This is a genomic window from Effusibacillus lacus (genome assembly GCF_002335525.1).
Taxonomy (GTDB): domain Bacteria; phylum Bacillota; class Bacilli; order Tumebacillales; family Effusibacillaceae; genus Effusibacillus; species Effusibacillus lacus.
Map to the genome: position 1 here is coordinate 14,272 of NZ_BDUF01000044.1, position 51,448 is coordinate 65,719.

At 48.7% G+C, this 51,448-nt stretch carries 42 protein-coding genes and 3 pseudogenes; 4 read left to right on the plus strand and 41 right to left on the minus strand.

Going from position 1 to position 51,448, the window contains the following annotated elements:
* Positions 1-102: 102 nt before the first annotated feature.
* From EFBL_RS08420 to EFBL_RS08465, 10 genes are all read right to left on the minus strand, one after another.
* Positions 103-990: a 3-hydroxyacyl-CoA dehydrogenase gene (locus EFBL_RS08420; protein WP_096181705.1), complete on the minus strand. Its 888-nt coding sequence runs from the start codon at positions 988-990 to the stop codon at positions 103-105.
* A gap of 193 nt (positions 991-1,183) precedes the next feature.
* Positions 1,184-2,182: an electron transfer flavoprotein subunit alpha/FixB family protein gene (locus tag EFBL_RS08425; protein ID WP_096181706.1), complete on the minus strand. Its 999-nt coding sequence runs from the start codon at positions 2,180-2,182 to the stop codon at positions 1,184-1,186.
* A 111-nt stretch (positions 2,183-2,293) separates the two neighbouring features.
* Positions 2,294-3,052 carry an electron transfer flavoprotein subunit beta/FixA family protein gene (locus EFBL_RS08430; protein WP_096181743.1) on the minus strand — a complete coding sequence of 253 codons (759 nt, stop codon included), beginning with the start codon at positions 3,050-3,052 and terminating at the stop codon, positions 2,294-2,296.
* A 308-nt stretch (positions 3,053-3,360) separates the two neighbouring features.
* A complete protein-coding gene (locus EFBL_RS08435; protein WP_369690096.1) occupies positions 3,361-4,176 on the minus strand; it encodes an IclR family transcriptional regulator in 816 nt (271 codons plus the stop codon).
* Between the two features lie 11 nt (positions 4,177-4,187).
* On the minus strand, positions 4,188-6,152 hold the full coding sequence (locus tag EFBL_RS08440) for an AMP-binding protein (protein WP_096181708.1): 1,965 nt from the start codon (positions 6,150-6,152) through the stop codon (positions 4,188-4,190).
* Positions 6,149-6,955 (minus strand): 1,4-dihydroxy-2-naphthoyl-CoA synthase, encoded by an 807-nt coding sequence (gene menB / locus EFBL_RS08445; protein WP_096181709.1) that lies wholly within the window; start codon positions 6,953-6,955, stop codon positions 6,149-6,151. Before menB ends, EFBL_RS08440 begins: the two co-directional genes overlap by 4 nt.
* Before the next feature lie 24 nt (positions 6,956-6,979).
* Positions 6,980-7,753, minus strand: coding sequence for an SDR family NAD(P)-dependent oxidoreductase (locus tag EFBL_RS08450; RefSeq protein ID WP_096181710.1), 774 nt, complete (start codon positions 7,751-7,753; stop codon positions 6,980-6,982).
* Between the two features lie 32 nt (positions 7,754-7,785).
* The gene (locus tag EFBL_RS08455) at positions 7,786-9,948 is read right to left on the minus strand and encodes a hydantoinase/oxoprolinase family protein (RefSeq protein WP_096181711.1); all 2,163 of its coding nucleotides are present in this window, start codon (positions 9,946-9,948) and stop codon (positions 7,786-7,788) included.
* A 21-nt stretch (positions 9,949-9,969) separates the two neighbouring features.
* Positions 9,970-10,539: an acetone carboxylase subunit gamma gene (locus EFBL_RS08460; protein WP_096181712.1), complete on the minus strand. Its 570-nt coding sequence runs from the start codon at positions 10,537-10,539 to the stop codon at positions 9,970-9,972.
* Positions 10,540-10,565: 26 nt separating this feature from the next.
* Positions 10,566-12,770, minus strand: a complete 2,205-nt coding sequence (locus EFBL_RS08465) for a hydantoinase B/oxoprolinase family protein (RefSeq protein WP_096181713.1) — start codon at positions 12,768-12,770, stop codon at positions 10,566-10,568.
* 781 nt (positions 12,771-13,551) lie between these two features.
* Here EFBL_RS08465 and EFBL_RS08470 point away from each other — a divergent pair.
* A complete protein-coding gene (locus EFBL_RS08470) occupies positions 13,552-14,607 on the plus strand; it encodes an alpha/beta hydrolase (protein WP_096181714.1) in 1,056 nt (351 codons plus the stop codon).
* A gap of 101 nt (positions 14,608-14,708) precedes the next feature.
* Here the strand turns inward: EFBL_RS08470 and EFBL_RS08475 are convergent, their stop codons facing one another.
* From EFBL_RS08475 to EFBL_RS20525, 5 genes and pseudogenes are all read right to left on the minus strand, one after another.
* A complete protein-coding gene (locus EFBL_RS08475) occupies positions 14,709-15,941 on the minus strand; it encodes a type III PLP-dependent enzyme (protein WP_096181715.1) in 1,233 nt (410 codons plus the stop codon).
* Positions 15,942-15,967: 26 nt separating this feature from the next.
* Positions 15,968-17,191 (minus strand): MFS transporter, encoded by a 1,224-nt coding sequence (locus EFBL_RS08480; RefSeq protein ID WP_096181716.1) that lies wholly within the window; start codon positions 17,189-17,191, stop codon positions 15,968-15,970.
* Positions 17,179-19,314: an IucA/IucC family protein gene (locus EFBL_RS08485; RefSeq protein ID WP_096181717.1), complete on the minus strand. Its 2,136-nt coding sequence runs from the start codon at positions 19,312-19,314 to the stop codon at positions 17,179-17,181. Before EFBL_RS08485 ends, EFBL_RS08480 begins: the two co-directional genes overlap by 13 nt.
* Positions 19,314-21,308, minus strand: coding sequence for an IucA/IucC family protein (locus EFBL_RS08490; protein ID WP_096181718.1), 1,995 nt, complete (start codon positions 21,306-21,308; stop codon positions 19,314-19,316). Before EFBL_RS08490 ends, EFBL_RS08485 begins: the two co-directional genes overlap by 1 nt.
* Before the next feature lie 705 nt (positions 21,309-22,013).
* A pseudogene (locus EFBL_RS20525) lies at positions 22,014-22,142 on the minus strand (MazG-like family protein); the annotation flags it as partial.
* Between the two features lie 71 nt (positions 22,143-22,213).
* Between EFBL_RS20525 and EFBL_RS08505 the strand changes: the two are divergent.
* Positions 22,214-22,680: pseudogene (locus EFBL_RS08505) on the plus strand (LOG family protein).
* 230 nt (positions 22,681-22,910) lie between these two features.
* Here the strand turns inward: EFBL_RS08505 and EFBL_RS08510 are convergent.
* On the minus strand, positions 22,911-23,384 hold the full coding sequence (locus tag EFBL_RS08510; protein WP_096181719.1) for a YbaK/EbsC family protein: 474 nt from the start codon (positions 23,382-23,384) through the stop codon (positions 22,911-22,913).
* Between the two features lie 410 nt (positions 23,385-23,794).
* Entirely contained in the window at positions 23,795-24,052 is a 258-nt protein-coding gene (locus EFBL_RS08515) for a hypothetical protein (protein ID WP_096181720.1), read from the minus strand.
* A gap of 415 nt (positions 24,053-24,467) precedes the next feature.
* Between EFBL_RS08515 and EFBL_RS08520 the strand changes: the two genes are divergently transcribed.
* Both EFBL_RS08520 and EFBL_RS08525 read left to right on the plus strand, forming a co-directional pair.
* Complete coding sequence (locus EFBL_RS08520; RefSeq protein WP_341769653.1) at positions 24,468-24,956, plus strand: MFS transporter; 489 nt, start codon at positions 24,468-24,470, stop codon at positions 24,954-24,956.
* A gap of 185 nt (positions 24,957-25,141) precedes the next feature.
* Positions 25,142-25,334: pseudogene (locus EFBL_RS08525) on the plus strand (ArsR/SmtB family transcription factor); the annotation flags it as partial.
* A gap of 166 nt (positions 25,335-25,500) precedes the next feature.
* Here EFBL_RS08525 and EFBL_RS08530 read toward each other — a convergent pair.
* The 24 genes from EFBL_RS08530 to EFBL_RS20290 all read right to left on the minus strand — a co-directional run bounded on the left by EFBL_RS08530 (position 25,501) and on the right by EFBL_RS20290 (position 51,379).
* The gene (locus tag EFBL_RS08530) at positions 25,501-26,889 is read right to left on the minus strand and encodes a UbiD family decarboxylase (RefSeq protein WP_096181721.1); all 1,389 of its coding nucleotides are present in this window, start codon (positions 26,887-26,889) and stop codon (positions 25,501-25,503) included.
* 17 nt (positions 26,890-26,906) lie between these two features.
* The gene (locus tag EFBL_RS08535) at positions 26,907-27,761 is read right to left on the minus strand and encodes a R2-like ligand-binding oxidase (RefSeq protein ID WP_096181722.1); all 855 of its coding nucleotides are present in this window, start codon (positions 27,759-27,761) and stop codon (positions 26,907-26,909) included.
* Positions 27,762-27,792: 31 nt separating this feature from the next.
* Positions 27,793-28,971, minus strand: coding sequence for an iron-containing alcohol dehydrogenase family protein (locus EFBL_RS08540; RefSeq protein WP_096181723.1), 1,179 nt, complete (start codon positions 28,969-28,971; stop codon positions 27,793-27,795).
* Between the two features lie 26 nt (positions 28,972-28,997).
* Positions 28,998-30,464, minus strand: coding sequence for an aldehyde dehydrogenase family protein (locus EFBL_RS08545; protein WP_096181724.1), 1,467 nt, complete (start codon positions 30,462-30,464; stop codon positions 28,998-29,000).
* Positions 30,465-30,479: 15 nt separating this feature from the next.
* The gene (locus tag EFBL_RS08550; protein WP_096181725.1) at positions 30,480-31,817 is read right to left on the minus strand and encodes an MFS transporter; all 1,338 of its coding nucleotides are present in this window, start codon (positions 31,815-31,817) and stop codon (positions 30,480-30,482) included.
* A 41-nt stretch (positions 31,818-31,858) separates the two neighbouring features.
* Positions 31,859-32,668: an enoyl-CoA hydratase/isomerase family protein gene (locus EFBL_RS08555; protein ID WP_096181726.1), complete on the minus strand. Its 810-nt coding sequence runs from the start codon at positions 32,666-32,668 to the stop codon at positions 31,859-31,861.
* The gene (locus EFBL_RS08560; RefSeq protein ID WP_231705729.1) at positions 32,669-34,240 is read right to left on the minus strand and encodes a class I adenylate-forming enzyme family protein; all 1,572 of its coding nucleotides are present in this window, start codon (positions 34,238-34,240) and stop codon (positions 32,669-32,671) included.
* Positions 34,206-34,703 (minus strand): (2Fe-2S)-binding protein, encoded by a 498-nt coding sequence (locus EFBL_RS08565; RefSeq protein WP_096181744.1) that lies wholly within the window; start codon positions 34,701-34,703, stop codon positions 34,206-34,208. Before EFBL_RS08565 ends, EFBL_RS08560 begins: the two co-directional genes overlap by 35 nt.
* 20 nt (positions 34,704-34,723) lie before the next feature.
* Complete coding sequence (locus EFBL_RS08570) at positions 34,724-35,608, minus strand: FAD binding domain-containing protein (protein WP_096181728.1); 885 nt, start codon at positions 35,606-35,608, stop codon at positions 34,724-34,726.
* A gap of 17 nt (positions 35,609-35,625) precedes the next feature.
* Complete coding sequence (locus EFBL_RS08575) at positions 35,626-36,081, minus strand: SRPBCC family protein (protein ID WP_096181729.1); 456 nt, start codon at positions 36,079-36,081, stop codon at positions 35,626-35,628.
* Complete coding sequence (locus tag EFBL_RS08580) at positions 36,078-38,516, minus strand: xanthine dehydrogenase family protein molybdopterin-binding subunit (RefSeq protein WP_231705730.1); 2,439 nt, start codon at positions 38,514-38,516, stop codon at positions 36,078-36,080. Before EFBL_RS08580 ends, EFBL_RS08575 begins: the two co-directional genes overlap by 4 nt.
* Positions 38,513-39,172, minus strand: a complete 660-nt coding sequence (locus EFBL_RS08585; RefSeq protein WP_096181730.1) for a nucleotidyltransferase family protein — start codon at positions 39,170-39,172, stop codon at positions 38,513-38,515. Before EFBL_RS08585 ends, EFBL_RS08580 begins: the two co-directional genes overlap by 4 nt.
* Before the next feature lie 4 nt (positions 39,173-39,176).
* A complete protein-coding gene (locus EFBL_RS08590; protein WP_096181731.1) occupies positions 39,177-40,271 on the minus strand; it encodes an XdhC family protein in 1,095 nt (364 codons plus the stop codon).
* Between the two features lie 133 nt (positions 40,272-40,404).
* Positions 40,405-41,187: a helix-turn-helix domain-containing protein gene (locus EFBL_RS08595; protein WP_096181732.1), complete on the minus strand. Its 783-nt coding sequence runs from the start codon at positions 41,185-41,187 to the stop codon at positions 40,405-40,407.
* 28 nt (positions 41,188-41,215) lie between these two features.
* A complete protein-coding gene (locus tag EFBL_RS08600; RefSeq protein WP_096181733.1) occupies positions 41,216-42,754 on the minus strand; it encodes a class I adenylate-forming enzyme family protein in 1,539 nt (512 codons plus the stop codon).
* Between the two features lie 184 nt (positions 42,755-42,938).
* Positions 42,939-44,096: an AAA family ATPase gene (locus tag EFBL_RS08605; RefSeq protein WP_096181734.1), complete on the minus strand. Its 1,158-nt coding sequence runs from the start codon at positions 44,094-44,096 to the stop codon at positions 42,939-42,941.
* 82 nt (positions 44,097-44,178) lie between these two features.
* Positions 44,179-45,225 carry an aliphatic amidase gene (locus EFBL_RS08610; protein WP_096181735.1) on the minus strand — a complete coding sequence of 349 codons (1,047 nt, stop codon included), beginning with the start codon at positions 45,223-45,225 and terminating at the stop codon, positions 44,179-44,181.
* 130 nt (positions 45,226-45,355) lie between these two features.
* Complete coding sequence (locus EFBL_RS08615; RefSeq protein WP_096181736.1) at positions 45,356-46,285, minus strand: urea transporter; 930 nt, start codon at positions 46,283-46,285, stop codon at positions 45,356-45,358.
* Positions 46,286-46,304: 19 nt separating this feature from the next.
* Positions 46,305-47,003, minus strand: coding sequence for an urea ABC transporter ATP-binding subunit UrtE (urtE, locus tag EFBL_RS08620; protein WP_096181737.1), 699 nt, complete (start codon positions 47,001-47,003; stop codon positions 46,305-46,307).
* Positions 46,996-47,742 (minus strand): urea ABC transporter ATP-binding protein UrtD, encoded by a 747-nt coding sequence (urtD, locus tag EFBL_RS08625; protein WP_096181738.1) that lies wholly within the window; start codon positions 47,740-47,742, stop codon positions 46,996-46,998. The genes urtE and urtD overlap by 8 nt, the downstream gene beginning before the upstream one ends.
* Positions 47,743-47,770: 28 nt before the next feature.
* Positions 47,771-48,844, minus strand: a complete 1,074-nt coding sequence (gene urtC / locus EFBL_RS08630) for an urea ABC transporter permease subunit UrtC (protein ID WP_096181739.1) — start codon at positions 48,842-48,844, stop codon at positions 47,771-47,773.
* Between the two features lie 3 nt (positions 48,845-48,847).
* Positions 48,848-49,696, minus strand: a complete 849-nt coding sequence (gene urtB / locus EFBL_RS08635; RefSeq protein WP_231705732.1) for an urea ABC transporter permease subunit UrtB — start codon at positions 49,694-49,696, stop codon at positions 48,848-48,850.
* 70 nt (positions 49,697-49,766) lie between these two features.
* Positions 49,767-51,008 (minus strand): transporter substrate-binding domain-containing protein, encoded by a 1,242-nt coding sequence (locus EFBL_RS08640; RefSeq protein ID WP_096181741.1) that lies wholly within the window; start codon positions 51,006-51,008, stop codon positions 49,767-49,769.
* Positions 51,005-51,379, minus strand: a complete 375-nt coding sequence (locus tag EFBL_RS20290) for a carbon-nitrogen hydrolase family protein (RefSeq protein ID WP_131927772.1) — start codon at positions 51,377-51,379, stop codon at positions 51,005-51,007. Before EFBL_RS20290 ends, EFBL_RS08640 begins: the two co-directional genes overlap by 4 nt.
* Positions 51,380-51,448 lie beyond the last annotated feature (69 nt).

Here is a 51,448-nt window from a genome sequence, read left to right on the forward strand (position 1 = left end):
AGCTACAGGCTCCACTTCGTTCTCGACGAATTGCCTTACAATCTGACGGAACGATTCAATCTCTTCCGTAAACGTGAAATCCATATGTTTCTCTCCTCGTGGTTAGTCTCTCTTTCCAGACGGCAGCTTCCGGCCGTTCTCATCGTACTCAAAGATTCCCCGGCCACTTTTCTTGCCCAGTCGGCCGGCTTTTACATACTTGATCAAAAGCGGGCACGGACGGTATTTCTCCCCAAGCGTTATATGGAGGTACTCGAGGTTTCGCAGGCGCGAATCCAATCCAACCAAATCAGCCAGTTCAAGCGGTCCCATCGGATAACCAAGTCCGAGTTTGATCGCCTTGTCAATGTCTTCCGCGCTGGCGACGCCCTCCATCAGCATGTACATCGCTTCGTTTCCCACAAGAGCGCTGATTCGCCCAGGCACAAATCCCGGAAATTCATTGACTTCAACCGTTTCCTTGCCCATTTGTTCAGCGACCACCCGCACAGTTTCGACTGTCTGATCCGATGTGTCCATTCCGCGGATAATCTCGACGAGTTTCATCTTTGGAACGGGATTAAAAAAATGCATCGCCACACAGCGATCCGCCCTGCGGGTGCCGGCGGCAATTTCCGTCGGGCTCATGGTCGACGTATTGGTAGCAAGAATGGTATGGGGTGGACAGATCTCATCCAATTGACGAAAAATATCAATCTTTAGATCCATCAATTCCAATACCGCTTCAATCACCAAATCGGCATCCTTTGCCGCATCGGTAAGATTTTCGGACAATTGGATCCGACCGAACGCAGCATCCGCTTCCTCTTGCGAAAGTTTGCCTCTCTTAACGCCTTCTTCCAAATCACGCCGGATGCCCTGAAGGGCACGATCCACAGCCTCGCGTTTTATGTCGTGCAGCGTCACCTGGAATCCCCCGACTGCGGCTGCATACGCAATTCCTTGCCCCATAACTCCCGACCCGATCACAGTAATCTTCTCAACCTTCAATTGTCATCCCCCTCTCGTTGGCCGAAATCTTTTGACCCCATTTCTTGCACTTTTTTCAATGATTCATAACGCAAATTCTGTGCCAACAATAGTAGGTACCGTTAATTCAGACTTACCGGCGATTTCACAATAGTTCCTCTTTCCAGAAGTCAGTTTGATAAGTTATTTTTGCATTAATTAATTCATTTTCAACTTACTGAGCGATCCCGACTTCTTCACACAACAATTTCTTTAATTCTTCCGTCAGCAGCGGAACTACTTCAAACAGGTCACCCACAATTCCGTAGTCTGCCACCTTGAAGATCGGCGCTTCCGGATCTTTGTTGATCGCCACAATCACTTTCGAGTTGGACATGCCCGCCAGATGTTGGATCGCGCCGGAAATCCCGCAGGCGATGTACAGATCAGGCGTTACCACCTTTCCGGTTTGTCCGATCTGCAGCGCGTAATCGCAGTATCCTGCGTCACACGCCCCACGGGAAGCTCCCACCGCCGCTCCCAGAGCATCCGCCAGTTCCTGCAGCGGTTTGAATCCATCCGCACTTTTCACGCCGCGTCCGCCCGACACGATGATCTTCGCTTCCGACAGGTCGGCTCCTCCGGCGCTCTTCTTCACCACTTCTTTGATGAACGTGCGGAGAGAATCTGCAGGCAGATCCACCGAAACTGTTGTCACGTTGGCGCTGCAGGAAGTATCAGGTTCTGCCGCAGGCAGATTGTTCGGACGAACGGTTGCAAACACCATGTCATCGGTGATTACGTTCTTGGTGAACGCTTTCCCGGCATAAATCGGACGGGTGAACACGATTTTGTCCCCTTCCATCTGCACATCCACAATATCGGAGACCTGCCCCGCTTCAAAACGGGCCGCCAGTTTGGGCGCCAAATCACGGCCGATCGCCGAGTGTGCCATCAGTACCACCTCTGCACCGCTTTCCCGAATCACGGTCTCCAGTGCTATTGCAAAAGCATCCGGCACATAGTTGGCCAACACGTCATTCTCCACCACAAAAACCTGATCAGCTCCGTAATGTGCCAGTGCATCCGCCATGCCGGACACATTTTTTCCCAGCAGAGCGCCGTAAACAGTGCCGCCGTCGGCCAGTTTGCGCGCTGCCGTCAAGGATTCGAATGTCACATTGCGAAGCTTGTCGTTCCGTATATCTGCAAGTACCAGTACGTTACGTTCCATATTTCCTTCCTCTCTTCATCCTAGATCGGTTTTATTGTACTTATGTCTTTTCCGGGTCCCCATTAAAGTACTCTGGAATGCTGCAAAGCTTCACTTCACTTTAATGGGCGATTATATCAGTTTGTCTTCGATGCGAAGGAGGGCCACCAGTTCTTTCACTTTTTCGGCGTTCTCCCCTTCGAGAATCCTTCCGCCGGTCTTTTCTTTCGGCAGGAAAGTATTGATTGTTTCATTCTTGGGGGAAGCGCTGACATTCAGATCGGCCGCGCTGACCACCTTCAATGGGATCTTGTTAGCTTTCCGGATCCCGAGCAGAGAAGGATACCGCGGTTCGTTGAGACCTTGTTGGGCGGTTACAAGTACCGGCAGGGTGGCTTCCACAATTTCCACGTCCCCTTCCACATCGCGGTATGCCGTCACTTTCGTGCCGCAAATCTCCAGTTTGATAATGGTCGAAATATGAGGAATTCCAAGCAGTTCGGCAACCCGAACCGCCACCTGCCCGGAACCGTCGTCAACCGCCTGATTGCCGCCCAGAATGATGTCATATTCCTGTGTCTTGATGTATTCCGCCAGCATTTTGGCCGCTTTGAACTCATCGCCAAAAAGCGCCCCGTCATTGATGTGAACCCCGTGATCCGCTCCCATTGCAAGTGCCTTGCGAAGAGCTTCTTCCGCCCGCGCCGGTCCTAGGGTAATCACCGTCACTTCTCCGCCAAACTTATCCCGCAGAACAATCGCTTCTTCAATCGCATACTCGTCGTACGGGTTAATCACGTACTGGACTCCGTCTTCCTTGACTTTACCGCCTTCCAGGACAATCTTTTCTTCGGTATCAAACGTCTGCTTCATCAGTACCAGAATTTTCATACCCGAATCCCCACTCCGATCTGTTTTCATTGTGCCTGCCGTTTCAATGGGCCACGATCCGCTCACCACTTCCCGCACATTTGAAACATCAAGATCAATCCGACTGCCTTCCCTCATGACCAGATACCGTCGTCTACATCTCAAGACCGATCGCAACCGCTTAGAACATATCCCAGATGGATTCGCCTCCATCATGCAAATATTTTGTTTTCATTTCCATACAGGTTCCAATGCAACATGCATGCCAACGCTTCCAGCCATCATGAAAAAAAAAGTCGCTCCCTTCGGAGCAAGCCGTTTAATGAAATTTAATAGCCCGTATCCATTAAGGGTTTACCGGTTTCACCTGATTTTTGTGGGATCACGCCCCCGATCTCCTGGGTAATACGAATCCCTATATCTCGTAAATATTCCCCAAGCATATCCATTTTTTCGGAAGGCAGTTGCTCCAAAACACCGATACAAGAAACGGCAAGAAATACTTGACCGTCCGGTCCGAATACTGGGGCCGCAACACCACTAATTCCATTCACCTGTTCTCCCATACTGGTCGCGTATCCCAATCGACGAATCTCCGCCAGTTCTACTAAAAATTCATCATTGTATCGAGCGGAAGCTACCTCTCTCAATTCGTCATCATCTAGATAAGCACAAAAGACTTTCCCAAAAGATCCGCGGTCAATCGGAAATTGTTGGCCTAAAGAGACCGTAACATGAATTTGGTTCCTACTCTCTTCTTTTAATAAATAGGTTAGCCGATCTCGCCGAATGCGCTGTGCTGCTACCGTAGTTAGCCCAGTCCTTTGTTCTATCTGAGTCAGATACTTCCTTACAATCCCGAGATAATCAAGAAACTCTGCCGCTCTGTTACCTAGAATAACTAGGTAAGGACCAAGACTATATGTTTGTGATCGTTCGTCGTAATAAACAAGGCCGAGTGAAATCAATGTTCTCAACAAACGCATGGCCGTTGTTCGCGGAATATTCAACATTTCCATGATTTCACCAAATTTTTTATTCCGATGCTGCGTTCGGCTTAGCAAATGTAGTATTTCTCCGGCCTGTTTTACAGATGGAATAATGTACTTATCGTCCTCAATAATGTTTTCTCTCTCCTTTTTTATGTTCTTCTCTTTTACAAGTTCTGTGTTTGAGTCAAACTTTGTATCATCTTAATTACGCCTGGGTTCTCCAATGCCGAAAGATCCCCTGGGTTTTGGCCTTGATACACGGCTCGAATAACGCGACGCATTATCTTCCCATTACGTGTGCGCGGCAGATCATTCACGAAGTAAAGGCGGCTTGGTTTTAATGATTTTCCCAGCGTACTCGTTACCTGCTCTTTTATGGCTTCAGCCAGTCCCTCATTTGGAGTGAAACCTGGGTGAAGAATAATAAACAGCACAACCTCCTCCCCTTTCACTGGATGCGGAACACCCACCGCTGCAACTTGTACTACGGCTGGATGTTGACCAGCGGCAGCTTCAACTTCCGTTGGTCCAACTCTTTTACCGGCTACCTTAATGACATCATCAGAACGTCCAAAGAGAAACCAATGATTCTCTGAGTCCTGAAAGGCCCAATCTCCGTGAACCCACACATTTTCAAATCTTGCCCAATACGAATCAAGATATCGTTCTCTGTCATTCCAAAAACCATTCGTCATTCCAACAAAGGGACGTAAAACTGCCAATTCTCCTACTTGACCAATGACGGGATGCCCTGTGTCATCGAGGACAACGGCATGAATTCCTGGAACAGTGGTATTAAATCCTGTAGGCTTAATCGGACGGTGGGTTACGCATCCAAGAATGCCTCCAGATACTTCAGTGCCCCCTGAATAATTTGAAATCGGCAATTTTCCCTTACCAACTTCGTGAAAATACCAGAGATAAGACTCTATATCCCAAGCTTCACCTGTGGAAATCAGTACTCGTAACGTATCGAGATTTCGTTTGCGGATTGGCTTTTCTCCAAATGCACGCAATGAACGAATAAGGGTTGGAGCAAGACCCAAATGTGTTACTCTATTTCTTTCAACGATACTCCAAATGCGGCCGGGGTCGGGGTGGTCCGGGGCACCCGTGTAAAATACCAGTGTCGCACCAAGAGTTAACGCACCAATGATCACCGCTGGCCCAACCATCCATCCCAAATCCGTTAACCAAAATAACACCTCGCCGGCTCTTAGATCGAAAACATGTGCCATATCTTGAACGGTCTTTAAAGGGAACCCGCCTTGGGTGTGTACGGCACCCTTAGGTTTGCCAGTAGTTCCGGATGTATAAATAATCATAAAGGGATCGTTTGCATCCATAGCCTCTATGGGCGCCGTGGTTTCCTTCCCTTCAATCAGGTCTTTCCAGGAGATATCCTTCTCCGTAAGATCACCCTTGGAAACATTATTGAGATATTCAACCATAATGATACGTTCGACGGTTGGACACTTTTCCACAGCTTCATTGGCTGCACGCTTCAACGGCACTACCTTGCCCCGTCGCGTAAATCCATCAACCGTCAACAAAAAGCGAACCTTCGCGTCATTTAAGCGAGTAGCGACGGCATCCGCTCCGTATCCAGAAAAGATCGGAACTACAATTCCCCCCAAACGAACTGCGGCAAGAAAAAAGATGGCCGCTTCAGGGATCATCGGAACAAATAGACCTACTGTGTCGCCCCGTCGAAATCCAAGTTCTATTAACCCGTTTGCCACACGGCCTGTTTGTTCATCAAGTTCTTTATACGTTAAGGATTTGCAAATCCCTAATTCGTCTTCCCAAACAATGGCAGTCTGATCCCCGCGTCCCAGTTTCAATTGACGCGTCAAAGCATTGTGAGCAAGGTTAATCTGTCCGCCAACAAACCACTTTGGCCACTGCGGCCCCGCCTCCAGGTCGACAAACTTTTCATACGGCGTAAACCATTCAATGCCTAGTTCATCAAGCGTAGCTTTCCAAAATTCATCCGTATGCAAAACGCTATATTCATTTAATTCGTCATAGTTCTTAAGTCCAAGCCGATGAATCAACCTCTGCAAATGTGAACCGGCAATATATTTTTCGGAGGGGAGCCAAATTGGATCTTCCTTTATCAGGTTCAAGATCTTTCACCTCTGGCACGAAACTCCGAAAAATCAGGAGTTCTCTTCTCTATGAAGGCTCGGTGCCCTTCTAACGACTCGGGTGTACCATAGAAGAAATTTAAGGCACCAAAAGCAAGCTGCGTAAGACCATGAATGTGGTCGGTATCCGCATTAAAAGAAGCCTTAATCATCTTTAAAGAACTTGGGCTCAATCTGAGAATTTCATTTGCCCAATTTCGGGCTTCGTCCATCAACTCTGAAGGCTCTACGATCTTATTGATAAGCCCCATATTTAGCGCTTCTTCTGCCGAATACTGGCGGCATAACATCCAAATTTCTCTAGCTTTACGCTCTCCTACGAGGCGAGCAAGATACGCTGTACCATAACCTGCGTCAAAACTGCCTACTTTAGGACCCGCTTGACCAAAAATGGCATTTTTGGAGGCAATGGCAAGATCACAAACAACCTGAAGTACATGCCCCCCCCCTATTGCATATCCATTGACGACAGCAATCACTGGTTTAGGGGCACTACGAATCACCTCTTGGAGCCGGATAACAGGAAGTCCGATATCGATCCAGGAGGAGCCATCATATCCTGATGGCCCCCACTCCTTCACGTCGCCCCCTACACAAAAAGCCCTATCACCAGCACCCGTCAATAAGATAACCCCGATATCTGGATCTTGACCGGCATCTTCAAACGCCTGAATCATCTCTTCCAAAGTTTGACGTCTGAATGCATTCAAAGCCTTCGGTCTATTAATCGTTATTGTAGCAATACCGCTTTCCTTTTCAAATAAAATGTCGCCAAATTCCATAACTCCATCATCCTTTCACGAAAGTTAGCACATCGTTAAGCCGCCGGAAGCACTTACCACTTGACCTGTCATTACCGTGTTTGCATCTGACGCGAGAAATAGTGCAACCGCAGCAACTTCTTCGGGACGAGGAAGCCTACGAAGTGGAATAGCCCGCTCCATTGCTGTTGAAACTTTAGACGCCCACTCGCTTTGCGTTTTAAAATGCTTCCAAAGTTCATCATCTGTCGGCCCCGGTGCAACTACGTTCACCAATACCCCATCCCGGGCATATTCTCGAGCCAATGATTTTGCAAAAGCATTGATCGCTCCGCGGCACCCAGCAGATACTGCCATACCAGTGTTGCCAACCTTCCCTGAGTCAGAACCTACAAATACGATTTTACCATTTCTCTGAAGTAAGGCAGGCAAAGCGGCTTGTACGAGATAAATTACACCTCGAAATTCAACGTCAATCACAGCCTCAATATTTTCGGAGGTGTCTTCCAAAAACGGGCACATCGTGTGCCAACCTGCGGTATTAATGAGGATATCGATTCCTCCAAATTCTTCCACTGTCGCTTGAACCATGTTTCGGGTTGACGAAATGTCTGTGATATCACCTTGCAGGGCAATGCATTTTTTTTCTCGTTCCGAGAGATCAGAAACAATCTGTTCCGCGATAGCAGCATTGGAGCGGTAGCTGAACGCTACCTTCGCTCCACCTGCAACTAATCCACGGACAATAGATTGCCCAATTCCTCCCGTCCCACCCACCACAAGAGCTACTTTGTTATTAAATTGAAACAAGTGGTTCACTTCCCTATAACTAGAATTTTTGTGTTCACTAATTATCTCGCGTCCCGATAGTGCAGCAAACGGAAATTATCCAAGGCTACCTCTTTACCGGGTGGGATTACGACAGTTGTCATTGGGTCTTGGATAATGGCCGGACCCTTAACGACATTGCCTGCGCGTAATTCATTCATTTCCCATACGGTGAACCCTTGCCACTTACCTTTGTGGTAAACTTCACGGGTAGCAATATAAGCCGAATCCGAAGGCTTTTCTCCTTCCAGATCGTACTCGCGAATCACCGGAACCGGTTTCGGAGCTACTGCTTGAACGTAAACCTCCGTAATTGCATAACCAGATTCCGGGAATCGGGCTCCCTCAGGGAAGATTTTCGTATAAACATTTTCAAAAGCTGCCGTTAACCGGTCAATATCATCCGCGGTATGGACTTGACCAAATTCTAAAGGTGTATCAAAGCTTTCAAGCTGGCCTATATATCTAGCATAAACCCCATATCTAAACGTAATTTGCGAGGGTTCGATTCCTTCATTAACCATTTCACGAATGGCAGTGTCCTCAAGGCTGCGCCACGCAGAGTTAATGCTTTCAGCGGCCCGTTGTTTTTCTTCAGAACTAAACGTATGCGGCAGGAGCACCACTAAGCTCTTGTCATAACGATGAGTATATTCAGCGCATGCTGCTCCAAAGGCCGAGAACGCCGCAGCAAACGGAGATGTTATGATATTGCCAACACCCGTCCCTTCGCTGTACCCCCACATATGAACCGGACCGGCACCGCCATAGCAGAGAAGCGTAAACTCAGATGGGTTGTAACCACGAGACTGTAGTGTCACACGAATCAAATCTTTCATCTGGGTGTGGAATACTTCAAGCAATCCTTCACCCGCTCTGAAGACGTCCAATCCCAGAGGATTCGCTACACGCTCTTCCAGTCCAGCTAGGGCTTTATCCCGATTCAATTTGACCTTACCACCCAAGAAATAATTGGGATCTACATATCCAAGCGCAACATTAATGTCGGTAATGGTTAACTCCGGATATTGGTAGCAAAGGCCTACTCGATAGCCAGCACTTTGCGGACCAATGTGCATCCGGCGATAATTGTCTACGCGAACAACCGAACCTGCACCGGAACCTACGGAATCCAACGCAACCATTGGCAATGCCAAACGATGTCGGGCAAAGTCTGCATCTTTTCGAATACCAATCAAGCCGTCCACAACCAAGCCTACGTCAAAACTAGTGCCGCCAAGATCCGCCGTTACGATGTTCTTGTATTCTGTGATCTTTGCAATCTGCTGTGCACCAGTAAGACCTCCGATTGGACCAGAAAGTACGGTTTCGTACAGACGCGGATAGTGGATCGTTACAGCCCCTCCGTAAGAGAGAAGGGTTTGCAAGGGTGCATTGTACCCTTCTTTTTGGGCAGCCTCTTCAACTTGTCTTAGTTGATCCCGAGTTTTCTCCGCCGCAAACGTTTGAAACAGGACGCTCTTTACGCGGTTGTTTTCCTTCATAACAGGAGCTACTTCCGCAGAGCAAACGACTGGTACATCGGCACCTTGCTCTTGCACGATCCGTTCGGCAATCTCCTTAGCCTTTAATTCATGCCTAGGATCGACGAAGGAATTCATAAACATAATGCCAATAACTTCTACATTGTTTTTGAGGAGCGTTTTGACGGCCTCCTCCACTTCTTTTCCATTCAGCGGAATCAAGACTTCGCCCGAATCAGCTTCTGCTGTGAGATAGGTAGGACCGGCAATCCTCTCACTCACACCTAAAACGTTTCGGCTATCAACCAGTGGAGTCGTATGGCGGCGCAATTGTTGGTGTAAAATCTCTGCTTGGCTTTCCCCAAGCCAAGTCAAGCCGCCTTCCATCACTGTGATATGTTCAAACCCTCTGGTGACCAGTAACCCAACATTAGCTCCCGAGCCCGTAAGAATGGTATTCAGCATGCCAGTGCCTGCATAAATCGACACGGCGCACTTGCTGTGAATATCCGAAGAAGTTAAGCCCAGATAGCTCGCCGCGTCCCCTACAGACTCCAGATAGCTGGATTTTTCATCTTCCCGGTTCGTCAAGGATTTGCCGACGATAAAGGAACCGTCCGGTTTCACCAAGATTGTGTCGGTCATTGTCCCTCCTGCATCGAGGGCAAGAATGTAACCACGATCAACCTCTTCCTTTTTCACGATAGTCTACCTCCTCTTCAGCTACTTAACTTCTTGTCCCCATTTTGCCAAAAGATCTTCGGAACGATCCTCATACCAATTCGAAGATTCATCTTCAAGCGGTTTACCCAAAAAGTCTCTATAGAATCTATCCAGATCCGGAAGCATTTCGAAAACAATCGGATATCCTGGAGGTACCACTTCAACAGCTAATTGAGCCACACAATTTGGGCAGTAGAACTCTCGAATTTCCTGCCACTCAGGTTCCGGGCAGGCTGGTTCGGGAGAATATACTTGCTTGAATTCGTCCAGGGTCTTGCGTACTCGAACAAGGCTTTGGAGTTTCCAGTTGATTCGATAATCGCCATATTCATGCCCGCAGTCACACTTCACAATACGGTTGCCTGACTTGTCTCTTACGACATAGAGATGATCGTTTAACCGCAATAGAATCTTCTCATCCCATGGAACACTATCTTGCAGAACTTCGAGGTATTGCCAAAACCGATCGGCATCCTTGTATGGCATTCTCTGCAGCCGTTGGACGTCATCGTCGCTGATCGTGCCATCCAACAGTTGACGGATAAGGTCCTTATCAATGGACTCAGACATTAGAATTCACTCCTCACCAGGAAAGATTATAATTGCCAGAAATTAGTCATTTCATTTTGGAAAGCTTGGAAACTCATTGAACTTTCGTACATATCACGAACAGGATCTATAAAGTCTCGTTTTACGACAAGCTCTCGTTCGTTTTTCCACCATTCAATGACCGGCTTCGCCATTTGTCGTCTTTCTTCAATCATTTTCTTGCGGAGACTTTGAGTTGCTCCATCATCCACAGCAAGAGAACCAGAGGCATTTTCTTTCAATACAACCCCGTACAATCCCTCAGCGAATTTTTGATCTACCCAGCCGTACAAGACATCTTCTAACACGGAGCGAGGATCGCGTTCGATTGGATCACCCCAACCCCCGGCTGCCCCTGCAGCATCGGCTAACATATCGCCATCTTGGAAACTTTGTTCCGGCATATCGAATTTCCAAACATCCAAATTTTCTGCTTTCAAGATACCTTTTTCTGAGAGTTCAAGTACTTCGGACGCATCTCTCGGAAGAGCCACTCCCTGCTCGACTAATTCATTTGAATTGGTTCCGCGGGCCGAGACGTGGAAGGCACTCGGTGCCGGATAAGCCCCGCTCATGCCAAGTGCGACAAACGTGGTAGCCGCCACCTGTGAACCTCCCCGACTGATGCCGAGTCTCTTTCCTGGATTCTTGATCCAGTGAACCGAAGAATCACCGATACCACCTCGATATTTGCCGTGCCCACAGAAGTTAGGCAACAATTTCCGCCCAATGTAATATAGAGGAGGAATTAAATACTCAAATTCTTCTGCATTCCCAATATTGGGCAGTTGAGTCCATTCTGCCCAAGCAAGCGGTAGACCGTCGCGGTAACTGAAGGCTCCCATAGCTACACCGCCTACAGATTCAAAGTTTGTAAATCCATAGGGAGTACCATCTTCAAGTACACCGGCACCTTGAATTCCCTCCCAGTTACTATCGGCTGTAAACGCCTCTTCAAGATAGCCCCTGGCGAACAAGGCGCGGTTAATCGCGTTAAAGCCCAATGCGTTCATCGCCATGGATTGGGCCCAAATATTTGAAAAACTTGCAAACGAATTTTCCGGATTATAAATAGATCCTTCAGGATAATGTGCTTTAGCTACGTAAGTAATGGCCCCGGTGGGTTTGGTGTTATGAGCAAATTGATTAATCATGGCCAAATAAAATGCAACATCCGCGCCACCCGGATAGCCATTGAATGCATGGTAACCCCATCTCGACGTGCCTTCAAAGTCTGCAATCAGACCGCCATTTTCGTCGACTTCCAAACGTTGACGAATATGAATGAGCGAATCTTTATCAGCATGGGACCAAAGCTTTTGGAGACCCTTGTATTTTACCGCTCGGAACGCAACGCTTGTATAGCGGCCCGGAACCATCAGTGTACGGATGTTTTGCAATATCTGCAAACGACTTTCCTCGATTATTTCACGGATCACCTGCTTGTAATAATCGAGACCAAATTCTTCAATAATCTCATGTACAGCTTTATGAATCATGGCACAACCGGCCAATCGCATTTTGTCGTCTAAGTTATTTAAAGTTCCTGCACGTGTCCGTGTTTTCCACAGTTGTTCCCACCATGTGAACTGGCGTAAGTTTTCGCCTGTTTTCATTGGCGGGACAACAAATCCATCCATAAATGTATCTACTGCAAAGCCGGGCCAACTTCCAGCAACCGGAGCCCCAGCTTCCATGATGTGGTTGACCGCCATTGCCCAGCCTACGATTTCACCCTCAACTACGATTGGAACATAGGTATACGTATCCCCAGGGTGCGGAGCACCACCCGTTTTTCCGTCGTCCGTAACAAAAACATCGCCATCGTAAATTCCGGGGTTTTCATCATAGTTATTTTCCGCCATAAAACGGATTGCAACTCTGCTAGAGTTAAGGTGACTGAAGAAACCTAGCGAAATAACCAGTGTGTCACCCTCAGGAGTCGTAAGAGTCCACAGCGATTCTCCCATTTCCCTTGACCCTGGTGATGCAGTAACGTATCTGGCCACTTCTCGAGCCGCCAAAACAGCTGCGTGCAGTCTCGAATAAAAACGTTCATATTTTACCGGATCACTGTTTTTCAGTTTAAGTTCTTTGATTCCATAGTAATGTCCGGTTTCTTCCGTGAGCTTATCTCTGCGAGAAACAAGTTCCTTTAATGTAACCGCTTTCTTTTGATGAGTCACAGACACTGCTTGATGGGTAACAGACACTGTTCTCCCTCCTACAAATAGATTAAGAAATCCATAGTCGTTCCTACACTTAAATAATGAAACTCATCATCAATGTTGAAACAATCAGACCAGCCTGAAAGCCATTTGATCCGTTTCGTTTAGCCACCCCACCATCTGTTCAAATATGAAACTCGAGTTTCTATATTAAACAATATAAACTTTTCTGACTTTTGTCAATAGATAATCAAGATGAAAACTTCGAAATAATTGCGCTTGAATTCTGCAAAAAATCTGCCGTCTAAAGCTGTTGAATCGTAGGAACTTCTGTAGGATCTAGCAATAAAAGAAGGACACATGTCTCTTGTAAAGAATTGGTTGGCTACCACACACATCAATCTAAAGGTGACAATGTCCTATGTCCACGGTAACCATAAACCAAGCGATTCACAAAATGGTAAATCAAATGGATCTGAAATTTAGCCAACCCCAAATTGATGCATATCCAACGATTCATTCACGGTATCTAAAATCCTAGAATTGCTTCCGATGAACCAAACTTCATCATATTAACGGGAAAAACACCAGTGCCTTTTCTCCTCCGGAAATGTAACCCACTTGTAACTGCAGTCTGATAATTTCAAGTATATGGTTTACCAATAACCGAGCAGGATTGGTACTCGACGTATCACGGCGGACAAGGCTACTATACTTATGAATTCGGAATCGGAAGTCATCAAACAATGCTCATTAGGTGGGGAACAGAGCCAATCAAATTCTGCAATGGCTTCAACTATAACGTGAGAAGCGAGGGGGGTGTACGATGACTGCTGTGAGTGTGGAAAGGAAATTAATTTCGACGGAGCGTCTTGGTGTATCCTATCTGACAGGAGGAAACCCTGAAAATCAACCGCTGTTGTTGGTCCACGGAAACGTTTCCTCCAACTTGTTTTGGGATGAAACCATTCAGACACTGTCAAGAAATTACTGGGTATTGGCACCTGATTTGAGAGGGTATGGCGAAACAGAATCGAAACCTATCGATGCCACCCGTGGGGTTCGAGATTGGTCAGATGACCTCAAATCATTCGTAGAAGCCTTGAATATCAGAACTCCTATTCATATGATCGGCTGGTCCCTGGGCGGAGGAATTGTGATGCAATACGCTATCGATCACTCGCCGGATGTAAAGTCATTGGTCCTTATTAACCCGATCTCTCCTTTTGGATTTGGCGGAACCAAGGATGTGACCGGCACACCTTGTTATTCTAACTTTGCCGGATCAGGCGGCGGCACGGCCAATCCACAATTTGTCGATCTGTTGAAAACGGGCGACCGGGGCTCCGAACATCCAAACAGCCCCCGCAACGTCCTGAACCAATTTTATTTCAAACCTCCTTTCCGTGTATCCAGTGAGAGAGAGGAGCAGTTTGTTTCATCCATGCTCAAAACAAAAATCGGAAAAGGGTTTTATCCCGGAGGATTTGAAACATGTGAAGAGTGGCCGGGAGTGGCTCCGGGAGAGAATGGCATTAACAACGCCATGTCTCCGAAATATTTGAACTTGTCATCATTTGCTGAGATTGGCACGAAGTGCCCGGTATTGTGGATTCGGGGAGCCAACGACCTGATCGTCTCGGACCAATCTTTCTTTGATTTCGGATATTTGGGAAGTCTGGGCTACGTCCCAGATTGGCCGGGTGACCAAGTCTATCCGCCGCAACCGATGGTGTCCCAAACTCGTCACGTTCTGGAACAGTATCAATTGAACGGCGGTAAATTCGAGGAATTTGTTATGGAGGAAACCGGTCATTCGCCGCAGATCGAGAACCACGAAATGTTCTCTGATAAAGTCCTGTCATTCCTTCAATCCGTTTGAAACCATGCTAGCGTGATCGTTCGATTCTTTGACCGGTCTCCAAAACAATTTGGAGACCGGTTTTTTGTTATCGCGATCACAAATGACTCTATAAGTTTTTACTAGTCGATTGCCAAATCATCCCGATCCAGAAAGATCTGTTCCGGATGCGGATGGCTTAAGAAATCATGGTGTGAGATGGCCCATCCGTACGCTCCCGTATATCGGAAGAGAATTATGTCGCCGCTCCGTATCCGTGGGACCACGACGTCCCGGGCGAGAACATCATTGGGTGTGCAGAGCTCACCGGCTACTGTAACGGCACTGTCAGACAGTTCCGGCCGCGCAAATGGGTATCGCCACTCATCAATAGGAACTACGGTGAAGGGATGGCTGTGCTTCCAAGCGGCAGGCAGGCGGAAGTGATGGGTACCGCCCCGCACGACCGCGAAGTGCTTTCCATGGTTCTGCTTAATGTCGAGCACTTCCGCTGCGTAGTGACCGCACGCCGCCGTAACATACCTGCCGCACTCAAACAACATTGTCGCGTTTGGCTGGCCGTGGTCTTTGATCAACTGATCCAGTTGGGAAGTAAAAACGGGCCAGTCAAACTGCCGTTCAAGGTCATGGTAATTCACCCCGATGCCGCCGCCCACGTTGAGATACGAAATACGTAGATCAAACTCCCCGGCCCAAGTCTGCGCTTTGTCGACGCAATGCGTAATAAAGCGGGCGTGCCCTTCCGCGTCAAGGTTGTTCGACATTGCATGAAAATGAAAGCCTTGTAAATCCACATGCTGCAAACTGCGGGCCAAGGCGATCGCTTCTGGAACCTGCGCCTCTTCGATACCGAACTGAGTGGGCACACCCGCCATCTGCAAAGTGGCAGTGGAAAGAGGCCCGCCTAGATTCACACGAAGCAGGATCGGAACCACAACGTCCAGTTGACCTGCGATATACTCTATCCTGCGTAATTCGTGGAAGCTCTCTGCATGAAGGAGGCTGACTCCGTGGTGAATCGCCCCTTGAATCTCATCATCGGTCTTTGCGGGACCGCCAAAAATCACGGGGATCCTGGTGTCAACCGTCCGAACTTTCTCAATCTCTCCCAGCGAGGCAACCTCAAAGCCATGTACGATCGGAGCCAAAGCCTTCAGGATCGTTGCATCCGAATTAGCCTTAACCGCATAGAAAAGGCGGCATTGCGAAGGAAGAGTCGCAGTCAGTAGCGATACGTGTTCCCTAAGCTGTTTCAAATCATATATGTACGCGCAGAACGGTTTCTTCCTTTCTGTCTTAAGCGATTGGATCAAGTTCTCGATCCGGTTCGCAGTTATGTTCCAGGTTGCGTTCATAATCCCGTTCACTCCTATATCCATCTTTACAAATACCAGATTTGCCGTCTGGCGAAGATCACAGCCAACGTAACTGCCACACACCCGGCTCCCATGACGAGACCTGCCCACAGCGTGCCCGCCCAGCCGGCAATGGCGCCAATCATGATCGCTCCCAACGGGATAAAGCCTCTGTCCATCAGAGCGATACTTAAAATTCGGCCGCGCAGTGGATCGGGCACCTGCATTTGCAGAGTGATCCGGCTCATTGTACGGTACGTTTGACTCGTAAGTCCCACCAGAAACATCGCAATTGCCGCCAGTAAGAAATTACTTGTCACCACGAACAGAAGAAGGGACAGGCCGAAACCAATGACTGAGCAGACAAGCCATTTTCCAGCTCCCTTCATCTCTCTGCCTATGGACAGCCATGCTGATCCCGCGATAGCACCGATTGACGAAATCGAAAGCAATGCGCCAAACCCCTCCGGTCCAAGCTGCATCAGATCCCTGGCAAAAACCGGCATCATCGATGTATAAGGGAATCCGAACACCATGGGAACTATCGCAAGAATCAAAAGTGATTGCACAGACGGATTCTGCTTCACATAGGCAATCGCCTCGTAAATATTTGCCTTTCCCTTGCTTTTTGCCGCCACGTCCCGATCCGACTCAGGTCGAATCACCATCAGTGAGAGCAGTACTGCGGCGACGCTCCACGCACTGATCCAAAAAACAGTCTCAATTTTCATCACGGCCAACAAAGCTCCTGCAATCGCCGGCCCCACAATACGAGACAGATTGATCACGGTGGTATTGATTGCAATCGCACTGGCCATGCTGGTTTCCGGCACCAGATTCGGAATCAGGGCATTGCGAATCGGAGGATCCATCGCCGTGAGAATCGATCGCAAAGTCACCACGGCGGCGAACAGCCAGAACGGGCTGCCGATAGCCATCAAATATGCGATGCAAAACGTCAGCAGCATGATCCCGACCTGCAGCCAGATCAACAGTTTTCGCCGATCATAGCGGTCCGCCATTACACCGGCCGGGACGCTGAGCAAAAAGGTGGGAACCAGGCGGCAAGCGTTGATCAGTCCCAAATGCAACGGCGAGTTGGTAAATTGCAAAACCGCCCAGTTTAACGCAACCAGGTCCATCCAGTCTCCCACACGTGACAACAGGCTTCCGGCCATGAAAATCCGGAAAGAACGAGAATGCAGGGCAAACCTCGGTTGATTTGGATACTGAACCTCTACTTGCGCCATAAAACTTCTTTCTTCTCCAGTTGAAACTCATGTAATGGATTTGGGACTGTCGAATAGCAGTACCCTTTTTCTTCCGTTGCCAACCGCATTTTTGTCAACGCCTTGTGATCGACTTCCGCTTGATAGAGAGCTTCTTTGTCCGCGATCGCTTTTTCCGCATGTTCCGGATCCGCTTCCAACCGATCAAACACTTCATCGCTGATCCGGCGGATCTCCTGCCAAAGTTCCCGCTCGGGCACTCCAAAGCACTTGCATATTTGAAGGATGATCTCCCCTATGTGGTTTTGGAACACCGTATAAAACACTTTGTTGCGCATTTCTTTCACACTGTCGGTTACCGTGACAGAACCGGGATAGAAATTGACATGCAGCCCTTGCTCCTCAAGTCTTTTTCCGCAGATTCTCGCACCGCCCCAATCGCGGAACAGCATGCGAACCGGCCGGCCGTCCCGAAAGACTGGAACACTGTTCTGAAGGTGACCTTCCAAACCGATTCCATACTTCACCATCAGGGTAAGGAATCCGGGGAGCGCCATGGCCGCATAGTCAGACACGAATTGAAAAGCTGCCCAACGCAACGATTGTTCCCCTGAGGTTTTGGCATACATCTCAACCAATTCAACCAGAATCAACTTGCCCGTAACGGGGGATTCCGCATAGAGAGCGGAACCTACAATTGCCAATTCGTCCGGTTTTACGAATGACTCTACGTTCTCTCTCAACACGGTTGACAGATTTCGGCTTTTGGCAGTTCGCGCCTCGTGATCCTGTTCCTTCGCATCGACCTTGAAATTGAATCCGGCCACTTCGCAAACCGGTACAAACGTACCGGCAAGCTGCGGCTCACGCTGCATAACTGTCCGGATTAACCGTGTAAATACGGGAGCGTTGTTTGTTGTATTTGCCGAAATGGAGCGAACGGTTGATGTCATCTGACTGTCCACCGCCACCTTAATGGCAAGTCTTACGCGCCCCTCGTCAGTTCGCGGTACCACAGTCCGGAAAGATGAAGTAGCCCAACCCGGAACGGAAAAGCCTGCCACCGGAACGACGATTCCTCTCTCAATTTCATCCTTGTAGATTTTTGGGATGGCCCTCTCCAGTTGCCAGGGATGAACCGGGACAAATACATAATCGTCAGCCGAAATCCCTTTTTTCGCAAATTCGCTTGCAACGGCTGCCCGAAGTTCCGGATATTCACCAAACAACACAGCATTCGGCTTCTCCTCGTGTTCCAAAACCGCCCATTCCGCACGATCACGTCGAATTCCGACGAACCGTATATCAGGAGCACCTTCGAATTCAGGCGCGTATCGATAAACAGAGTCCGGTTCCATGCCAATCTTTGTCTTTGCGCCAGGATGCAAATTATGCCCTTCTACGCACAACTGCTCAAAAAACAGGCTTACATCAAAATTCCCGTCCTGTTTTTTGCGGGCAAGAATCAGTTCGATGGCCGTTTCCGCCTCATATTCGTTCGCAGTTCTCCGCAGCGACTTTTTCTTTTGTTCATGGAAAGCATAGGCGAGTGCCAAATTGGCGCTCCCATTTCTTAATTCCTCCGCCAACCTGCCCCAAGCGCTTTGAGTCTCACCGTTCACGGCAGCCTCCTTCAAACGGATCAATTGCAGCAGTTCCACCGCATGTTGGAGCCGTTTCACCCTATCCCCGCGCACATGGAGGACCGCCCCTTCCACTTCCAGGCGCCTGAACGCATAAGTTCGGCTGACCGGAAATACGAGACATTCCCCTTCAAGGAGAGGAAATACCTTATAGAACTTGCCGTTTTCAAGTCCGAATTCATGCAGATTTCTAATGACGTTTCGCCAATTCTCATGGATTGCCGGAACGTTCAATGCGTAAATAGAGTCAATCACTTGCAAGTCGTAAGAGTTTGCCGCCAGTCCCAGAACATCCTCACGCAACATCGACGCTGCCAGGCGGTTCATGATGCTCTGTCGGCCTTTAGGAATGGAAACCACGAATGGTGATACCAATTCCGGGACCTGTTTTTCCAGAAACTGAAGAATTCGGAGTTCTTCCTCATCCATGTGCCCTTCCAGAATATTGACGTACGCCAGGTGCAAGGAATCCGATTCTGTATGCCGCAAAATTACGCTCATTATTGCATCCCTCCCGCGATCTCCGCCAAAGGATTTGGAACTTTCGCGAACGTGTTGTGGCTTATATCCCCGAGCAAGCGCATGGTCGCCATCGCCTTCAAATCGATAGTCTGTTGAAAAAGAACCTTCTCGTCTTCCGCAGCCTGTTGCTCGATTATGGGATCATTCTTCAGTTGGCGGTAGATTGTGCGGCATATCTCAATAACCGGCTCCCAGAGGTTTCGTTCTTTGATCCCCAGCCAGCGAACTATGGCGGCAATCAGTTCCCCAAAGTGATTTTGGATAACGGAGTAACAGATGATGTTTCTCATATCCTGCACGTCATCAGTGATCGTTGCGGATCCGGGATAAAAAACGGCCTCGAATCCCTGCTTTACCAGTCTTTCCGGCAAAATCCGGATCCCGCCGAAATCTCTCACAATCATCCGAACAAGCTCACCGTTCCGGAATACGGGAACACTGTTTTGCAAGTGGCCTTCCAGGCTGATTCCATAACGGCTCACAATTGTCAAAAATCCGGGCAGAGCGACTTCAGAATATTTTTTTATGAAGGAAACAGCCGCAGTTTCCAAATCGGCAATACCGTTAACGTCGGCAAATTGTTCGATCAATTCTGCCGCAACCGGCTTGCCGCTAATTGGAGATACAGCCAACAGAGCGGAACCGGGCATCGAGATCTCCCCCCGTTGCACACGGGTTTCCGGATTTTCACGCAATATGGTTGCCAGATTCGCGCCCAGAACCCGGCGTTCCTCCTGAGTAAGAGTCTCCTCAGATGGACTGTAATAAGCAGTGACTCTCTCTTCCAGGATCACGAACCGGCCTTCAAAATGGCTCTCTCTGGCTTGAATGTCTTTCAGAATTCGGGAGATTTTCGGACCGTTTTCCGCCGAGTTGGGCGAGATTGTACGAACAGCGCCGGTTGTCTGAATGTTAACGGCTGTCTTTATGTGATGTTTTCCCTCATTTTTCTTCTTAACAGGAGCCAATGACCGGAATGACATGAGCGCCGCCGTTCGAATGCGGAAGTCCGGAATCAACACAATCTCATTTTTACGGATTGCCTCACTGTAAAGAGTGGGTATTGTATGTTTAAACTGCCAGGGGTGGATTGGTATCAGTTCATACCCGTTCTCATCCAATCCCCTCTCTCGCAGCTGGTTCGCCACGTGCGCTTGCAAACCGGGATATTCTTCATACAGGATATCAGAAGGATTTTTGCCTTCCAGGGAATTCACCTTACAAACACTCTTCGCAACTGCTGCTAATGCGACTTCCGGATGCGCTCCCCATTCCGGAGAAAATTTGATGACATCTGCCACATCAAGCCCCATTTTAATCTTCGCTCCCGGGTGAAGGGGATGTCCGTCCACCACCCACTGCTCATAAAACTCCAGTGGACTGAACATCTCGTCTTCCGCTTCCTGCTGGCATACCCATTCTAACGACGTTTCAGCACCGGATTCCTTTGCCTTGGCGACCAATTCACGCTTCCTCAGTTCGGCTCCAACCAGTGCCAGTGCATAGTTGGCCGCACTGTTCCGCACTTCCTGACAGAAGCGGAGAAAGCGTTTCTCTCCGTCTTCGTCTTGAACAATGCCTTCTTCCTTTAACAGTTCCAACAGGTGAACCGGATGTTCTATTATCTCCGGTTGTCCCTGATTCAGCAGAATTACATCCCCAGCCAGGTCAAATCTTGCCAGAGAATGTCTCTGCCTGACAGGAACCAACAAAATCCGGTCGCCGGAGAGGTGGATTTGAATCGTATTTCCTGGATCGCTCCATGTTAACCGGTTCGAAATCCCGGCAAGATTTTCTCGGACTATCGCTTGCAGAAGGCGATGAAGAATTCCCTTTCTGCCCCGGTCTATGTTAGTCAGGAACAACTCTTCGAGATCCGGCCGCTCATTGCGTATGTATGACAGAATCTTCAACTCTTCCTCATCCAACTCAACTTGTTGGATATTCCTCGAACTATCAAGTGTTTCGAGCAAATGTGTTCCCCTCCGCCACTTTATTGATAATAGTTATCAACAGTAATGAATATAAATGATAATGATTATCACTGTCAATTGTTTGGGAGTCCAAAAAAGAGGGCTCCTGTTGGAACCCTACTGATTTCTCGTGAAACCTCATTTTTACTGCCGAAATATGCCAAAGTTCCTAAAGCTATACTGAAAACGAAACGATCCCAGACGGCCGTTTCACCCGCGGAACCAAACATTCGTAGACTAGAAACAGATAATTCATCCGCTTGGCGCCCAAATAAGAGACATTCAGGTCTTCCGAGACGGCAAGGTCAAAGTTTTGCCTGCCTACTGACACATTAACCAGAAGATATTGGGGCATAGCACTATGTAGATGGTACGGAAGTATGTTCAAAAGTATGTTCAAATGACGCAAGGGATTTACAAGATGCTCACTCTAAGTTCTCTCCTCTGAATAATCTGAGGTTCTAAAAAGATATGTAAAGACGATAAAATCTGCTCATCGCCTTTAAACGCAGTTCAATCGTGAATTGTTTTATGGCTTAAGTAAAAGAATTCCGTACTCCTCACTAACAAACGCCTGGTGAGCAAAGTGAATGGGTTTGGCTCATTCGGGGGTAACGTTTAGGTTGGTACAAATGATTTGCTTCGATTACCTATCTTCCTTTAAATGATGGTTTGGTCTTTTCTAAGAATGATTTTCGTTCCTGTTTTAACTCTTCTTGCAATTTTGCCTGCTTCCCCCATTAAAAAGCCAACCCTTATGAAAGGTCCATATTGGGTCCAGCCGCGTTTCTCGTAAAATTCTTGTACCCATGTTTGGAATTCATTCATATTCATCTCTACCTTTTCCTCCCAAAACTTTGTGTATAATACAGATTATCATAGAAAATGCTGGAAGCTTACATCGAATGAAGAGAATATGTGTATTCGCCGGTTCCAATCTCGGTTCGAACTCAGAGTTTAAAATCCATTCACGCCAACTGGGTGAAGAGTTGGCAAAGAAAGGAATAGAACTTGTTTACGGCGGTTCCCGTATAGGTCTGATGGGGGAATTGGCCAATCAGGTTCTTGAGCTGGGAGGAAAAGTGATTGGCGTTATGCCCAGTGGGCTTTTCCGGGGAGAAATGGTGCACCAGGGATTATCAGTTGGGGGCAACTAGGAATTCATCAGAAACCAATTGGAATCTTTAATATCGAAGGATATTATACTCCACTGCTCAACATGATTAGCCACGCTGTGGAAGCAGGATTTGTCAATGAATCGCACAAAAAACTGTTTGTTTCCGCAACGGATGCAAAAGAACTACTGTCAAAAATGCAGGAATTTGAATCACCCACCTTGGAAAACAAGCGGGAGCAACTATCTAAAAATTGATTGTTATCAAGATGAACGCCAAACGAATGAAACAGGATAGGGCATGAGCAGCTCCTATCCTGCTTTTCTTTTAGATTGTTTTCGTAAAAAGTCTCGTTTTCCGTTTACTCTTGGCATCCCAGTTCACCCAACATTTCAAAAGCAAATACTCGTAAAAATGAGGCCTGTAGCGGGTACATGACTATGTAGGCTGTAGACGTAATTTTCTTCTTCATCCTCCACAGAACCACCTATGATTTTGTATCTTCACATGTAGCAGGAATCAATGTGCCATTTGTTATTTGAACAAGTTTTTCAAAAGTTATCGGTAATAGGGATTCGGGTATACCTGCTGCTGTGTATACAACATCATATCTGCTCAGCGATGGATCAATGTAAATGGGTATGTCGGCAGCTAAAGCAAACGGACAAACGGCTCCCACCCGAAATCCCGTTATTCTTTCGACTGTCTCCGGTGACGTCATTCTTGGATTTTTGCCAAGTAACGATTTGACGGTTTTGGTGTTAATTCGAACATCCCCCGCCGCAACGAAGAGCCCAAAAGTCTCTCCCGATTGAAAAAGAATCGATTTGGCAATCTGCCCAACTTCCACTCCTAACACGTTTGCTGCTTCCATGGAAGTCTTCATCTCTTGATCAAACACAATCGGTTCCAACTCAGGGTCAAACTTTTTGACAAAATCGCGAACACGATTGAGAGGCATTTCGGAACTCCCCTTACATATCAAAAAAATTATCTCTTTGTACCTTGGCTACCCTCAAAGCAAACTGTTTGTACCATAGTGATTTTCCTTGCCCGTAACCATTATCGCCTTCCGTCCGCTCCGACGTAAAGATAACCGCATATTACGGTGGTTGCGGTGTTTTCGAAATTTTGCTCATAGAATCTCCTCTTTAACAGCTAAAAACGAATTGCACTGTAATAAAACCCCGGACAAAATCCGGGGTTGCTCATCATTGTCTATTCCTCTTATTTTCCTAAATGTGAGGGGTAAACCAACAATTTTTCTGAATCAATGACTAGATTGGCCGCCTGAATAAGATCAAAACCGATGATACCGTCAATTTCCATGCCATAATCCATAGCTCCAATTTCCATTTTTAACGGTTATGTTCATCGCAAACCTTTGACTCCAGCCCAAATTTCTTGGAAACGCAGTTCACGGCGAGATGTATGGAGAAAATAATATTCTTTTTGCGGATTATCCCGGTGAAGTTCCTTATAGCGCCGCATAGCATCTAAGGAATCATTGTAACGGTCAATTACGATCAATTCATCTACACAACGGTGTCCATCTTCGGAATGTGCTTTTACCGCTTCAAATACGATCCATTCATCCGGAAACCGTTCTTGAACCTCTTGCCATTTCACATGGTAACAGAAAACGGTTTAGGTGATTCGAGGGAGTCCGTGTGGTTCCGATTTGATTTAATCCCGAAATGACTGCAAGTTTACCCAGTTGAAGTGATTTAGGTGGGGACTCTTTCAACCCGTGATGGGACGACTCATTGACCGATTCCCAAAACCAGTGATTGCAGGAAGTGCACACTGATGGGCATTTCTTTCTTGCTCTCTGCGACCATCACACAAATCTGGCAGTTTTATGTGTATTACGGAATTCTTACGGCGGTGGGCTTCGCCGGCTGCGGTTCGATGGCCAATTCTGTCCTGGTTTCCCGGTGGTACATTCGCAAGCGGGCAGGCTCCGGACGGAGATCCTTCATCGACCTTCACACCTCCTCGAAGCGCCCCACTCTCTGAAGCGCTTCAAAGCCGTGAATTCTGGCTGGCCAGCTTAGCATTTGTCACCTGCGGATACTCACTTTACATGGTTACGATCCATCTTCCCAAGTACGCCGTTGACTTGGGCGGCGAGCTTGCACTTGGCGGAAGACTCCTTGGAATATCGGCCGCTGCAAGTGCTGTATCAATGTGGTTTACAGGACAACTGTCAAAAACCTACAGGAAAAAAGCATTGCTGATTTGGTTATACATGATTCGCGCAGTCGCACTCGCAATACTGGCTATGTCCACAAACATCTGGGAGCTATACGTCTCTGCAATCCTATACGGAATTTTGTCAATGCCGATCATACCACTCGTAACAGGCATCATCAGTGATCGATTTGGAGCCAATGCATTGGGAAGTATTCTGGGTTCCACATGGTTGCTGCATCAGGTTTTCGCTGCCGTTGGGGTCTTTCTCGGAGGATATCTTCGTACAATTCTACAGGGAATTATCAGCTATCATTCTGGACGAGTGCAATCAGTTTAGTCATAGGCGCATTACTCACTATGGCTCTGGGCGAGCAGCCGCTGCAAAGAAAATCGACAACTCAAGTTGTTCAATGATCTGCAATATGAAAAGTTTATAGGATTTGCTTCTCAAACGGGTGACACTTGAAACCGTCAATCACTCGGTATTACTTACCTTTTATTTACATGAATGTGATTGCTTTTCAATCAGGCAGTGCCTTGGAAGTTCCCATTGCAAAATCCACCCTCTCCCATCACTTCAAGGTATTTAGAGAAGCAGGAATCATCAATACACGTATCGAAGGAACGCAGCGCTTTATTTCTCTGCGGCGTGACGATTTGGATGCACGTTTCCCAGGATTTACAGTCGATTTTGCAGGCATCTGAGCCCTTGTAAAATACGCCGAAAAGAAAAACTGACCACTTTCGCCCTAACAGACAGCTGAAGAGGTCAGTTTGGAGGAACAAAACATGAAAGTTAATCAAAATTTTTGAAACCCCTGATAGGGTCACACTGATCACTATGGTCAAAAAGTAACCACTCTTTCCACTTGCATTGTCTTTCATGCCCCTTCAAGGTGAATCGGTTGTAAAGAAGCCCCGGAGTTGATGTACTCATCCAAATGAACCTGATCATAACCGGGAATTTGAATCCGCAAGTATCTCATCGGTTCGCTGTTCAACGGTACGGTACAATCCAGTCCCATTTTCGACCCGACTCCGTTGTTTGTTGACGGATCAAGTTTCGACCCCTGAGCGCCATGGACCACCACCAGATCTCTTTCCGCCTGAAAGCGGGTGGCGATCGCCCATTCAACCTCTTCCATGTTGAAAATATCCACTTCTTCGTCCACAACAACGACATGCTTAATATCGAAACTGTTGGCGAGGGCGGCAAAAATCGCGTTCTTTGCTTCTCCCTCGTTCCGTTTCCTGATCGAAACAATCGCATGATAACGGCAAGTTCCGCCGGGGCTCATATGGACCGCTTTGACTGTCGGAACCGTCTGCCGGATGGTCTGGAACAGACTTGCTTCCCGAGGGAGGCCGCCTAGCAGTAAATGTTCATAACCGGCCGGGACAATCGTATAAAAAATCGGGTTGTTCCGGTGTGTGACTGCCGTGATCTGAACAACTTCCTTATCGCTGCGGGGACCATAATATTTCGGGAACTCCCCGAAAGGACCTTCCGGTTCGCGCACATGCGGGAGGATCTTGCCCTCCAACACAATCTCCGCAAATGCCGGCACATCAATGTCCACGGTCTCACACCGCACCACTTCCAGCGGTTCACCCCGCAGAGCCCCTGCGATTTCCAATTCATCCACGCCAAAAGGGGTGCTGGCTTGGGAAGCGAGCAGCGTCACCGGGTCTACTCCGATTACGATTGCACACTCCAAAGGACTGCCTGCCTCCTCAGCCTGTCGGTATAAATGGAACGTATGGCGGGGCAGCAGCAAAGCACCCAATTTATCTTTCCCCGACACTTGCAGACGATGAATGGAGACGTTCTGTTTTCGCGTCACAGGATCGCGAACGATGAACAGCCCGGCCGTGATGTAGTTGCCGGAATCTTTCTCATGATGAACCGGGATCGGAAAGAGTCTCATCAAATCGATATCTTCCCGGATCCTGTTTTGTTTCACGGGAGCCTGCCCGATTTCTACTAACCGGCACGGAATTGGAGAAGCAACTGCCTTGGTGAACTTCGGAATCACCCCGTATTTGTCGGTTTCGAGTGCTTCAGCAAAGTCCTCGCGGGTCGAACAAATCCCCGATACAACCGGTACCGCGTAATCTTCGACCCGGGTAAAATAGGCGGCTTGGAAGCCGTCCAATTTTTTGGCTATTGCCGCGACTTCATACTGCAAACCGACTTTTTTGTCGATTACGGCCAAACGACCTGCTGATTGCAGATATTCGATCCAGGTACGAAACGTTTTTGCCTTCATGCGAGAGGCTTTCCCCCTTACACGGTGACTGGTGTTCCGAATATATCTTTCAACCTGCGTTCGAACATTTTCAATAAACGCTCACGTCCGCGAACCTCTGGCGGAGTGGGATATTCCTTGCCATTGACAATGATCGGCTGATCATAACGAATCAGGATATGCGGCAAATACTCATCAAACAAGGCCCGAATCCGCTTTGCGTGTTCCGGGTTACGGGCATACAACTTGAGCATGCGGAGCCCGAAGCCGACGTGACGCCCTTCATCCTCTTTGATTCGGGCAAATCCTTCGGCCAATCCCGGGAATAATCCTTTGCTTCCAAAAACCGCTTCAAACACATCGTAACCTGACATCGCTTGAACGCCTTCAATGATACCCTGATAGTGGGTCAATCCTTCGACCAATGCCGCCTCTCGTTCCTCCGTCTCTTGTTCAAGTGCCGCCAACATTTTCTTAACCCGTTCATCCAGCTTCTGCTGGACAATATTCTTCACGCCGCGAATTCTCTCACGACCCAGCACTTCCGTGAAATAACGCATGAAAAACTCGGTATGCTTAAATTCTTCGAGTAACTGAGTACTGAGAAAAGCCTGCTGTTCGGTAGACGAGCCGAGCATGATCCATGGACAAAACTTCAACGCGACATTTTCTTCCGCATCGAGAAAGCCGGTGCAAAAATGAATCAGATACCCCTTCAGGTTCTCATCCAGCGACTCAAAATCTCTCTTGTCTTGGGTCAAGTCGATCTCCGCCGGATCCCAAGTCCCGAAACGGATGGCTTTGCGATACAGATCCCAAGCGACTTCATCGGTAGACTTATCGAGGCCTGGAAGAAATTCATCCGTCATGTTTTGATTGAGATTTTCGTTCATTTCATATCCCCCCGAAAATTGAATGTGCAAATCAAAACATCCGCTTCAATAGATCCAGCACTTCCGATTGACTCGGTTGGCGAGGATTAAACTTCATCATTCCGCTCTTGAATGAATCCTGGGCGATATCGGCAAGCTTTTCCTCAGGGACCCCTACCTCACGCAATCGGGTCGGCAGCCCGATATCCTGTACCAATTGAGCAACAGCGGGAGCCGCCTCTTCTGCCAGTTCGGCTGTCCCATCCGCTGTTACGCCCATCAACTCGGCAATCTTGGCCGCTTTTTCAGGACGGGCGGGTGAATTGAATTCCACCACATGCGGCAGCAGCAAACCGATTGCGATCCCGTGCGGAACATGGCAATGTCCTGACAAAGCGCTTCCTATCGCATGGGCGAGACCCAGGAACCCGTTATTAAACGCCATGCCGGCCAACAAACTGCCATGGGACATACCGATCCGGGCGTCAATATCAGATCCGTCGCTCACCGCCCGGCGCAAGTTCGCATTCACAACAGAGATGGCTTCCATCGCCAAAGCGTCAGATGCGGGTCTAGACCTCAGGGAAAAGAATGTCTCGATCCCGTGGGCCAAAGCATCTATTCCGGTAGCCGCAGTCATTTTGGCAGGAAGACTTACCGTCAATTCCGGATCGACCAATGCAAGGGCCGGGGCCATGTGCTGACTCGTCACGGTCACTTTTACATTGTTGTGCCAATCCGAGTACACCCCGAAGATCGTGACTTCGCTTCCGGTACCTGAAGTGGTCGGAATCGCGATCAGCGGGATTGCGGGGGCGGCAGGGATACGGTTCACCCCGGCATAATCCCCGATACTTCCCCCGTTTGACGCCACCACCCGGATCCCCTTGGCGGCATCGATCGGGCTTCCGCCTCCAACCGCCACAATACAATCATACCTATTGGCTTTAAATACTTTAGCCCCTCTGTTGATCGTTTCGAGGCTGGGATCAGGTTCGACATCCGTATAAATATCGTATTGAAGCCCGGATGATTGCAGCGACTCCGTTAACCTGTTCAGGATCCCGGCCGATTCTACACCTTTGTCGGCAACCAAAAAAACTTTTCCAGCTCCCAGCTGCAATATCCTTTCGCCCAGGCGGGACGCTTTGCCGTACCCGAATTCGATGAACGACGGGAGGTGAAATGAAAATTCGAAATCAATCAACGTGACTTGTTGGCTCAGACTCATTCTTTCCTTCCTCCTTTCCTTGCAGGTTACTCGATCTCGAAATGGATGTGCTTTGTTTCACAGTATTCCATTAAGCCGTCTATTCCCCTGGTGCGGCCCAGACCGCTTTGTTTGTATCCCCCGAATTCCGCCTCGGGAAAGTTTTTATTGTAAGTGTTAATCCAAACGGTTCCGGCTTTGATTCCCTTGGACATCCGCATGGCGCGATTTAAATCGGTGGTCCAGACCCCTGCAGATAGTCCGAAGTCCGTGTCATTCGCTAACGCAAGCGCTTCTTCTTCACTGGAGAAGGATTGGACGGCCAGTACGGGACCAAAAATCTCCTCGCGCACAACCCGGCAATTGGCCGGCAGATCGTCAATAATGGTGGGTGCAAAGAAATAGCCCCTATCGTAATCCCCACCTGTTAACCGGTAACCGCCGGAAATCATTTTTCCTTCACGCCGGCCGATTTCACAATATTCCTCCACCATATCGAGTTGGTTTTGGGAAACCAGGGGCCCCATATCGGTCGACTCGAGGATCCCGTTCCCTACCTTCAGGTTTTCGGCATAGGTTTTGAGACGGGAGATCACTTCGTCTTTGACAGACTCGTGAACCAACAGCCTGGAACCGGCCATGCAGATCTGACCGGCGGAAATAAAAATCGAGCGTCCGATTAGGGGAATCGCTTTGTCCAAATTGGCATCACTGAAGACAACATTAGGGGACTTGCCGCCCAGTTCCAAAGCCAGTTTCTTTATGTTGCTCGCCGCTAGTTCCATGATCGTTCTTCCGGTCGATGTATCCCCCGTAAAACTGATCATGTCGATTTTTTTGCTGGTTCCCATGGCAGCACCAATGGATTTTCCGGGACCCGTGACAATACTTACTATGCCTTTCGGGAAATGCCGGATTTCGTCAATCAACTTAAAAATTTCCACAGAAACGGCTGGCGTAAGACTGGCCGGCTTTACAATCACACCATTCCCGGCGGCCAAAGCAGGGGCCAACTCCCGGATCATGAGAAGCGCCGGCCAATTCCACGGGGTGATCAGCCCAACCACACCCATCGGCTCTTTTGCAATGACTCCGAAATTGGCGGGTTCCAGTTGAACCGACCTTCCAAACACGGTTCGCGCCGCACCGGCAAAATATTTTAAGGTGTCGACACAACCAGCCAATTCAATGCGCGATTCGCGAATGGTCTTGCCTTGTTCCAAGGTGAGAATCCGGGCCAAATGTTCGAGGTTTTGATCGATCTTTTGGGCCAGAGCGGACAAAGCTTCATACCGGCGTTTCGGATTATATCCCCAATCGCTCTTTTGAAAAACGTCGCAAACAGAATCGATCGCCTGTTCGATATCATGAACGGTTGATTTTTGAGAATAGCCGATCAATTCCCCGGTGGCCGGATTTCGCGATTCCAGAAGTTCCCGGGACGAAGATTCCGTCCATTCGCCGGCTACATAATTGTAATAAAGCGCCGGTTTCTGTTCAGTCAAAGCAGACATAATTCTCCCCCCGTCTTATTTGAAATCGCCTTTTGTTTCCGGGATGACTAAACTGCCAATCAGGTACAGAACAAATACCGCCGCTGCAAAATAGCCAAGCGTAGCGGGAATATTTTGAGTTGTTCCGCTCGCCAGGGAAACGAAAGTCGGCATCATGCCTCCGACTGCAAAGCCCATATTCCAGGACAGCCCAGTACCTGTAGAACGGATGACTGTCGGGAAACGCTCGTTCAGGAAAATCAGGATGGGCGCATACGCTGCATTACCTAGAAACGCGAGTGCCAGCGCATAGAATGTTATTGCGGAAACCGCAGTCGCCTTCGCCAACCCCGAATACAGGAAGGGAAGACCTATCAGGCATACAATTCCGACGATCATAAACGTTTTCTTCCGGCCGATGTAATCGCTGAGGCGGCCGAACAGTACCGCCGAGACAATCGCGACCACGCTTGCACCCATCAAAATCATCGATGACGTTCCCGCCGGTGTCTTGTTGATCACCTTGAGGAATGTGGGAAGGTATCCGGAGGTTAGGTAATACGCCGTACCTCCGCCAATCACGAGCATAAGATTCACAAGCAGCACGGGGAGATACTGTCGGGAGAACACCTCGCGCACAGGAGCCTTCTTGACCGGCGCATCCGCTTTTTTGGCTTGTTGCAATTGGACCCATGCGGGAGATTCCTCAAGTGACTTGAAGATGAACAGGCCGAGGATCGAGCTGAGAATCCCAGCAAAGAACATAAACCGCCAGCCCCAAACACTGAACTCCGGCCCCGGAAACGCAGCCGTTACAACGTAATAAACAACGGATGCGAGCAAGGCGCCGAGACCGGCTCCCCCACCACCGATAAGACCTGACATGAATCCCCGCCACTTTGGCGGAACCGTTTCGGTTCCGATGGTATGGGTAGACGCAACCACACCACCGACAAACACCCCTTGCACCAAGCGAAGAATCAGGAACAATACCGCTGCGGTTACACCGATCTGACCTACTGTCGGAAGAGCGCCAAACAGTGCGGTAGAGATGCCGACACCTGTTACCGCAATAACCATTGCTTTTTTTCTTCCTTTTCTGTCCGCGTAAGATCCAAATAATGCGGAACCGACCGGACGCATCAACAGGGTCACTGCAAACGATGCATACACCGCCGCCAATGACAGCGTGGGAATACTGGTCGGGAAGAAAAGTTTTCCTATCTCAGGCGCCACATACAGGAGGATAAACAGATCAAAAAGATCCAACGACCACCCTAAAAGTGACGCAATTGAAGCAGTTACCATTTGGCGTCGGGTGACGCCGCCAACCGGTGTACCAGTACCTGCGTTAGTGCTAGTCAAGATAGACATCCAGAATCCCTCCATGAGGAAGATATATAACATACAAGCGGTTATTTTCCGGTGAAATTGGGCTTGCGTTTTTCGTAGAACGCTTCCACCCCTTCACGGAAATCATCCGTACTTCTCAGCATTCCGTAAGCGTATCCCTCAATCTCCAGTCCGGCGCTGAGCGGACCTTCCTGGGAGGCGTTAAGTACTTGCTTCAATACCCGCAAGGTAAGAGGAGAGTACTGAAGAAGTTCATCCACCAGGTTTTGCACCGCAGTCTCCAGCTCCCCTTGGGGAACTACCGTAGTCAGCAATCCCCATTGGTAAGCCTCTTCTGCCGGAATCCGCCTGCCGCGCATAATCATGTCTTTGGCCCGGCCCAGTCCTGCAATTCGGGCAATCCGCTGCGTGCCGCCGCTCCCCGGAATCATCCCGAGTTTTATTTCCGGCAGAGCCAGCAGAGTGGTTTCCGAAGCAACCCGGAAATCGCACGCCATGGCGATCTCCAGTCCCACACCGAACGTATAACCTTGCAGTTGCGCGATTACCGGTTTCGGCGAACGTTCCGGTGCCGCTACATTCTTATGCAGCACAGAAAGCTCCTCCGGGTGCCGCTCCATGAACTGCGCGATATTTCCGCCGGAGGTAAACGCTTGGGTCCCTTCGCCTTTCATTATGATGACCCGGACTTCTTCATCCTTGTTCAACTGTTCAAATATTTGGTTCAGATGGAATCGCCCAATGAAGCTTAAATTGTTCATTTTTTCAGGCCGGTCGAGAATGATCGTGGCCGTTTTTCGTTCCGGATTCTTTTCGACCCGAATGTGATCCCATTCATTAACCGCCACTTGTCCGTGTTTTTGTTGTTCCATTTAGGATGCACTCTCCCTCTCCAAATATAGTTCTTCATATTCTCCGCTGCGCAGTTTGCGGCGAAGGATTTTTCCAACCGGGCTCTTTGGGATCGCCGCCACCAAAACATACTTCCTGGGGCGTTTAAAGTTGGATAATTGATTGCTTTCCTTGCAATAATCGTCCAACTCTTCCACTGTTAACGATTGATCTTTCGGAACAATGAAGGCGGTTACAATTTCTCCCCAACGTGGATCGGGCAACCCGACCACAGCCACTTCTGCCACCTTCGGATGTTTCGCGATCACGTCTTCCACTTCAAGCGGATGAATGTTTTCACCGCCCGAAATAATCATGTCGTCCACCCGTCCAAGGACATACAAATCTCCTTCTTGATCAATCATCCCCATATCACCCGTGAAGTACCATTCGTTACGGATCGCCTTTGTCGTAGCATCGGGCCGGTTCCAGTATCCCCTGAACCCTTCGCTAGTCCGGAGATCTACAATGATTTCACCGGGTACCCCTGCGGGGACCATATCCTCCGGGGTTGAATTTCCGTCCGGATCAGCCACCACAACGCGAAGACGTTGATGAAATCCCGGTTTCCCTGCACATCCCGGTTTTTTATCGAGATAATTGCAGATCGAAAACGTATAAACCTCGGACGAACCGTAATGATTGATAAAGATTTCCGGCTTCAATTTTTTGATGATTTCTTCCGTCAATGCCTTGGTCATGGCAGCTCCTGCATATCCCAATTTTTTCAATGAAGAAAGATTATATTTTGCAAAATCGGGATGGTATACTAGATCATGGAATATGGTAGGCACCAGATACACGCAGGTGATTTTTTCTTGATCCAGTGCCTCAAGTACGGTTTGGGCACTGTAATCGGGTGTCATTACCAATTTCCCGTTCAGGAAGGCCATCGATAGGAGGGAACGCATGCCCATGGTGTGGTACAAGGGCATGACGCCTATGGTGCTTTCCTGAACTTCATACCGATTTTGAATGATATGAGCAACCGCCGCGCTGTACTCGCTTTGATGGGTGCGCGGAACTCCTTTGGGACGGCCGGTTGTCCCCGACGTATATAACATCAGACAAACGTCATCATCATGAATTTTCGGTCTATCCGGTTGGTTGGCCCCCTTCTTCTGCAGTTCCCCGTAGGATACATCAACCCCTAGCGCCCCCTGTACTCCGATTTTCAACGTTTTCAGCTCTTTGATTGCTTCCAGCACCGTTTTCTCGCTTACCGGTTCATACACAACAGCTGCTGCATCCGCATCCTGCACGCAGTATTTGATTTCTTCGGGCGACAATCGGAAATTGATGGGGGTAAAAATGGCTCCGATTTTTTGGATTGCCCAGTAAAGTGTCACCATTTCCAAGCGGTTTTTCAATACGAGGACAACCCGATCCCCCTGTTTGATTCCGAGGGCCTGTAAACCTGAGGCGATTTTGTCAATCTCCAGGTTCATCTCTTGATAGGTCAACCGGGTATCCTCTTGAATCAACGCTTCGTATTGCGGGTACCGTTCGCACGCAAATTCAAACAGTGTCCCCAGATCCATCGACTTTCTCACCGTCCTTCTGCCTGTTCGCCACTTTTTCAATCGCTTCGATGATCCCTTTGTAACCGGTGCACCTGCACAAATGCCCTGACAGCATCTCCTTGATCTTATCCGTGGTGGGATCGGAGTTAGAATTCAGAAATTCAACCGACGACATCAGGATACCCGGAGTGCAAAAGCCGCATTGCAAGGCGTGACACTCATTGAAAACTTCCTGCAGGGGATGCGGTTGGTCATTAGCCAGTCCTTCCACTGTCATGATCTCGGTGCCCGCAGCCTGTACGGCAAACATCAGGCAGCTCCTGACAGCGGAGCCGTTCACCAACACAGTACATGCCCCGCAAACCCCGTGTTCACATCCGACATGGGTCCCGGTCAAGCCGCAGTCCTCCCGCAAAAAGTCACTCAGCAGTTTTCGGGGTTCCACCCGTTCCTGATAGACTTTGCCGTTTATTCTCACCTGGATTTCAACCATTTCTTTTCTGGACACTTGGATCACGATGTTCCCTCCTTTCCGGTTGCCCTGATGTAGGCGATTTGTACGGCTCTTTTGGCAAATACCCGGGCGAGATGAAGTCTGTATTCCCTGGTCGCGTGCAGATCGCCCTCCGGATCCACATTCATGGCAGCGATCCGTCCGACCTCTGCCAATAGGGTGTCCGTCAGTTTTTCACCGATCAGAATTCCGGCGGCATCCTCCGCAAGAACAGGAATCGGGTCAACCCCTCCCAATGTAAGCCGGGCGGTCAGAATCCGCCCTTCATTGTCCGTGTCAAGAACACAGGCTGCCGCTACCAAAGCAAAGTCTCCGTGTCTCCGGCTGAATTCCTGAAACGAGTATCCCTTTGGAACGGAATCCACAGGGATCTTGACTTCGGTCAGAAGTTCACCGGGCCTAATGTCGGTTGTCAAATAGGTAACGAAAAATTCGCCTAACCCCACCTCCCTTTTTTCGTCAGCGCTTTCGATCACGGCACTCCCGTTTAATGCCAGCAAGGACAAAGGAAGTTCCGCCGTCGGATCGGCATGCACCAGGCTGCCGCCGACTGTGCCCCGGTTGCGTGTCTGCATATGGCCGATAAACGGGACCGCTTCAGAAAGCAAGGGGCTTTTTTCCCGGACAAGCCCGGATCTTTCCACTTCCCTCTGCCGGGTAAGGGCACCGATCCTGAGCCACCCGTCCTCACAGTGAATATAGTCCAACTCCTTCAGTCCATTGATGTCAATCAGACACTCAGGAGCAGACAACCGCATGTTCAAAATCGGAACCAGACTCTGCCCTCCCGCAATCAGTTTTCCTTCATCACCGTACTCGGACAGCAGTTGAAACGCTTCCTCCACCGTGGTGGGACGAAAGTAGTCAAACAATGCCGGTTTCATATCCTTCCCCTCCGGTGCTATGCTGATTGTTGGGCACTTTCAATTTCCTTCTTTATTTTCTTGAAGAAATCATTGATGACTATCTTCGCCACACCGCCAAGCATCCTTTGCCCGATGGCTGCCACTTTCCCGCCAACTTCGGCCGTATAGTTGTAGGCAAGAGCGGTCTTTCCTTCCTCGACCGGCGTTAAGCGGATTATGCCTTCCGCGTCGACAAAACCCGGTGCTCCTTCTCCGTGAACCACCAGTTTGTAGCTTTCCGGCGCTTGCACATCCACCAACGAAATCGTTGCGTCATACTTTCCCTTGACTGCGGCAATTCCTATGGAAAGATCGGCTCGGTATTTTCCTTCCTCAATCAAGTCCAGGTGCTTGCAGCCCAATATACACTCGGTCAGTACTTCCGGATCCATTAATTTTTGCCAAACCTGTTCTATGGGTGCGTTCAGTTCAATCACACCGTTACCGGTCATACCAGTTCCTCCTTCAAATGCTGCTGTTTGTTTTGGGCTTCCTGCAATAAAGTCCAAATTCGGTTCGGCGACAGCGGCAAGCTGTCAATCGTGATGCCCAAGGGGGAGAGAGCATCCGCAACCGCATTGGCGATCACCACGGGAGCACTCATCGTGTTTCCTTCACCCAAGCCTTTCGCACCGAGAGGCGTCAATGGAGACGGGGTCTCAAAATGTTTGATCGTTACTGGCGGCATTTCGGTCGCTGTCGGGCACAAATAGTCCATAAAACTCCCTGTTAAAAACTGCCCGTTCTTGTCATAGGCGAGTTCCTCATACAACGCGCCGCCAAGGCCGTGAGCCAATCCGCCCATGATTTGCCCGTCCACGATGAGAGGGTTTAACAGCTTGCCCGCATCATGAACCGTGATATAGTCGAGAATTTTGACTTCTCCCGTGTCCGGATCCACTTCTACGGTAACCGCGTCAGCGACAAACCCATAGGTGGCCGAACCGTTAACCTGGTCATTTTCATCGGGCGGCAGGGCAGTTTCGATTGTATAGAAAGCGGTTTCGTAGATACCCGGTTCCATCCCGTCGGGAAGCCCCTGCGGGTTCCAGTGTGCGGATCCGATTAACCGGCGCAAAGAGATTTGCTTTTCCGGTTGGTCACGGGCCACAATTTTCCCGTTTTCGATCTGAAGGGTATCCACCGGTACTTTCAGCTGATCGACCGCGATGTTCAACAGCTTTTGCCGGACTTTCACTGCCGCCTGATACACGGCACTTGAACCGATCGGTGCAAACCGGCTCGAATAACTTCCGGAGGCCACTGACCAAGGACTGGTTAACGTATCCATTTCGGCGATCACATTCACCGATCCCGGATCTACTCCAAGTACTTCCCCCACGATCTGGGCAGCCACTGTTTCATGGCCCTGTCCGGTTGGAGCGGTACTGATCCGTACACTGATGCCTCCCCCCGGATCAATGGAAACCGCAGCCCCTTCCGCACATCCTGATTTCGGGAGTGACTTTGCCCTCTGCTCCGGTGTCAACGCCATGGTGATATACCCCATATTGGACCCGGAAGGTTCTACGATACAGGCCAACCCGATTCCGAGGTATTTCCCTTGCTGCCTGGCTACCTGTTGGCGCTTGCGAAATCCCTCATAATCAACCAGTTGAAGGGCTTTTTCAAATGCTGTCCGGTAATCCCCGCTGTCGTAAATACCTCCTGAAGCGGTTTTATAAGGAAATTCTTCGGTCCGAATCAGGTTTCTCCTGATTATTTCCGCAGGATCCATACCCAATTTTTCCGCAACCATGTGCATCATCCGTTCCAACGGAAAATACAGCTGCTGTCCCCCATATCCCCGAATCAGACCCGTTGGACACTTGTTGGTCATAACTGCCACCGTTTCCATGAACAGGTTCTGAATCCGATACGCCCCCGTGCTGCTGGAATGGGTTCGGTACAGACAGGCAGGTTCGGGTGCTCGGATATAAGCGCCCACGTTATCAACCATTTTCATTTTTAATCCGGTCACCGTGCCGTCATTTTTAACGGCCGCTTCTATCCAGGTAACCCGGTCTGTTCCGCTGGAGCTTGCCATGAGATGTTCCTGACGGTCTTCGATCCATTTCACCGGCAAACCGGTTTTTTTCGATACAACTCCCATCAACACCATGTACGGGAAAACACCCGATTTGATCCCGTAACTGCCTCCGACATCCTTCGGTATGATAATCCGCAGATGATTGCTCGGGATTTGCAAAGCGGCTGCCATCACCGATTGCAGCGTGAAGGGACCGTGAAAATTGGACCAGATCGTCAGATTGTTGCCGCTCGCCTGATAATGGGCGATCACCCCGTATGTCTCGACCGGAGTCGCGCTGTATTTCGGGAAATGAAACTTGTGTTTCAGCACAAAATCGGCTTCGGCAAACGCTTTGTCAACGTCGCCGTAGTTGAATACACGGTGATTGGCGACATTGCACCCAACTTCCTCATGGAGGACCGGAGCGTCCGCTTCCATCGTCTTTTCTATGTCCACCACGGCAGGGAGGGGTTCATATTCCACTTCGATGGCCTCGAGCGCATCCTCAGCCAGATAACGGTTTTTGGCTACAACTACCGCCACCGGTTCACCCACGAAACGCACTTTTTCCACGGCAAGCGAATAGTACCTGACCGGTGCGGTCACCCCTACCGGAAACGGCTGGGTCATTTCGATAATGTCCTGCCCGGTCACCACCCCTTTTACACCCGGCATTTGTTCCGCTTTGTCAGTTCGGATGGATTTGATTCTCGCATGCGGATAAGGGCTGCGTAAAATGGCGGCATGGTGAATGTTGGGAAGCGGATTCAAATCCTCGATATAACTGCCCTGTCCCGAAGTCAGCCGCGCATCCTCGACACGGGACATCGGTTGGCCGATACGCTTGTGTTTCAAATCCAATAGCCTCCTTTTATAGCGCGACCTGGCATGCCAGATGCCTTGGCGCGACTTGTACCCTTTGAGCGCTCAACAACTCTTTGATAATCTTCAAATGTATCAATATCTTCCGGCACGGCTGTCGTTTCATCCACAGTTTCCCGGGCGGCCAAATATTTTCTGACAACCTCCCGCCCGCCCTGGTCTCCGGTAATCGCCTGCAGTTCGCGAAATACGGTCCGGTCAAACAAAACCGGGTGACCCGGAGTGCCTCTGTAAACCGCCTGAACAACAGGGGCTCCGGTTTGTTGATAGCGAACTACAGTGCGGTTTACCACCGACGGATCGATTTCCGGTTGATCCGCCAGCAGAACAACCGCAGCCTCAGCCGAATTTTCCAGCAAGTATTCGATTCCAAAACGCAACGAAGAACTCATGCCACCGTTTGACGTTTGATTTGTCAATATTACAACCGGAAGATCCCCGATCTGATTCGCCAGTTCAGGAATTTCGGCGTTCACGACAACCACAACCCCGTCTGTTCTTGTCAACAACGCTTTTTTCACCGTGTGCCGGAGCATTGTTTCTTCCCCGATGGGCAGAAGCAGCTTGCAGGTTCCCATTCTTCTTGAATATCCGGCGGCAAGGAGCAAAACCCAAATTTTCCTGTTCATACGCTTATGGGATCACCCCGTCCGTGGCTCTTACATGCAAGAGGTGCTTGCGGAATTTTAAAGATTGGCCGTTTCGGCCATTCTTCCGGCAAACCAGTTCTGAGAGAATGCTTAAAGCAATTTCTTCCGGGGACTCCGCACCGATATCCAAGCCTACAGGGGAGTGCAGCTTTTCCAACATCTGCTCATTCAAATTGACTCCATCAAACAGAATTTTTTGAAGCATCCTCTCAATCCGCTGACGCGAACCGAGTACTCCCAAGTACGGAATGGAACGGGAGAGCAGCTGTCCGACCAATATCCGGTCCAATTCATAATTGTGGGTCATCACCACCACGTAAGTCTCTTCGTTAACGGAAAATTGGGAATATTCTCCTCTCGATACGGCCACACGCTTATCCGCTTCCATAAAATGCGGTTGATTGAGATGATCCTGTCGATGATCCACTACACTGACATGCCAGTTAAGAGTCTTGGCTCCCCGGACAAGCGGTACGGCGTCCGGTCCTGCCCCGAAAATCACCAGTCGCGGGCGGGGTTTTACCGTTTCAATAAACAATTTCACCGCAACACCTTGTACGACCGCGCTCTCAAGCCCAGTTGTCAGCCGGCGGGATCTTTCTCCCCTTTCTCCCCGTTCACGCAGAACGGTCTCGGTTCCGACCGGAACCTGCAACGGATCTTTCGATTCCACCACCATACCCGCCAGATAAGCCCTGCTGCAGGACACTCTCTTCCGGTATGACAAGATCATCTTTTCTGCTTGTTCAGGGGATCGTACCGGGTCAAACGGCTGAAGCCAGATTGTTAGCGCACCATTGCAACCTACCCCCAGTCCCCACAACAGATCGCCTTCCGGCCGAAAATCATATCGGATTTGCTCTGGGATTCCGGTGTTGATTACTTCCCTTGCATGTTCGATAAGATCCCCTTCCACACAACCACCGCTTAGCGTTCCAACGATGCTTCCGGTTTCTAAAATCAGACATCTGGCCCCTTCGCGTCTGTAGGCGGATCCTTCCACTTTCAAGACAGTAGCCACTGCAGCCCGTTCTTTTCTTTCGAAACACTGCTGCAGCCCGTTCAGAATATCCAGCATCTGTCCGTATCACCTCGCTGTCATGAACCCCAACAACTTATCTCAATCATAGAAATATTGCGAATTGAATGGTTTAATTTTTATTTCAAGATGGTTTCAATATTTTTGCTCATCAGAAAGAAGAACAAATCACTTATTTTTCCTCGGCAGCAGAAGCATGCAGCAGATTGGAAAAAAGGCTCCGGTATTCTTTCGGAGTTTTTCCCTCCAAACGCTTAAATATGGTGGCAAAATAACCTGCATTGGCAAATCCGGTATTATTCGCGATTACCTCAATCGGCAGTGACGTCATTTTCAACAATTTCTTCGATTGTTCCACCCTGTATTTGGTGAGGTATTCGATAAACGTAACCCCCATTTCCGCCTTGAAAAGTCGGCTGAAATGAGAGGCGCTCAAATAGACGCGGTCGGCGACCTCGTTCAAGGTAATAGGTTCGTGAAAATGACTGTGAATATAACCTGTTGCACTTTCAATCGGATTCCCGAAGTCGACCTCGAAATCTTTAGAAGACGAAACTTTCCTCAGATAATTGGTTTCTTTGATGAGATCCGGTATTAATAGTTTGTCTAGCGCCAAAAGCAGATCCACTTTTGAAGGCGGTTTCAAATAATACCTGGAAAAACCGGCATTCATAGCGGCCTGCGCCAAATCGAACATTTTCAAGTGGGTCAAGACTATGATCGAGACATGCGAGTTCAACTCGAGGGCCTTTTTTCCCAATTGGATCCCGTCCATATCAGGCAGGGACAAATCGAGAATGACAATGGCCGGCTGATTTTGTTTCAACAGCAGCAACCCTCTCTCTGCTGAGCCAGCTTCATAAACCGAGAGGTAGTTATATGGGCTCTCCTCAATCATCAACCGGATTTCTTGGCGAGTTTCCACTTCATCATCGATAATCAACAGCCCGGCCAAGACAATCCCCCCTTATGGTTAAGCGTTTTTAAAACTCCACTTTTTCAATGTTTTCGCTTCGCAATTCACGCCGTAGTATTTTCCCGGCAGGACTTTTTGGAATTTCCCGGACGAATACATATTTTCTTGGTCGCTTGAAATTCGACAGCTTGGGGTGTCCCTTGCAGAATTGATCCAATTCCTGAACCGTGATTGTTCGATCTTTCGGGACTATGAACGCCACAACTATCTGCCCCCAACGATCATCCTCTTCCCCCAAAACCACCGCTTCCGACACTTTGGGATGCTGCTGCAGCACTTCCTCGATCTCCATGGGAGAAATGTTTTCTCCGCCAGATATCACCATCTCATCCACCCGTCCGACAATGTACAGGTCTCCGTCCTTATCGAGGATGCCAAGATCCCCCGTGAAATACCAATTGTTCCGGATCGCTTTTCTGGTCGCGTCCGGCCTGTTCCAATACCCTTTAAACGCTTCGATCGACCCGGCGTGAACGATAATTTCGCCTACTTCCCCGGGTGGAACGATTTCATCGGGTGTTGAAGCGGCGTTCGCATCCGGAACGACCAGCCGGATTTGCTGATGGATCCCAGGTCTTCCGGCACACCCCGGCTTCTTGTCCAGCACCGAGCAGGTAGTGAACGTATAGATTTCCGTACTGCCGTAATGGTTGATAAAATGCTGCGGTTTCAACATTTGAAAACATTTTATTGTCAATGTCGCGGACATCGGAGCACCCGCATACCCAATCTTCCGTAACGCCGTCAGATCATGATCCAAAATAGACGGATCATTGAGCAGTTCGTGGTACATCGTTGGAATCATATACAAACTGCTGATCTTTTCTCTGGACAAAAGTGTAAGTGCGGTACGGGCATCATAATCGGGGACTACAACGTATTTCCCGTTTAACATGCAGGTCGCAAGAAGAGATCGTAACCCCATAGTGTGGTACAGAGGCATGGCCCCCAAAGTGCTTTCAAACATTTCATAATGATTTTGCAAAATGTGAGCCATTGTGGACCCGTATTCGTTTTTATGAGACCTCGGCACCCCTTTGGGAACTCCGGTAGTTCCCGAGGTGTAGAGCATTACGGCGATATCGTCATCGTCAACGGGGACACCGGCAAAATGACTTGAACCCCTGGCGACCAGTTCCCGGTAAGAAAGATCTCCTGCGTCCTGTTCCAAACTTATTAAAATAGGCCTTTCGTTAAACCTAGCCTTCATCACGGAACGTTCGCTGTTTTTCTCGTAAAAAACGACCTTCGGCTCGGCGTCATTGATACAGTATTGCGTATCTTCAGGAGACAAGCGCAAATTAATCGGGGTAAAAATGGCGCCCAATTTTTGGATCGCCCAGAATAAACAAACCGTCTCCAATCGATTTTTCATCAAAACCATGACCCGGTCTCTTTTTTCAACGCCCAGTTTGCGCAATGAAGAAGCCAACCGGTTTACTTCTTCATTGAGTTGTAAGAAAGAGTAGTATCTTTTGGCTTGCACAAGAGCGATCTGATTCGGATATCTGCCTACGGCGCAATCAAAGACCGTTCCCAAATTCAACGCGATCATCTCCCCGGTTGTCAGTAATTATCTTTTTCTTTAAAAAAATCATACAACTTTTCGAAAACAAGGACTTTTGTTTTTTTGTGGTCAGAATTTTTGCAAATCGATCAAAGTAACATAAAATCCCACCCTTATATCAGGTGGGATAGGTTATAAGACTTATGTGATTCTGCAGTAATTTTTACACGCCAAATGATGAAGGAATTTCCGATTTCGCAATCGCGAGTTCAATGCCGTTCGAGGATTTTCTTGCAATATAGGTATCAAACCCGTCTTGGGGTGATCTTTCCATCAAAAGCTCGGCTAACGGCACCTGTACATATTGGCGCACCGCTCTGTTTAAAGCACGGGCTCCGAAACGCTTGTCAAATCCTTTGTCCACCAAAAATTGCTTTGCAGAGGGATCCAATGCCAAACGGCAATTGTGTCTGTGCAACCTTTTATTTATTTGTTCCGTTGCCGTATCCGTAATTTCAAATAGAGTATGCTGTGAAAGCCAATTAAATGTGATAATGTCATCAATCCGGTTGATAAACTCCGGTCGAAACATGGCTTCCAATTTCCTTTTCACTACTTGATCGAGAAGCGACCCTTTTTCCCGGCCCTTCCACCCTTTCGGGTTTATAAAATGAATAAGCAGCTTTGCCATAAACAACAATTTATTATCGGCAAAACTTTGGATATCCCGTGCTCCCAAATTGCTGGTCATAAAGATAAGCGAATTGCGAAAATCGATTGTCTCCTCACCGGATGCAATTCTCATGATGCCATTATCGAAGATGTTCAATAATGTGAGAATCACTTGCGGGCTTGCTTTTTCGATCTCATCGAACAGGACAATGCCAGGTCTGCTGTAAGAACCCTCTATTTTTTCCTTATCCAGGATTGTGGAACCTTCTTTGCTTCCCACATATCCCGGCGGTGCCCCGGTAAGGGCAGCGGCGTAATGGTCGAGCGACAATGTGTTCATATCAACCCTGCAAAATGCATCCCGGTTCCCGTGGATTGCCTGGGCAAGCACGCGAACAATTTCCGTCTTTCCGACACCTGTAGGCCCCAAAAACAAACCGATATATAAAGGTTTTTCCGGATCTGCCAGATCAGCCCTGACAATTTTCAACATGTTTTCTATGCACTGCAGTGCCTTTTCCTGCCCGAAAATTTTCTTGCGGAGCCGATTCATCACTTCCTCAACATCAAACCGATATCTCGTTTCAATTCTTCCCGCTGCCCGCTCTGTGGTTTTGGGATCGGAATCATGCACTCTTTGGCTCTCCTCCATCTCTTTTCGCTTGCGTTCCGCGGCAAGATATTCGAGCTTGTCATTTATAAACGGCATCTGTATCCTCCATTCTCCCAATGTAAAGAAAAGGAGTCAGATATGGTTGGGAACCCGACTCCTTCTTGAATCAATCCAGCTATTATTTTTCGGCTACCAGAACTTTTCCTTCGTTTGGAATTCCTTCGATCGGGCACTCTGCGGTACCGACTGTCGATCTTGTGATGGCTTCCACATTTTCTCGCGCTTTCTCCGCATCGAGAACCCATGTCCTGTAGAAATCAAATGGACATTCGGCAACCCCTTTGTCCCCCTCCCCGGAGTTGATTTTTCCCGTATAGCCTCTATGCAGAAGTTTGAAGAGGTGGTTCTGGGACTGCGCGTTCTTTCTGAAATCGCGAATTTGCGAAACGGATACTTCCGCATACTGAATCCCGTTTTCTTCGGTGCCGCATTCCCCGAGTGTTCTTCCGTCAAAGCCGATGATTGCGGAATGTCCAAAGTAGGAATAGACACCGTCAAACCCGGTTGCATTCGCCACTGCCACATAAGTGTTGTTTGCCCATGCCATGGATTTCGCCATCATAATTTGCTGTTCCTTGGCCGGATACATGTACCCCTGACAGCGAACAATCAGTTCCGCACCTTTCATCGCACAATCCCGCCAAATTTCCGGATAATTGCCGTCATCGCAGATAATCAGGCTGACCTTCAGACCTTTGGGGCCTTCACACACATAGGTGCAATCACCGGGATACCACCCCTCAACCGGGCACCAGGGAATGATTTTTCTGTATTTCTGAACGATTTCTCCTTTGTTGTTCATCAAAATCAAGGTGTTGTAAGGTGTCTTGTTCGGGTGATCCTCGTGCCGCTCCCCTGTTAAGGAGAAAACTCCCCACGTATTGGCTTTCCGACAAGCCTCCGCAAAGATTTCCGTCTCTTCGCCCGGGATAGCCGATGCGGTTTCATACATTTCTTGCGGATCATACATAATCCCGTGGGTGCTGTATTCCGGGAAAATCACCAAATCCATCCCCGGCAGCCCCTGTTTCATGCCAACGATCATATTCGCAATATTCCTGGCATTTTCCAAAACTTCTTCTCTGGTATGCAGACGCGGCATTTTATAGTTAACCACCGCGACGCCCACGGTATCATGACTGCTTGAAATATCTCCATGTCTCATTTCGAACACTCCTTTTTTAATGAGTTCTATAGTTTTCGTTTTTGACCCTTGCATGGGATTTGGCCTGCTTACCAATTCTGTTACATTCTACTCACCCCCCTGAAAAACTCGCGGAGGAGTTTTGAGAGCACTACCAGTTTCGCAAAAACTGCCTGCTGCCAAGATACAGCCAAGTGGTTAAAATAAAAGGCATTGTGAATGCCGGAAGGCCATAAGGTGCCAGAAAGACGCTGATGCCGGCAGTCATGGGAACGGAAAACGCCGCTCCAACAGCTCCCGCAATAAGCGCGGTTTTATTTCCGTGTCCGAACACACCGCCAATAGCCAAGAACGTGAGGGCCGCATTGTATCCATATAAGCCCGTGTTTAACCAGGACATATCGGCCCGGAGAAAATAGGCCGTACTCCACCCAACAATCGACCCGCCGAGAGCAAGAAGCCCCTGCTTCCAACCGGCTAAAAACACTCCGACAAGGATGAGGATCCCCGCCCATAGATGATCCATAATATAAACCTGTCCTATCCCGTGAATCCATCCGCTTATCATATCCGGTGTTTCGTTGCGGTTAATTGTAACGGCAGAAAGAGCTGCAGGTGACAGCGTCGGACCGATCTTTACCGCTTCGAAACGATAGGAGACGAGCAGAATCAACCAGGTCAAGACAGCAAACGGAAATGTAAGCACAGGGATTTTCAATTTGGCAAGCCACTGCATCATTGCGGCTGTCACAACGGTCGACAAAAATGCGCCGATTAACGCGATCCACCACCTGTTTGAACCTTGCAAGAAAACAAATATTCCGATTCCGGTAAGCACGGCATTATATCCAAACAAGCCTTGATTGACGAGAGCTCTTTCGACTCTGCCAAGCCTTCCTGCAGCAGTCCCAATCATCGTTGACAACACGGCTACCATTCCAAAGGAGAAAGAAGCCGCCGTGATACCAAGTAACACCACGAATCCGGTCAACGCATTTTCCACCAGGATGACCTGCGAAATACCCCTTAATGCAGCTTTTGTAAAAGAAGAGAATTCACTTTTATTCCATTTTGGATACAGTGTTTTGTTCTCCCTTCCGTCAGATAGTCAAGTACCGCTTGATTGTCTCCATTGGCACCTCTTTCGCGCTGCCTGACGTTACAATTGAGCCTTTTTCCATGATGTAGAATTGGTCGGCGATCTTGAAAGCAAAATCAAGGTTCTGCTCTACAATAAAAACCGCTAGCCCTTTTTCTTTATGGACCCGGTTTAAAATCTGGGCAATTTCAGCCACAACATTGGGTTGTATACCTTCAGACGGTTCATCCAAAAACAGGATCGCAGGTTCTGACATTAATGCGCGACCAATTGCCAATTGTTGCTGCTGCCCGCCAGACAGAACCCCTCCGTTACGTGACAGGTGTTCCTTTAAGACCGGGAAATAGTTCAATACTTCTTCCATTCGCTTTTCCGTCTCTTTCGGGTTATGGGCCATCGCACCGAGTTCCAGATTTTCTTTAACGGTCAGCATCGGTATGATCTCCCGTCCTTGGGGCACATACGCCAGACCCATGCGGGATCGTTGATAAGGTTGTATTTTCGTAATCTCCCTTTTCTCAAACGAGATTTTCCCTTCCCTGGCAGGCAAAAGTCCCATTAAACTCTTTAGCAGCGTGGTTTTCCCCACACCGTTTCGGCCCATCAAGCAGACTTTGTCTCCCGCGTTCACTTTGATGCTCACGCCGTTTATTACTCGGCTCTTCCCGTACGAAACATGGAGTTGTTCTACGCTAAGCATGGACACCCTCCCTTAGGTAGACTTCCTGCACTTTTGTGTTCTGTTCGATTTCTGCCAGCGAACCCTCTGCCAGCAACCGGCCCTGATGCAGTACGGTTACTTTCCTGGCAATTTGACGAACAAATGACATATCGTGTTCGACTACTATAATGGAACGGTCTTTAAACAACGTTTCGATCAAAACTCCGGTCTTGTAAGTTTCCTCGGCTGTCATTCCCGCAGTCGGTTCGTCAAGAATGATCAATTCCGGATCTTGAGCGAGCAACATCCCGATTTCCAGCCACTGCCGCTCTCCATGAGACAGGTTTACCGCCACATGATGGGCCTTTTCCAAGAGATCGATCCTTTGCAAAATTTCGTGAATCTTATCGCGGATCTCTTGGTTTTTTCGATAAAACAATGCTTTAAAAACTTGATAGTAACCTTTCATGGAGACCTCAATGTTTTCGTAGACAGTCATGTTGTCAAACACATTGGGGCCTTGAAATTTACGCCCCACTCCCAATTTTGAAATCTGATAAGGTTCCAGACCGGTAATATTGTGCCCATTCAACAGTACGTTCCCGGACGTCGGTTTGGTTTTTCCTGTGATTAAATCCATAAACGTGGTTTTCCCGGCACCGTTCGGACCAAGAATAACACGCAATTCCCCTTTTTCCAGCGAGAAATTCAAGTCCGAAACCGCTTTAAACCCGTTGAATTCTACGGTTAATCCTTGTGTTTCCAAGACTGACGGCATGCATCTCACCTCCTGTCAAGGTCGCCACTCAACTGCCTGCTTCCAAATTTCCCATCTGTGGCACCGTTCCCTGGTTTTGTTGTTTGGACAAAACCCGGCCGTTCCACCATTTGAGCAAAGAACCGTAAATTCCGTCCGGCAAAAACAAGACGATTAATACGATGATCGAACCAATCAACAGTTGCCAGATTTCGGGGTATTGTTCCGACAGAAGGTCGGACAGCCAATTAAGAATCAAAGCTCCTATTACCGCCCCCATCAGCGTACCGCGTCCGCCGATCGCCAACCAAACGACAAGCAGTGTAGACATCCCGATGCCAATATCCTGCGGAGAAATAAATCCGTTGATCGGAACATAAAGCATCCCCGCTAACCCGGATAAGAACCCGGAAATCGTAAAAATAAAGATTTTATAGCTTGCCGGATTGTAGCTGAAAAACCGGATACGGTTCTCGTTTTCCCGAACGGCTTTCACTGTTTTGCCAAAGTGGGATCCAGTCAACCATCGGGTTAACAAATACACTCCAACCGCCACGATCAGCACCAGATAGTAATAGGTTGTGAGTTCCAGTGGTTCGCCAAAGACCGGAAAACGGGGGAGTCCCATCAACCCGTTAAATCCGCCGGTATACGCCTGCAGGTTAATGACCAGCAATTCGAACAACTGTGCCAGTGCGAGGGTTATGATCGAGAAATAAACGCCGCTGACACTGCTCCTGAAAATGAAGAACCCGATGATGGCCGCCAACAGGGCGGGCAGAAGCATCCCCAGCAGAAAGGCAACCGGTGTACTCAAAAGCGGTTTGAGGAAAACCGGAATTTCGTTTATTCCAAAACGGGTCATAAACGTGGGCACACCCTGCTGAAGTACATAGGACAAAGCCAGCATATAACCGCCCAATCCGAAGAACACCGCGTGTCCCAAACTTAGCAGCCCGGTATATCCCCAAACCAAATCGAGAGCGAGTGCAAAAATGATAAACACGATAAACTTGCCCATCAGCTCCACACGGAAATCTGAAGCCAAGAACGGAAAAGCAGCCAGAAAGACCAGAATGAGACCACCGATGCTGCCTTCAATCCCTAGACGTTTTGTTTGCATAGGCTATCTCCTTTCCATCCTGAACAAACCTTCCGGTTTGAAGCGAATTACCAATATGATCAGCAGGAACACCAGAATTTTTGCTCCTGTTTCACCGCTGATTGTCGTTAATAATTGGCTGGTTTCCCCGATAACCCCTGAACCCAAGGCGGTTCCGGCCAACGATCCGACACCTCCGAGAACCACGGTCATAAAAGCATCAACCAAATAGCTGAGTCCCATGGTTGGAGAAACCGTCTTCAACGGCGCCAGCACGGCACCGGCTACACCCGCCAGTCCTGCACCGAAAGCGAATGTATACGTATCGATTCTTGAAGTATTGATTCCCAGACACTCGCTCATTTCACGGTTTTGCGCAACGGTTCGAAACTGAGTTCCAAATTTGGTTTTGAACAGAATGAAGGTTGTGGCAATCAATAAACCGATAGCAAACAAAATAATGAACAACCGAAAGTGCGGAATTACAATTTGGCCGATTTCCAACTTGTCCGCCAGCGGACTGATCACTGTTTTTCCGTCCGGCCCGAAAATCATCCGGATTACTTGTTGAAGAATGATAGATATTCCCCAAGTGGCAAGCAAAGTTTCGAGGGGACGACCGTAGAGCCTCTTAATGACCAAAGTTTCCATCAAAAAACCGACGATTGCCGCAACGACAAAAGCAGCCAACATGCCGACATAAAAGGGAAGATCGTTCAAGGTGTACACCACATAGGTTGTATAAGCCCCGATCATGATCAGTTCCCCGTGAGCCATGTTGATCACTTTCATGACCCCGAAAATGATACTCAAGCCCAAAGCGACAATTACCAAAATTCCCGCAACGCTCGCACCGTCCGCAATTTGCTGCATGATTTCCACTACAATCCCCCCTTCTTTTTTTGATGCGGGAGTAAGGTCACCCCCACTCCTGTCGTTTTGATTAATGGAGATGACAAGTTTTCTCTTTATCCGGGAAAAGAATCTTTGCCCACGGTTCAGGTGCAATCGGTTCTTTCGATTCTTTCACCACATGGAATTGACCGTCTTTGCCGATTTTTGCGATCCGTGAGTACAGATACGCATGATTGTTATGTTCATCAATCTTGATCTTGCCTTGCGGAGCTTGGAACTCCAAACCTGCGAAAGCTTTGATCAATTTTTCCGCATTTCGTATGTCATCTGTTTTTTCCAGCGCCTTGGCCAGCAAATGAGTAGAGAAATAGGCAGCCTCAATCACGGAGGTGATCGGTTCGTTTTGACCGTATTTTGTATGGTACGCTTCAACAAATTTCTTGTTTTCCGGCGTATCCAGCGACTGGAAGTACCCGTAAGAAGTGATATGGCCTTCCCCCACTTCAGCGCCCATCGCGGCAAGGTCCGTTTCAGCCGTAATCGGACTTGCAATCGGCATTTTGGCAGGATCCAAACCATAGCTCTTGTACTGTTTGTAGAAAGCCGCCACACTGTCGCCCACCAAATCGGAGAAAATCACATTCGGTTGAGCGGATTTGATCTTGTTAATTACTGAAGCAAATTCGGAATGTCCGATTGGCACATATTCTTCTCCCACCACTTCGCCTCCGAATTTCTTCAACAAGGCTTTCACCTGCTTGTTGGTTTCAGCAGGATACACATAATCAGAACCAATAAAGAAAAACTTTTTGCCGTAATTCTCGATCATCCAGGGGACGAAGTCTTGCAACTGTTGATTGGGAGTGGCGCCGGTATATATGATATTTTTTGAACACTCTTCCCCTTCATAAAGGGTCGGGTAGACCAAGACGCCTTTGTTCTGCTCCACAATCGGAAGCATCGCCTGTCGGCTGGCTGAGGTGTAGCCCCCGACAATAGCCACAACCTTGTCTTGCTGCAACAATTTCTTTGCTTTGGTTGCAGCAACCGAAGGTTGGGATGCCAAGTCTTCTTGAACGGGGATGAGTTTCTTTCCTTTTACCCCTCCGTTGGCGTTTATTTCTTCAATAGCAAGCAGCGCGGCATTTGCCATTCCCTTTTCAGTAACGGCTGTCGCACCGCTTAGTGAAAAGAGTATCCCCACTTTGATTCCATCACTGTCTGATCCTCCGCCGGAATTGCCGGATGTTTTTTTTGCTCCCCCGCAACCAGTGAGCAGCATTGTCATAGCCAACCCCACAGCAGCCGAATTCCATAACCATTTTTTCATTGAATACCCCTCCTCTTGATCAATCGATATTTTCTTTCTTTCTCGTCAGAAGGCACCGGATAGGGCCGGGTGATCTTTTCAGTCTGATCTTTAAAATTTTCAGGCTGGTTTGCCCAAGCGTAAATGTAATCATATGGGCATCTGGAGTCGCCCTCCGCCAGACCGTAAGCCGCATAGCCCCGGTGATTCAGATTAAAAAGATGGTTTTCCGCCGTCCAGTTCATACGCGCGTCCCGAATCGCACTGATCGACAACAGCGCATACGTGACTTGGTCGGGTGTCCCGTCACACTCTGCAATAATGGAACCGTCGAAGTTGACTACATTCGAATACCCGAAATAAGAATTGATGCTAGTCTTAATAGTAGACACAGATTTTAGAGATCACAATGGATAGGTAGATTGTTTTTTGGGATGTAGCCCCGTAGTGAGCCTGACCGG

Excerpts from the sequence above, each read along its gene's own strand:
- urtB (WP_231705732.1), bottom strand. The coding sequence starts at position 49,696 with ATGCAGCAAATTGCGGACGGTGCGAGCGTTGCGGGAATTTTGGTAATT.
- EFBL_RS08605 (WP_096181734.1), bottom strand. The coding sequence starts at position 44,096 with ATGCCGTTTATAAATGACAAGCTCGAATATCTTGCCGCGGAACGCAAG.
- EFBL_RS08480 (WP_096181716.1), bottom strand. The coding sequence starts at position 17,191 with ATGGCGCAAGTAGAGGTTCAGTATCCAAATCAACCGAGGTTTGCCCTG.
- EFBL_RS08550 (WP_096181725.1), bottom strand. The coding sequence starts at position 31,817 with ATGTCTATCTTGACTAGCACTAACGCAGGTACTGGTACACCGGTTGGC.
- EFBL_RS08590 (WP_096181731.1), bottom strand. The coding sequence starts at position 40,271 with ATGCTGGATATTCTGAACGGGCTGCAGCAGTGTTTCGAAAGAAAAGAA.
- urtD (WP_096181738.1), bottom strand. The coding sequence starts at position 47,742 with ATGCCGTCAGTCTTGGAAACACAAGGATTAACCGTAGAATTCAACGGG.
- urtE (WP_096181737.1), bottom strand. The coding sequence starts at position 47,003 with ATGCTTAGCGTAGAACAACTCCATGTTTCGTACGGGAAGAGCCGAGTA.
- EFBL_RS08570 (WP_096181728.1), bottom strand. The coding sequence starts at position 35,608 with ATGAAACCGGCATTGTTTGACTACTTTCGTCCCACCACGGTGGAGGAA.
- EFBL_RS08585 (WP_096181730.1), bottom strand. The coding sequence starts at position 39,172 with ATGAACAGGAAAATTTGGGTTTTGCTCCTTGCCGCCGGATATTCAAGA.
- EFBL_RS08535 (WP_096181722.1), bottom strand. The coding sequence starts at position 27,761 with ATGAACGAAAATCTCAATCAAAACATGACGGATGAATTTCTTCCAGGC.
- menB (WP_096181709.1), bottom strand. The coding sequence starts at position 6,955 with ATGGAATTTGGCGACATTTTATTTGAAAAGGAAAGCGGTATTGCTACA.
- EFBL_RS08545 (WP_096181724.1), bottom strand. The coding sequence starts at position 30,464 with ATGTCTGCTTTGACTGAACAGAAACCGGCGCTTTATTACAATTATGTA.
- EFBL_RS08530 (WP_096181721.1), bottom strand. The coding sequence starts at position 26,889 with ATGAAGGCAAAAACGTTTCGTACCTGGATCGAATATCTGCAATCAGCA.
- EFBL_RS08460 (WP_096181712.1), bottom strand. The coding sequence starts at position 10,539 with ATGTCTGAGTCCATTGATAAGGACCTTATCCGTCAACTGTTGGATGGC.
- EFBL_RS08510 (WP_096181719.1), bottom strand. The coding sequence starts at position 23,384 with ATGCCTCTCAATCGTGTTCGCGATTTTGTCAAAAAGTTTGACCCTGAG.
- EFBL_RS08430 (WP_096181743.1), bottom strand. The coding sequence starts at position 3,052 with ATGAAAATTCTGGTACTGATGAAGCAGACGTTTGATACCGAAGAAAAG.
- EFBL_RS08470 (WP_096181714.1), top strand. The coding sequence starts at position 13,552 with ATGACTGCTGTGAGTGTGGAAAGGAAATTAATTTCGACGGAGCGTCTT.
- EFBL_RS08565 (WP_096181744.1), bottom strand. The coding sequence starts at position 34,703 with ATGGTTGAAATCCAGGTGAGAATAAACGGCAAAGTCTATCAGGAACGG.
- EFBL_RS08425 (WP_096181706.1), bottom strand. The coding sequence starts at position 2,182 with ATGGAACGTAACGTACTGGTACTTGCAGATATACGGAACGACAAGCTT.
- EFBL_RS08555 (WP_096181726.1), bottom strand. The coding sequence starts at position 32,668 with ATGGAACAACAAAAACACGGACAAGTGGCGGTTAATGAATGGGATCAC.
- EFBL_RS08575 (WP_096181729.1), bottom strand. The coding sequence starts at position 36,081 with ATGACCGGTAACGGTGTGATTGAACTGAACGCACCCATAGAACAGGTT.
- EFBL_RS08540 (WP_096181723.1), bottom strand. The coding sequence starts at position 28,971 with ATGAGTCTGAGCCAACAAGTCACGTTGATTGATTTCGAATTTTCATTT.
- urtC (WP_096181739.1), bottom strand. The coding sequence starts at position 48,844 with ATGCAAACAAAACGTCTAGGGATTGAAGGCAGCATCGGTGGTCTCATT.
- EFBL_RS08610 (WP_096181735.1), bottom strand. The coding sequence starts at position 45,225 with ATGAGACATGGAGATATTTCAAGCAGTCATGATACCGTGGGCGTCGCG.
- EFBL_RS08485 (WP_096181717.1), bottom strand. The coding sequence starts at position 19,314 with ATGAGCGTAATTTTGCGGCATACAGAATCGGATTCCTTGCACCTGGCG.
- EFBL_RS08475 (WP_096181715.1), bottom strand. The coding sequence starts at position 15,941 with ATGAACGCAACCTGGAACATAACTGCGAACCGGATCGAGAACTTGATC.
- EFBL_RS08640 (WP_096181741.1), bottom strand. The coding sequence starts at position 51,008 with ATGAAAAAATGGTTATGGAATTCGGCTGCTGTGGGGTTGGCTATGACA.